This is a genomic window from Ruegeria sp. HKCCD8929 (genome assembly GCF_013031405.1).
Lineage (GTDB): Bacteria > Pseudomonadota > Alphaproteobacteria > Rhodobacterales > Rhodobacteraceae > Ruegeria.
Map to the genome: position 1 here is coordinate 1 of NZ_WPZY01000022.1, position 57,671 is coordinate 57,671.

45 protein-coding genes and 1 tRNA gene (1 of these 46 running past the window's edge) are annotated in these 57,671 nt (G+C 59.9%); 29 read left to right on the forward strand and 17 right to left on the reverse strand.

What is annotated here, in order from left to right:
* Positions 1 to 30: 30 nt before the first annotated feature.
* The gene (locus GOX53_RS22220) at positions 31 to 351 is read right to left on the reverse strand and encodes a hypothetical protein (RefSeq protein ID WP_171180293.1); all 321 of its coding nucleotides are present in this window, start codon (positions 349 to 351) and stop codon (positions 31 to 33) included.
* A gap of 367 nt (positions 352 to 718) precedes the next feature.
* Positions 719 to 1,162: a hypothetical protein gene (locus tag GOX53_RS22225; protein WP_217351881.1), complete on the reverse strand. Its 444-nt coding sequence runs from the start codon at positions 1,160 to 1,162 to the stop codon at positions 719 to 721.
* A 221-nt stretch (positions 1,163 to 1,383) separates the two neighbouring features.
* On the opposite strand from GOX53_RS22225, the gene GOX53_RS22230 reads away from it, so the two are divergent.
* The 4 genes from GOX53_RS22230 (at position 1,384) to GOX53_RS22245 (ending at position 6,627) form a co-directional block, all read left to right on the forward strand.
* Complete coding sequence (locus GOX53_RS22230) at positions 1,384 to 1,884, forward strand: RNA polymerase sigma factor (RefSeq protein WP_254446698.1); 501 nt, start codon at positions 1,384 to 1,386, stop codon at positions 1,882 to 1,884.
* Complete coding sequence (locus GOX53_RS22235; protein WP_171180297.1) at positions 1,881 to 2,654, forward strand: anti-sigma factor; 774 nt, start codon at positions 1,881 to 1,883, stop codon at positions 2,652 to 2,654. Before GOX53_RS22230 ends, GOX53_RS22235 begins: the two co-directional genes overlap by 4 nt.
* A gap of 259 nt (positions 2,655 to 2,913) precedes the next feature.
* On the forward strand, positions 2,914 to 5,148 hold the full coding sequence (locus GOX53_RS22240; protein WP_171180300.1) for a calcium-binding protein: 2,235 nt from the start codon (positions 2,914 to 2,916) through the stop codon (positions 5,146 to 5,148).
* 252 nt (positions 5,149 to 5,400) lie between these two features.
* Positions 5,401 to 6,627, forward strand: coding sequence for a serine hydrolase (locus GOX53_RS22245; RefSeq protein WP_171180302.1), 1,227 nt, complete (start codon positions 5,401 to 5,403; stop codon positions 6,625 to 6,627).
* 159 nt (positions 6,628 to 6,786) lie between these two features.
* Here the strand turns inward: GOX53_RS22245 and GOX53_RS22250 are convergent, their stop codons facing one another.
* Together GOX53_RS22250 and GOX53_RS22255 are read right to left on the reverse strand one after the other, a co-directional pair.
* Positions 6,787 to 7,332 carry a pyridoxamine 5'-phosphate oxidase family protein gene (locus GOX53_RS22250; protein WP_371810394.1) on the reverse strand — a complete coding sequence of 182 codons (546 nt, stop codon included), beginning with the start codon at positions 7,330 to 7,332 and terminating at the stop codon, positions 6,787 to 6,789.
* Between the two features lie 101 nt (positions 7,333 to 7,433).
* Complete coding sequence (locus GOX53_RS22255; protein ID WP_171180304.1) at positions 7,434 to 7,700, reverse strand: DUF1127 domain-containing protein; 267 nt, start codon at positions 7,698 to 7,700, stop codon at positions 7,434 to 7,436.
* Between the two features lie 104 nt (positions 7,701 to 7,804).
* On the opposite strand from GOX53_RS22255, the gene GOX53_RS22260 reads away from it, so the two are divergent.
* Positions 7,805 to 8,599: a helix-turn-helix domain-containing protein gene (locus GOX53_RS22260; RefSeq protein ID WP_217351882.1), complete on the forward strand. Its 795-nt coding sequence runs from the start codon at positions 7,805 to 7,807 to the stop codon at positions 8,597 to 8,599.
* A gap of 141 nt (positions 8,600 to 8,740) precedes the next feature.
* Here GOX53_RS22260 and GOX53_RS22265 read toward each other — a convergent pair whose 3' ends face one another.
* Positions 8,741 to 9,514, reverse strand: a complete 774-nt coding sequence (locus GOX53_RS22265) for a FadR/GntR family transcriptional regulator (RefSeq protein WP_171180306.1) — start codon at positions 9,512 to 9,514, stop codon at positions 8,741 to 8,743.
* Between the two features lie 332 nt (positions 9,515 to 9,846).
* On the opposite strand from GOX53_RS22265, the gene GOX53_RS22270 reads away from it, so the two are divergent.
* The 11 genes from GOX53_RS22270 to GOX53_RS22320 all read left to right on the forward strand — a co-directional run bounded on the left by GOX53_RS22270 (position 9,847) and on the right by GOX53_RS22320 (position 26,728).
* The gene (locus GOX53_RS22270; RefSeq protein ID WP_171180308.1) at positions 9,847 to 10,899 is read left to right on the forward strand and encodes a TRAP transporter substrate-binding protein; all 1,053 of its coding nucleotides are present in this window, start codon (positions 9,847 to 9,849) and stop codon (positions 10,897 to 10,899) included.
* 130 nt (positions 10,900 to 11,029) lie between these two features.
* Positions 11,030 to 13,096 (forward strand): TRAP transporter large permease subunit, encoded by a 2,067-nt coding sequence (locus tag GOX53_RS22275; protein WP_171180310.1) that lies wholly within the window; start codon positions 11,030 to 11,032, stop codon positions 13,094 to 13,096.
* Positions 13,097 to 13,109: 13 nt separating this feature from the next.
* Positions 13,110 to 14,792, forward strand: a complete 1,683-nt coding sequence (dld, locus tag GOX53_RS22280) for a D-lactate dehydrogenase (RefSeq protein ID WP_171180312.1) — start codon at positions 13,110 to 13,112, stop codon at positions 14,790 to 14,792.
* 249 nt (positions 14,793 to 15,041) lie between these two features.
* Positions 15,042 to 15,626 (forward strand): ANTAR domain-containing response regulator, encoded by a 585-nt coding sequence (locus GOX53_RS22285; protein ID WP_171180314.1) that lies wholly within the window; start codon positions 15,042 to 15,044, stop codon positions 15,624 to 15,626.
* Positions 15,623 to 16,792 carry an ABC transporter substrate-binding protein gene (locus tag GOX53_RS22290; protein ID WP_171180316.1) on the forward strand — a complete coding sequence of 390 codons (1,170 nt, stop codon included), beginning with the start codon at positions 15,623 to 15,625 and terminating at the stop codon, positions 16,790 to 16,792. The genes GOX53_RS22285 and GOX53_RS22290 overlap by 4 nt, the downstream gene beginning before the upstream one ends.
* 295 nt (positions 16,793 to 17,087) lie before the next feature.
* A complete protein-coding gene (locus GOX53_RS22295; protein ID WP_171180318.1) occupies positions 17,088 to 18,455 on the forward strand; it encodes a CmpA/NrtA family ABC transporter substrate-binding protein in 1,368 nt (455 codons plus the stop codon).
* A gap of 76 nt (positions 18,456 to 18,531) precedes the next feature.
* Positions 18,532 to 19,614 (forward strand): ABC transporter permease, encoded by a 1,083-nt coding sequence (locus GOX53_RS22300; protein ID WP_171180320.1) that lies wholly within the window; start codon positions 18,532 to 18,534, stop codon positions 19,612 to 19,614.
* Between the two features lie 5 nt (positions 19,615 to 19,619).
* Positions 19,620 to 21,299 (forward strand): ABC transporter ATP-binding protein, encoded by a 1,680-nt coding sequence (locus GOX53_RS22305; protein ID WP_171180323.1) that lies wholly within the window; start codon positions 19,620 to 19,622, stop codon positions 21,297 to 21,299.
* Positions 21,300 to 21,303: 4 nt separating this feature from the next.
* On the forward strand, positions 21,304 to 23,739 hold the full coding sequence (gene nirB / locus GOX53_RS22310) for a nitrite reductase large subunit NirB (RefSeq protein WP_171180325.1): 2,436 nt from the start codon (positions 21,304 to 21,306) through the stop codon (positions 23,737 to 23,739).
* Positions 23,736 to 24,068, forward strand: coding sequence for a nitrite reductase small subunit NirD (nirD, locus tag GOX53_RS22315; RefSeq protein WP_171180327.1), 333 nt, complete (start codon positions 23,736 to 23,738; stop codon positions 24,066 to 24,068). The genes nirB and nirD overlap by 4 nt, the downstream gene beginning before the upstream one ends.
* Positions 24,068 to 26,728, forward strand: coding sequence for a nitrate reductase (locus tag GOX53_RS22320; RefSeq protein WP_171180329.1), 2,661 nt, complete (start codon positions 24,068 to 24,070; stop codon positions 26,726 to 26,728). Before nirD ends, GOX53_RS22320 begins: the two co-directional genes overlap by 1 nt.
* 277 nt (positions 26,729 to 27,005) lie before the next feature.
* Here GOX53_RS22320 and GOX53_RS22325 read toward each other — a convergent pair whose 3' ends face one another.
* The 4 genes from GOX53_RS22325 to GOX53_RS22340 form a co-directional block, all read right to left on the reverse strand.
* Entirely contained in the window at positions 27,006 to 27,809 is an 804-nt protein-coding gene (locus GOX53_RS22325) for an ABC transporter permease (RefSeq protein WP_171180331.1), read from the reverse strand.
* On the reverse strand, positions 27,806 to 28,642 hold the full coding sequence (locus tag GOX53_RS22330) for an ABC transporter permease (RefSeq protein ID WP_171180333.1): 837 nt from the start codon (positions 28,640 to 28,642) through the stop codon (positions 27,806 to 27,808). Before GOX53_RS22330 ends, GOX53_RS22325 begins: the two co-directional genes overlap by 4 nt.
* A gap of 72 nt (positions 28,643 to 28,714) precedes the next feature.
* On the reverse strand, positions 28,715 to 29,857 hold the full coding sequence (locus tag GOX53_RS22335; protein ID WP_171180336.1) for an extracellular solute-binding protein: 1,143 nt from the start codon (positions 29,855 to 29,857) through the stop codon (positions 28,715 to 28,717).
* Positions 29,858 to 29,873: 16 nt separating this feature from the next.
* Positions 29,874 to 31,046 (reverse strand): ABC transporter ATP-binding protein, encoded by a 1,173-nt coding sequence (locus GOX53_RS22340; RefSeq protein ID WP_217351883.1) that lies wholly within the window; start codon positions 31,044 to 31,046, stop codon positions 29,874 to 29,876.
* Between the two features lie 131 nt (positions 31,047 to 31,177).
* On the opposite strand from GOX53_RS22340, the gene GOX53_RS22345 reads away from it, so the two are divergent.
* The 4 genes from GOX53_RS22345 (at position 31,178) to GOX53_RS22360 (ending at position 35,809) form a co-directional block, all read left to right on the forward strand.
* Positions 31,178 to 32,203 (forward strand): LacI family DNA-binding transcriptional regulator, encoded by a 1,026-nt coding sequence (locus GOX53_RS22345; RefSeq protein WP_171180338.1) that lies wholly within the window; start codon positions 31,178 to 31,180, stop codon positions 32,201 to 32,203.
* Between the two features lie 2 nt (positions 32,204 to 32,205).
* A complete protein-coding gene (locus GOX53_RS22350; RefSeq protein ID WP_171180339.1) occupies positions 32,206 to 32,754 on the forward strand; it encodes a 2'-5' RNA ligase family protein in 549 nt (182 codons plus the stop codon).
* 93 nt (positions 32,755 to 32,847) lie between these two features.
* Positions 32,848 to 35,190 carry a cache domain-containing protein gene (locus GOX53_RS22355; RefSeq protein WP_171180341.1) on the forward strand — a complete coding sequence of 781 codons (2,343 nt, stop codon included), beginning with the start codon at positions 32,848 to 32,850 and terminating at the stop codon, positions 35,188 to 35,190.
* A complete protein-coding gene (locus GOX53_RS22360; RefSeq protein WP_171180343.1) occupies positions 35,183 to 35,809 on the forward strand; it encodes a response regulator transcription factor in 627 nt (208 codons plus the stop codon). The genes GOX53_RS22355 and GOX53_RS22360 overlap by 8 nt, the downstream gene beginning before the upstream one ends.
* A 519-nt stretch (positions 35,810 to 36,328) precedes the next feature.
* Here GOX53_RS22360 and GOX53_RS22365 read toward each other — a convergent pair.
* Positions 36,329 to 36,613, reverse strand: coding sequence for a DUF4242 domain-containing protein (locus GOX53_RS22365; protein WP_171180344.1), 285 nt, complete (start codon positions 36,611 to 36,613; stop codon positions 36,329 to 36,331).
* 138 nt (positions 36,614 to 36,751) lie between these two features.
* On the opposite strand from GOX53_RS22365, the gene GOX53_RS22370 reads away from it, so the two are divergent.
* Positions 36,752 to 37,762: a LysR family transcriptional regulator gene (locus tag GOX53_RS22370; protein WP_171180346.1), complete on the forward strand. Its 1,011-nt coding sequence runs from the start codon at positions 36,752 to 36,754 to the stop codon at positions 37,760 to 37,762.
* Positions 37,763 to 37,899: 137 nt separating this feature from the next.
* Here GOX53_RS22370 and GOX53_RS22375 read toward each other — a convergent pair whose 3' ends face one another.
* The 3 genes from GOX53_RS22375 to GOX53_RS22385 all read right to left on the reverse strand — a co-directional run bounded on the left by GOX53_RS22375 (position 37,900) and on the right by GOX53_RS22385 (position 43,423).
* Entirely contained in the window at positions 37,900 to 41,298 is a 3,399-nt protein-coding gene (locus tag GOX53_RS22375; protein ID WP_171180348.1) for an ExeM/NucH family extracellular endonuclease, read from the reverse strand.
* A 413-nt stretch (positions 41,299 to 41,711) separates the two neighbouring features.
* A complete protein-coding gene (locus GOX53_RS22380; protein WP_171180350.1) occupies positions 41,712 to 42,689 on the reverse strand; it encodes a CoA ester lyase in 978 nt (325 codons plus the stop codon).
* Between the two features lie 122 nt (positions 42,690 to 42,811).
* Positions 42,812 to 43,423 carry a response regulator transcription factor gene (locus GOX53_RS22385; protein WP_171180352.1) on the reverse strand — a complete coding sequence of 204 codons (612 nt, stop codon included), beginning with the start codon at positions 43,421 to 43,423 and terminating at the stop codon, positions 42,812 to 42,814.
* Positions 43,424 to 43,669: 246 nt separating this feature from the next.
* On the opposite strand from GOX53_RS22385, the gene GOX53_RS22390 reads away from it, so the two are divergent.
* From GOX53_RS22390 to GOX53_RS22410, 5 genes are read left to right on the forward strand one after another with little or no spacing between them, the layout of a single operon-like run.
* Positions 43,670 to 44,914 (forward strand): aminotransferase class V-fold PLP-dependent enzyme, encoded by a 1,245-nt coding sequence (locus GOX53_RS22390; RefSeq protein ID WP_171180354.1) that lies wholly within the window; start codon positions 43,670 to 43,672, stop codon positions 44,912 to 44,914.
* Between the two features lie 9 nt (positions 44,915 to 44,923).
* Positions 44,924 to 46,123 (forward strand): malate--CoA ligase subunit beta, encoded by a 1,200-nt coding sequence (locus tag GOX53_RS22395; RefSeq protein WP_171180356.1) that lies wholly within the window; start codon positions 44,924 to 44,926, stop codon positions 46,121 to 46,123.
* The gene (sucD, locus tag GOX53_RS22400; protein WP_171180358.1) at positions 46,120 to 47,010 is read left to right on the forward strand and encodes a succinate--CoA ligase subunit alpha; all 891 of its coding nucleotides are present in this window, start codon (positions 46,120 to 46,122) and stop codon (positions 47,008 to 47,010) included. Before GOX53_RS22395 ends, sucD begins: the two co-directional genes overlap by 4 nt.
* A complete protein-coding gene (locus GOX53_RS22405; protein ID WP_171180379.1) occupies positions 47,010 to 47,981 on the forward strand; it encodes a D-glycerate dehydrogenase in 972 nt (323 codons plus the stop codon). Before sucD ends, GOX53_RS22405 begins: the two co-directional genes overlap by 1 nt.
* Entirely contained in the window at positions 47,981 to 50,620 is a 2,640-nt protein-coding gene (locus GOX53_RS22410) for a phosphoenolpyruvate carboxylase (RefSeq protein ID WP_171180360.1), read from the forward strand. Before GOX53_RS22405 ends, GOX53_RS22410 begins: the two co-directional genes overlap by 1 nt.
* 32 nt (positions 50,621 to 50,652) lie before the next feature.
* Here GOX53_RS22410 and GOX53_RS22415 read toward each other — a convergent pair whose 3' ends face one another.
* Complete coding sequence (locus GOX53_RS22415) at positions 50,653 to 51,741, reverse strand: hypothetical protein (protein ID WP_171180362.1); 1,089 nt, start codon at positions 51,739 to 51,741, stop codon at positions 50,653 to 50,655.
* Between the two features lie 123 nt (positions 51,742 to 51,864).
* Between GOX53_RS22415 and GOX53_RS22420 the strand changes: the two genes are divergently transcribed.
* The gene (locus GOX53_RS22420) at positions 51,865 to 52,911 is read left to right on the forward strand and encodes a tyrosine-type recombinase/integrase (protein ID WP_171180363.1); all 1,047 of its coding nucleotides are present in this window, start codon (positions 51,865 to 51,867) and stop codon (positions 52,909 to 52,911) included.
* Positions 52,912 to 52,974: 63 nt separating this feature from the next.
* Here GOX53_RS22420 and GOX53_RS22425 read toward each other — a convergent pair whose 3' ends face one another.
* Both GOX53_RS22425 and GOX53_RS22430 read right to left on the reverse strand, forming a co-directional pair.
* On the reverse strand, positions 52,975 to 54,042 hold the full coding sequence (locus tag GOX53_RS22425; RefSeq protein ID WP_171180365.1) for a ParB/RepB/Spo0J family partition protein: 1,068 nt from the start codon (positions 54,040 to 54,042) through the stop codon (positions 52,975 to 52,977).
* Positions 54,035 to 55,420 carry an AAA family ATPase gene (locus GOX53_RS22430; RefSeq protein WP_171180367.1) on the reverse strand — a complete coding sequence of 462 codons (1,386 nt, stop codon included), beginning with the start codon at positions 55,418 to 55,420 and terminating at the stop codon, positions 54,035 to 54,037. Before GOX53_RS22430 ends, GOX53_RS22425 begins: the two co-directional genes overlap by 8 nt.
* Positions 55,421 to 56,004: 584 nt before the next feature.
* Between GOX53_RS22430 and GOX53_RS22435 the strand changes: the two genes are divergently transcribed.
* Both GOX53_RS22435 and GOX53_RS22440 read left to right on the forward strand, forming a co-directional pair.
* Positions 56,005 to 57,267 carry a replication initiation protein gene (locus GOX53_RS22435; protein ID WP_171180369.1) on the forward strand — a complete coding sequence of 421 codons (1,263 nt, stop codon included), beginning with the start codon at positions 56,005 to 56,007 and terminating at the stop codon, positions 57,265 to 57,267.
* A 232-nt stretch (positions 57,268 to 57,499) separates the two neighbouring features.
* Positions 57,500 to 57,576 (forward strand) — tRNA-Met (locus GOX53_RS22440).
* Here GOX53_RS22440 and GOX53_RS30345 read toward each other — a convergent pair.
* Positions 57,533 to 57,671, reverse strand: partial view of a recombinase family protein gene (locus tag GOX53_RS30345; protein ID WP_371810396.1) — the 3' end only. The gene runs 1,571 nt beyond the window's last position; only the last 139 of its 1,710 coding nucleotides appear in the window; its start codon lies off the right edge, out of view — the gene reads right to left on this strand; its stop codon occupies positions 57,533 to 57,535. The genes GOX53_RS22440 and GOX53_RS30345 overlap by 44 nt on opposite strands.

Consider the following 57,671-nt stretch of genomic DNA (forward strand, 5'->3'; position numbering starts at 1 on the left):
GTCCGCCATCGCACTCGCAGCAACCGTCATCTACTGGTTATGAATCCTGACCCTAAATAGGATGGCGGTATAGGCGCGGTCCATCGTCTTGTGAACGTTTGACAGGTACGTCTTGTATTCTTTCTCGTTCAGGATCATCTGCCCTTTCGGGCCGTTCACGACATAAACCTTGGCCTTGGGATCAGGCACCCAAACCTCGGTTCCCTTTTTCAATGCAGATCCCTTCTTGAGCAGCGGCAGGACCTTTCGGTTCTGCGGGTGTTTCAGAACCGCATTGGGGTCTTTGATCTTGTACTGCTTGACGATGGATTGAAGCGTATCGCCCTGATTGGCTTTGTGTTTAATCCACATGGATAATCCTCGTTAATGCAAAGCTCAGCGGTCGAAACCCGCCAGATGTAAAGTGGATTGCTGGAATGATCTCGCGTGTATCGAAGCGCGTGATAGGCGCCTCTGAGACGAGCATGGATTTGCTTCCTGGAACGAATGGTCCTTGGGAGATGTTCAGCTAAAGAAAAACGGCGCGGCTACGGATTTCTCTGCAGCCGCGCGCCACTCGTTACGGTACAAAAAGGGTGGGCCAGCGCGGCGTCAGTAACCGTTGGACTCATAGGAACCGCCCGGCGCATCAGAGTATCCGCCACCATAGTCGCAGGCGCCGAGTGCCAGAACGCTGAGTAAAATTGCAAAAATCCGTGTCATGTTCAGTTCTCCTCATTCAGCCGCGTGCGGCGTCCCAGACGTTACCCACTCCATCGCCGGTCGCGTCACCTCGTGCGGAGTCACCCTGCCAGAAATAGAGCGGCCGGCCGTTCAGCGTCCATTGAAGGGTTCCGTCCCCGCGATTGATAACTCCCAGGGCACCACTGGGTTTCGCAGAGGCTGACGCCGTGAACGGCGGCCATGCCTTGGCGCAGTCGTTGTAGCAGTTCGATTTGTTCCTGGCGTCCCTGCGGAACGTATAAAGGGTCATTCCAGTCTTCGCAGACGCAAGAACCTTCCCGATATCAGAATTCACTGACACCAGCGTTTGGGTTGACGCGACGGTTCCGATAGCGGTGCAGATGGCAATTGCAACAATCAATGTACGGTTCATGGTTAAATCGTCCTTTTCAAAATGCGGGTCGAATTGCGGAGCTTGCGGCCCGTGCTGCTCAACCATTACGCCCCGGCCACCGTGCTTATTCCCGATCACAAAAAATTTTTGGAATTTTTTCGCTGGGCCAAGCGTATGCTCCTTGAACAAAGGCGAAGGAGTGCGTGATGCCTGTGGCGTCGACGTGCCAACTGAACAACCAAGCAAGTTGCATTCTGGCGCCCGGCGCTGCACTAAGGACGCAGACTGCTCGAATTCAATGCATGGATATTCGAGAGGACCGCGCCTTGTCCGACCTGAAGCGCGAACTGATCGTGCTCTTGCCACGACTGAGACGATTTGCACGATCGCTGACCCGTTCGGTGCCCGAAGCAGACGATCTGGTTCAGGAGGCGTGCTTGCGCGCCATCAGCCGCGCGGATCAATGGGACCCCGCCCAGCCCCTTGATCGCTGGATGTTCCGGGTCACCCGGAATCTCTGGATCAGCGAGATGCGCAAACGGACGGTGCGGCTGGGTCAGGGTCATGTGCCCGCTGACGAAACGCCGGAACTGGTCACGAATGAGACGGGAGAGGCGATTGTTGCGGCAACAGAGCTGCACCGCCACATCGATGCGTTGCCCGAGGAACTGTCCACCGTTCTTCTGACCGTTTCAGTGGAAGGGTACAGCTATGCAGAAGCGGCAGAGTTGCTGAGAATTCCAATCGGCACCGTCATGAGCCGGGTTCACAGGGCCAGGAAAACCCTGGCCAAACGGATGGCAGATTCCGCAGGAGCAAGCACGTGACCGGATATTCTGACAAACTCAGCGCGTTCCTGGATGGCGAACTGCCGGACGTTGAAATGCAGGTGATTGAGGGCGCTCTTGCCAAGGATCCTACGCTTCAGGCCGAACTCGAGGCGCTGATGGCGGCCGATGCGATGGCGAAGGAACAGTTCGCCGAGATACTGCACGAACCGGTCCCGCTTGAATTGGCCGCAGCCATTCAGAATGCGCCCACTGAAAGCCCGGCAAATACACCGCGGTCGCCATCGGGGTTCAAAATGCTCACTGCGGTGGCGGCAGTGATCGCCTTGGCGATAGGTGGCGCTGCCGGCTATTTCACCGGGCGTACACAAGGTCAGCAGGTGGCGTCGGCGCCCGGCTGGTTGACCGACATTGCCGATTATCACGGGGTCTACGCTGCCCAAAGTCGGCATCTGGTTGAGGTGCCTGCGAATGAGGCGGATCATATCCAGACTTGGCTCACAAAATCCGTGGGCGTTGACGTTCGCATTCCGGATCTCTCCGCAGAGGGGCTGACATTCCAAGGAGCGCGGTTGCTGGTGGCCGTGGGTAAGCCGGTTGCGCAGCTGATGTATACCGATGCTGACATGAGCGTTGTCGCCATTTGCCAGATACAGTCAGGTACGCCTCGCGACGGGTTCGAGAAGCTGACCATAAACGCATTCGACATGGTGACCTGGGGCTCCCAAAACTCCAACTTCGTTGTTGTCGGAGACGAAAACCGCGGCGATCTGGTTGAGATCGCTCAACTGGCTGCCTCTCAGACCTAGTCGAAGTCCGGAGCGGCCAGACCCGGATCTTCGGTGCGCCACATGCAAAAATTTTCCGAAACGAGAATAATCGACGAGGCACGGGCGTAGTCCCGTTCATGAGCGCCGCAGACTGCGGTTCAAAATTGCGCAGGCGTTCATGAGAAGAGGGGCGGCATCATGACCGGACCACTTTGTCCGTGCGGAGAAACGTTCGCGTGAACGCCTCGGCGCTGATTTCAGCGAAGCAATTTTTAGATGTTTGTAAGGAGTAAAGATCATGGCCTTTTTCAATTTCATTACTCGTATCGGCAATACATTCTTCGGCACCCGACGCGACGACATCATTGAAGGAAACAACGACGATAACAGGATTTTCGGGCTGCGTGGCGACGACCGGATCGATGGCGCGGGCGGCGATGACACGGTGTTCGGCGGGTTCGGCGATGACCGCGTCGAAGGCGGCAGTGGCGAAGACAGACTGTTCGGTGGCTTTGGCGATGACCTCGTGTTTGGCGGAGATGACGACGACAAGCTTTGGGGCGGCTTCGGCAATGACACCCTGATCGGTGACAAAGGCAGCGACAAGGTGTTCGGCGGGTTCGGTGACGATCTGATGATCTGGAACAATGGCGACGGATCGGACCTGATGGAAGGCGGCTTTGGCCAAGACACCGTTCAGGTCAATGGCGCAGTGGATGACGGCGACGACTTCCGCATTTCGGCCAATGGCCAGCGGGTCGAATTCGCCCGCGAAAACCTGATCCCGTTTCAGCTGGATATCGGGTCTGTCGAAACCCTCGACGTCAATGCTGGCGGCGGTGACGACGTGATCGATGCCACCGGGCTTGCCGCCGAACTCATCAAGCTCGACCTCGACGGTGGCGACGGCAACGATACGGTCATCGGTGGCAATGGCGAGGATCATCTGCGTGGCGGTGCCGGCAACGATGTTGTCGTCGGCGGCAAAGGCAACGACACGATGTTGGGCGAGGACGGCAACGACTTGCTGGTCTGGAACAATGGCGACGGGTCGGACCTGATGGAAGGCGGCGATGGCAACGACACGGTGCAGGTTAACGGCGCCGTCGATGACGGCGACGAATTCCGCATCTCGGCCAATGGCGACCGGGTGGCATTCGCCCGTGAAAACCTGATCCCATTCCAGCTCGACATCGGCACCACCGAAAACCTCGACATCAATGCAGGTGGCGGCGACGACGTGATCGATGCCACCGGGCTTGCGGCCGATCTGATCTCACTCGATCTCGACGGAGGCGACGGCAATGACGAGATCATCGGTGGCGACGGCGTCGACGTGCTGCGCGGCGGTGACGGCGACGACACAATAACCGGCGGCAAGGGCAACGACATCTTCTTGGGCGAAGATGGCGATGACCTGATGATCTGGAACAACGGCGACGGGTCCGACCTGATGGAAGGCGGCGCCGGCGAGGATACCGTGCAGGTCAATGGCTCCGATGACGACGGCGACCTGTTCGTGATCTCGCCAAATGGCGCCCGCGTCAGGTTCGAACGTGACAACCTGATCCAGTTCCAGCTCGACATCGGCACCACGGAAAATCTCGATGTCAACGGCGGGGGCGGCGATGACGTGATTGTGGCAAGCGAAGGGATTGCCGGGCTGATCAACCTTGATCTCGACGGCGGCGACGGCAACGACCTCGTGATCGGCGGCGACGGCGAGGACGTGGTATGCGGCGGCGCGGGCAATGACACGCTGATCGGCGGCAAGGGGAACGATGCGAAGTTCGGCGACGACGGCAACGACCTACTGATCTGGAACAACGGCGACGGCTCGGACCTGATGGAAGGCGGCGATGGCAACGACACGGTGCAGGTCAATGGCGCCAATGGCGACGGCGACAACTTCCGTATTACCGCCGATGGCGATCGCGTGGAATTTGCACGTGAAAACCTGATCCCGTTCCAGCTTGACATCGGAACGACGGAGAACCTCGATGTCAACGGCCAGGATGGTAATGATGTGATCGACGCCAGCGGGCTTGCCGCCGGTCTGATCAATCTCGATCTTGACGGCGGCGCGGGGAACGATTTGTTGCTCGGCGGCGATGGCGCAGACGTGCTGCGCGGTGGCGCGGACAACGACATCATGAATGGCGGCGCGGGGAACGATATCTTGCTGGGCGACGACGGCAACGACGCCATGTTCGGGGGCGCCGGAGACGACATCATGCTCGGCGGTGCCGGCGATGATGCTCTCAAAGGTGGTGAAGGTGACGACGTTCTGAATGGCGGCGCCGGTGCCGACACCTTCCTGTTCGCTCCGGGCGAAGGAACCGACACAATCGGTGATTTCGAGGACGGGATCGACCTGATCGGACTGGACGGCGGCTTGGCGTTTGCCGACCTGACAATCGCGGATGACGGCGGTGACACCGTGATCTCGATCACCGCCACCAACGAGGATCTGGTACGGCTCGAGAACGTTCAGGCCGCCGATATCGGCGTGGACGACTTCGTCATCGCCTGAGCATCATGACCAAAACGACCGGGCGAAGCGTCTGCGCTTCGCCCGTTTTTTGTGTCATCAAACCGCCCTCGATGGTGCAGTCCACTCCCCTTGTCGGTCCAAAAAGCACCGTCCACCGGCCCGACCAGATCTCTCGTATGCCCAGTTTAGCCACGGGTGCGGGCAATGCGCCCTAAACCATGGTTGTAGCCTTGATAGGCCGTCACCGTGACATCAGATTGGAGGAGACACCGACCCCACGTCGCCAGGCAGATGGAGGCACAGATCGCTAAGCGCCGAGTCTTTGCGTGGATTTCCGGCCTGCTTGCCATTCTGGCCAGCGCCACTGTTTATCTGTCCATGACCGGCGAGAGCGGCCTTGCACAACAGTCTTTGCCCACACGACCTCACGAAGTCACTCGACTGGATGCGAAAAGAGCCGAAGGTTTAGGCTGGCGATCAGATGGGCTGGACGCTGTGTTCGGTTTTGTCACCACGCTCAGTACCGACAGTTTTGTGATCGTGACAAATGGCGAGGTGGTTGGCGCGTACGGCGACCTCAGAAAGCAGTATTCGACCCACTCGATGCGCAAATCGTTCCTCAGCGCCCTCGTGGGCATGCATCTTGTCCCAGGTGCAGGACAGGTCAATCTGAATGCCACGCTGGAGGAGCTGGGCATCGATGATGCGCCGGAACCGCTTATTGCGAAACAAAAACAGGCAACGGTGCGCCACTTGCTCAAGAGCGTGTCCGGCATCAGTCATCCCACCGCAGCCTCTGGGTCGCTGCAGGACGACATCGACAGACGGCTGGGCAACCGGGAAAACGAGCCCGGTACCATCTGGGCATACAACAATTGGGACTACAATGCTTTGACGACAATCTTCGAAATGCGCACAGGTCTTGGGATCGCCGAGGCATTCCATCAGGGAATTGCTGTGCCGTCCGAGATGGAGGATTTCGACGTTAGGGATGTGTCCTATGTCGCCGACGCCAGCCTCTCTATGCACAAAGCCGCAGCGTTTCGCATGTCAGCCCGTGATCTTGTCAGGTTCGGTCAGATCTATCTCAACAACGGCCGGATCGGCGATCGGCAGATTGTACCGAGTGAGTGGATCAACCGCATTACAGAGGATTTTATCCAGACGGGTATGGATGGCCTGAGATGGGGGCACGGCTACCTCTGGTGGATACCAAGCCCTGACACCGGACTGCCGGAAGGCACGTTTTGGAGTTGGGGCCTTGGAAATCAGGCGCTTTTCGTTGTGCCCGAATGGAATACTCTGATCGTCCACCAGTCCGACACGACTGAATTTCTGAAGCGTTTCGTCCCGATGATCGAACAAGATGGCATGGAGGGGGAAGCCGCGGTCGAGCACCTCATTCTTTCTTGCCTTGAGCCCGACAATCGCGACAGCGCGTATTGCACCGAACATCGCTTCACCACACGGCGTGAGTTCGACAAGTTGAACTCCCTCATCGTCAAAGCTCGAAACTAACGCGCCACGTTTGCTGCTGAGAGGCTTCCGAGCCTCAGTGGCAATACCGGTAGCGCGGCACGAAACGGCCATTCCTAAGCAGGTTATGAACGACCGCATTGTTCTACGGTGCCGAAGTCAGGTGACCGCAATACCGGCACAATGGAAGCGATCCGCCGCCTACTGGTCTTCAAAAATGCCAGTGGGTTTACCGTCGATCGTCTCGACATTTTTGCGCTCCCAATAGTCTTTGACACCATCTGGCCCTAACCCGTCATAATAAGGTTCCAATTCCACCTCGCCTCGGGACTTCTTGAACTCCATGATGGGCACTCCTGAACCACATGACGTCTGAACCAGATCGATGGTCAGGTCGAACACCTGCCGGCTGCCACCCAGCTTGGGAAAGTCGGTGATCAAGGCCTCCCAGTCTGCGTCGCGCGGATGGTGAACCCGGGCTTGCCCGTAAACGCGCAAGATCAAAGGGTTCCCCTCGAAAGCGCAGAACATGAGTGTCATGCGACCTGTGGCCCGAACATGCGCCGCGGTCTCATTGCCGCTGCCAGACAGATTGAGCCAGAGGATCCGGTGGTCATCCTTGATCCTGAGTGTGTCCATTCCCTTCGGCGAGACATTCACACGGCCGTCTCGATCCGCCGTCGCAACAAAAAACAACGGTTGCGCTTCGATAAAGCGTCGAAACGTGCGATTGAGCTTCTTTCCCATTGCCATGTCAGTCGTCCTCTTGCGTTTTGCGGATGAATGATGCGGCAACCTAAGGTCCGGTAGGGAACCCGAAGTGGCCGCATACGTTCAAGCGGGTTTGATCACCAGTTGGCAGACCGCGACCGACGGATGTCAATCAGTTCCAGTGCACCGCCCGACGGCAACTGCATGCGGGTCGCGTCTGGGACGTCATGCTCGGTCAACCCGATATCACGAAGGTATCTGTCGGACAGTTTGCTCAGGCGTGCCTTGGCTTTCCGGCGCTCGATGACCTTTTGCGCTGCAATGTTGGCGGCATCGATCAGTTCGGCAATCACGGCGGCCACTGATTTGTGGCTCAGCGGGGCGGTATGAGAGGTATATGTCATTGGGTGTCTCCTCGAGTACATGTGCGTGTTTTTGATGCAACCAACGTCGCATGGCCTCGCGGATACCGGGCAGTGTAGAAAGTGAACCACCCCTGATACAGAAAGTGTACTGGCCGGAATTCAGGGATCAGGATTATACTCCAGCGTGCGGTCCACCGTTAACGCAGGAGGCCTGGATCATGACGACCAAACCCTATGGCCTGTATTGTCCCACGTCGAAAGCCTGTGAGATCCTTCTGCCGCGCTGGACGATCCAGATTCTGGGCGAGCTTTGGGGCGGTTCGACCCGGTTCAACGAAATCAAACGCGGACTGCCCGGGATTTCACCCACTTTGCTGACGAAGCGGCTCAAGGAAATGCAGGAGAACGGCCTGCTGGAGCGGGTGGAAGATCGGGCAACCGGGTCCATCGACTATATCAGAACGGACAAGGCTGCCGAGTTGGATGAAGTTCTGACCATTCTCGCCAAATGGGCACAACGCCACATCAAGGCGGAAATTGCACTCGAAGACCGGGATGCCGATTTGCTGATGTGGAACGTGCGGCGTCAGGTGGATGTTGATGAACTGCCGCCCAAACGCAACGTGATGCGTTTCAACTTCTCAGATGCGACGTCGCCAGCATCAACCTATTGGCTCATCACGAAACCCGGTGAAACGGTGGAACTATGCGCAAGCGATCCGGGCTTTGATATTGATCTTTACGTTGAAACGGAAGTCACCATCATGACCGGGTTTTATCTCGGCCGCAGGTCGTTTGAACGGGATCTCGAAGACGGGCGAATATTCATGAGTGGCGATCCGAGGCTCATCAAAAACTTTAGGCGATGGTTCAGGTTCAGCATGCATTCCCACGCGGATGACATTGCTCTGGTTGATGATCACGCAGGTCTGGGTTGATACCCGATACGGGATCACAATCGTCTTCTCTTCGCCGCTGTCGGCAACCAGACTGATCGTGGTCTGCGTGAAAACCGACACCGCGACGTGTCCAGCAAGGCTGTGCGGACGCGGGTCGGTTGGTGGCAGATCTGATTTAGCCTAAGCTGAAAACTGACGCCGTTTGGCGGCGCGGATTTCCCGCGCCTGTTGTTCCTGACCGGTGCGGAAGGACGTTTCAACAAAGTCCATGTGATGCCGCGCTGCGGCCTCGGCCCGGTCGGGATCGCCGTCCAGGATCGCCTGCGCAATGTCCTTGTGCTGCTGCAACAGTGCCTCGCCGGTGCCGTCCATCGTGCGCAGGAACCTGCGGTTATAGAACACCCCCTGGCGGGTCAGGTCATAGATCGACGCCATCATGTGGATCAGGGTCGTGTTCTGGCTGGCATCCACAACGGCTGCATGAAGACGAAAATCCGCCTCTTGGCTGGCGTCGATGTCATCCTCTTCCCACGCCTTCTGCATGTCCGCGATTGTCTCGGCAATGCGTTCCCTGTCGGATTGGGTCGCCCGTTGCGCGGCCAGCCGACTGGCAAAGGCCTCTTGCTCGCGCCGGTACTCAAGATAGTCGTAAAACGCGCCACCATGCCGGGAGTATAATGACAGCAGTGCTGGCGACATGGCGCGACCGGTCAGCGGCGCGATGAATGTCCCCTCGCCATGGCGCACGGATACAAGGCCGCGCTGTTCCAGCTTTTGAAGCGCCTCGCGCAGCTTGGGGCGGGATACCTCCATGGCCTCGGCAAGATCGCGTTCAGAGGGCAGTTTGCGGCCTTCCTTGAGGATGCCATCGACAATCATCGTCTCGATCTGATCGACCACGGCATCGGCGACTGATTCGTGGCCTACGGGATCAAAAGGGCTGTTGTTGCTCATGTTCGGAACCGCGCGATCCGGAAAACCGGAAGTTTCTAGTTGTTCTTAAAATTTACCACTGGTGGATCACATTGCAAGAGGAAATACCCAAAACTACGGATACATGAGACTTCATTATCCAACTGTAAATAAACAAAAAGCTGAAAACCCTCGTCCAGGATGACCAAATTTCGCGAAATACCGGCATCAATCATCTCTATGCTTGAGTGCGGCCAGTGGTAAATAAAATTATTGACGAGACGTAGAGGTAAACATAATTTACCATCCATGCCGCTCAAGCGGTGAGACCGGCAGCTGAAGCAAAGGCTGACCTGCACTTTGGAGGAGAAATTATGAAGACTACCCTGACCTCGCTCGCCGTTGCGGCCTCGCTGCTGGCTGCACCGGCAGTTCAGGCGGCAGACAAGATGCTGCTGAAGACGCCGATCGCGTTTTCGACCGCCCTGCCCGGCCTCGGCTCGCCGATCCCGCGGGTGGCCGAGCAGCTGGACCTGATGTCCGGCGGAACGCTGAAGATGAAGGTTTACGAGCCGGGCAAACTGGTTCCGCCGTTCGAAATCCTGGACGCCGTATCCTCGGGCAAGATCAACTCGGGCTACACCACCGCTGGCTACTGGGCCGGCAAGATCCCCGCCGCACCGCTGTTCTCGGCCGTGCCCTTCGGCCCCGAAGCAGGCGAATACATGGCGTGGCTCTATTACGGCAACGGCCTGAGCCTGTATCAGGAGATGTATGACCAGGCTGGGTTCAACGTCCACGTTATCCCCTGCGCCATCATCGCCCCCGAAACCTCGGGCTGGTTCGCGAGCGAAATCAACAACCCCGAAGACCTGAACGGCCTCAAGATGCGGTTCTTTGGCCTTGGCGGTGAAGTTATGCAGAAACTGGGCGTGGCCACCTCGCTGCTGCCAGGCGGTGAGATCTTCCCCGCGCTGGAAAAGGGCGCCATTGACGCGACCGAGTTCTCGATGCCTGCTATCGATGCACGTCTGGGCTTCCACAAGCTGGTCAAGTTCAACTACTTCCCCGGCTGGCACCAGCAGGCCACCGTGTTTGAGCTGATGGTCAATAAGGACGTCTGGAACGAAGCCAGCGATCAGCATAAGGCGATCATCGAAAATGCTTGCAAAGCGTCGATGGCCGACAGCTTTGCCGAAGGAGAAGCGATCCAGCACGCGGCCCTGATCGACAACGTTGAAAACAACGGCGTTCAGATCAAACAGTGGAATGACGAGATGCTGGCCACCTTCCGCGCAACCTGGGAAGAGGTCGCCGCCGAGCAGGCCGCCAATGACGAGTTCTTCAACAAGGTCCTGACGGATATGAACGAATTCCGCGAAGGCTATGCCGTGTGGAAGGAAAACGCGTTCCTCCCCCGCAAGTGATTTAACCACTTGCGTCCGATTGGGGGCGGTCTCGATCCGCCCCCAAAACATTCCCCTTCTGATTTTCGTCATTTTCTGAACTGACCGGGCGCATTCACGTCCCCAACGCCTAATTCTCGAGGAGGAGACCATGGCCGAGACACAGCGGACTAAAGACGACCCGATCGAAGTCTATGAAAGCATCCTTGAACATGGTGAACCCGACCGCCAGAAACTGGCTGTCGCCATCGACAACGGCGTCAAGGGTATCGGTCATGTAGTCATGTGGGCCAACCTGCTGTTGGTTGCGGCCATCGTTTCGCAGGTGGCGCTGCGCTACCTGCTGAATCAGAACTATCCCAAGCTCGATGAGATCCAGTGGCATTTCTACGGGCTGGTGACGATGGTCGGCATCTCTTACGCGCTGGTCACGGACAGCCATGTGCGGGTCGACCTGCTGCACATGCAACTCAGCCAGCGCGCCCGGCGGATTATCGAGGTCATCGGTATCTTCGCCCTGCTGGTGCCGTTCATCTATCTGATGGTCGATCAGGGATACGACTATTTCTATGAAAGCTCGCGTGTGAACGAGTCCTCCGACAGCCCTACGGGCCTGCCCGCGCGTTGGGCGTTGAAGGGCGTGATCCCGGCCAGCTTCATTCTGCTGGCTCTGGCGGCGACGGCGAGGTTGATCCACGACGTCCATGCCTTGTTCGCCAATCTGGAAGAAGAGCGTCAGGGCAAGGGCCTGCGCCTCATTTTCTGGGCCTTGCTGGGTTTCGCGGTGGTTGCTGTTGCGCTGACCTTCCTCGTCGAGACAACCGAGGAAAAGCTGGTCATCGCCATGTTCCTGACCTTCATCGCTCTCTTGTTCACCGGTTTCCCCGTGGCCTGGACGCTGGCCGGGGTCGGGGTGGCCTATTGCGGTCTCGCCTACCTGTTCGACAACGGCATGATGAACTGGACCGGGCTTGAGGAAACGCTGACCGGTCTGGACTATCTGACATTGGGCGCCGTGGTGAACCGCGTCTACGCCACCATGTCGAACGCGGTTCTTGTGGCGCTGCCGATGTTCATCTTCATGGGGCTGATGCTGGACGAATCTGGTGTGGCCGAGCGTCTCATGTCCTCGATGCAGCGCCTGTTCGGCACGGTGCGCGGCGGACTTGCCATCACCGTCACCATGATCGGCATCATCCTGGCCGCGTCGACCGGCATCATCGGTGCCTCGGTGGTGCTGCTGGGCGTGCTGTCGCTACCTTCGATGATGGAGCAGAAATACAACCCCTCGCTGGCCGCGGGCGTGGTGTCGGCCAGCGGAACACTGGGCATCCTGATCCCGCCTTCAATCATGCTGGTCATCATGGCCGACCAGATGGCGCTGTCCGTCGGTGACCTGTTCATGGCAGCAGTCTTTCCCGGTGTGATCATCGGGGCCCTGTACCTGACCTATATCTTCGTGATCGCGCTGATCAAACGCGATGTGGCCCCGGTGCCCGAGGGTGCCACCCGCCCCGACTGGGCCGCGGTCAAAGACGTGCTGATCGCCGTTCTGCCGACGCTGGGCCTGATCCTCGCTGTGCTGGGGTCGATCTTTGCGGGGCTGACCACACCAACCGAAGCCTCAGGCGTGGGCGCATTGGGCGCGACGCTGCTGGCGCTCGGCTACCGCAAGCTGACGCTGGCCAAGCTGGTGAACGTGCTCAAGTCGACCTTCAACACCACCGCCTACATCTTTGCGATCTTTCTGGGCGCGACAGTGTTCTCGTATGTGCTGCGGGAACTGGGCGGCGACGCGCTGATCGAAGAGATGATCCAGGGTACCGGCCTTGGTCCGAACGGCACCGTGTTCATGATCCTGTTCATCGTGTTCCTGCTGGGCTTCGTTCTGGACTGGATCGAGATCACACTGATCGTGCTGCCCCTGATGCGCCCCATCGTGAACGGGCTTGGCCTGGATATCGATGGGTTCGGTGTCATCGACGAACCGGCGCTGGTGTGGTTCGTGATCCTTGTGGCGGTGACGCTGCAGACCTCGTTCCTGACACCACCGGTTGGTTTCGCGCTGTTCTACCTCAAAGGCGTCTGTCCGCCCGAGATCAAGCTGACCGACATTTACAAGGGAATCATCCCCTTCGTGATCCTGCAGCTGACCGGCCTGTTCTTCGTCTTCCTGTGGCCGCAGCTGGCAACATGGTTGCCCTCGGTCGCATATTAGGGAGGATTCCGGGATGACCGATGCCGAGCTGATCAAGCGCTTTCAGGCCATTTGCGGGCGGCGGCACGTGCTGACCGGCGCCCGCCGCACCCGCCGCTTTCGCCGGGGCTTTCGGTCGGGCGAGGGTGAGGCGCTGGCCGTGGTGCAGCCCGCCACATTGCTGGAACAGTGGAAGGTGCTCGAGGCCTGCGTCGCCGCCGACAAGATCGTCATCATGCAGGCGGCCAATACCGGCCTGACCGAAGGCTCTACACCCAAGGGGGTCTATGACCGCGACGTGGTGCTGATCAACACCCGCCGCATGGACCAGCTGCAGCTTATCAACGAGGGCAAACAGGTCATCAGCTTTCCCGGCTCGACCCTGTTTGCGCTGGAAAAGCTGCTGGACCCCATCGGCAGGCAGCCCCATTCAGTGATCGGATCGTCCTGCATCGGGGCCTCGGTCATCGGTGGCGTGTGCAACAACTCGGGCGGCTCGCTGGTCGAGCGCGGCCCGTCCTATACCGAACTCTCGCTTCATGCCCGCATCACGCAGGATGGTGCGCTGGAACTGGTCAACCATCTGGGAATCCGTCTGGGGGCCAAGCCCGAAGAAATCCTGACCCGCCTGCAACAGGGCGATTTCCGGCCCGAAGATATCGAGACCGACAACCGCAAGGCCTCGGATACCGATTATGCCCGCCGCGTGCGCAATGTGGATGCGGACACGCCGGCCCGCTTCAACGCGGACAAATCGCGGCTCTATGAGGCATCGGGTTGTGCCGGCAAGCTCGCGGTCTTTGCCGTGCGTCTGGACACCTATCCCAAAAACGAAAGCGAGCGCACCTTCTATGTCGGTGCGCAGGACACCGTCGCCCTGACCGCTTTGCGCCGCCGTATCCTGTCGGAATTTCGGACCCTGCCGGTCAGCGCCGAGTACATGCATGAAGAGGTCTTCGACATCTCCGACCGCTACGGCAAGGACACAATTGTGATGATCGACAAACTGGGCACCGACCGGTTGCCCACGTTTTTCGCCCTCAAGGGCGCGGTGGATGCCCGGCTTGAGGGCGTGCCGGGTCTTGCGAACTTCACCGACCGGTTCATGCAATTCGCCATGCGGTTCTGGCCTGACGTTCTGCCCCGCCGGATGCGGGCCTTCCGCGACCAGTTCCCACACCACCTGATCCTGAAAATGCGCGACGGCGGGATCGACGAAGCCCGCGTCCTGCTGTCCGACATGACCGCGGGTGACCAGTTGGATTTCTTCGAATGCGACCCGCGCGAGGCCAAGATCGCCGGGCTGCACAGATTTGCGGCCGCAGGTGCAGCCGTTCGCTACATGAAAGTCCACGCGCATGAGGTGGAAGACATCATCGCGCTCGACATTGCACTACGCCGCAACGACACGGACTGGTTCGAGAATCTGCCCGCAGAGATATCGGGCCAACTGGTCAGCAGGCTCTACTATGGCCACTTCATGTGCCATGTGCTTCATCAGGACTACATCGTGAAAAAGGGTTCCAACCCCAAGGCGCTCAAGGCCGCAATGCTGAAAATCCTGGACCACCGCGGCGCCGAATACCCGGCAGAGCACAACGTCGGCCATCTGTACCCGGCCAAACCCGACCTAGCCGCATTCTACAAGGCCGTGGACCCTACAAACAGCATGAACCCAGGGCTTGGTATGATGTCGCGTAACAAGAACTATACGTGACCCACAAAGCCGGTTAATTGGCGTAATGTGACTGCGACAAGCACTGTTTCTGCTATCAACAGTGCCTTGTCATCTGGTCGACAACCCACTCACCGGTCCAATCGCTGAAACTCGTCTGCATCGCATTCTGCGTTGTTTTTCAGCAGATCCAAACATTCTGCTGACAGGTTGGGCGCGACGCGTATGTTTTCGTCATTGCTGGAGTGGATGGCATTGTCACCGCCATAGCAATTGCCCAGCCCAAGGGGCATGAACCGCAATTTGACAGTCGTAGTTGTTGAACAAAACCGGGATCGTGCTGTCGCGATTGTCGATGCGCTAAATGAGTCAGAGAACGTCGATGTGTATGTGATCGGCAACGCCTCGGGGCTCGCACGTAAGATTGCCATGCACAGCCCCGATATTGTGCTGATCGATATCGATAATCCGTCGCGCGACATGCTTGAAGAGCTGACAATTGCGTCTGGCCCAATGGAGCGTCCAGTGGCAATGTTCGTGTCCGGCGCTGCAGGGGGGCTTGCCAAAGCCGCCGTTGAGGCCGGAGTGTCCGCATATGTTGTCGACGGCCTGCAAGCCGAGAGGATCAAGCCGGTCATAGATACCGCGATTGCCAGGTTTCAGGTCCTGCGCCAGATGAGGACCGAACTTGCCGAGACCCGCCGCGCATTGGAAGAGCGCAAGGTGATTGATCGGGCAAAGGGTCTTCTGATGAAGGCCAAAGGCATTCAAGAAGACGAAGCTTACGCTCTGCTGCGCAAGACCGCAATGAACCAGAACCGCCGCGTTGCCGATGTGGCTGAGGCGCTGGTGACGGCATCCGGGCTGCTGTCATGAGAACGGTCTCTCTTCCCGTCGCATACATGCCGCTGGTCGACGCGGCCCCTTTGATCGTTGCGCGCGAGATGGGATTTGATCATGCCGAAGGTGTGTCGCTGGATCTGCGCCCGGCGCCGTCCTGGTCGTCACTGCGGGACATGTTTACCTTTGGGCATGTCGATGCCGCGCATCTGTTATCCCCGATCCCGGTTGCGACCAGATTGGGTCTGGGCGGCATCGCAACCCCTCTGTCGGCCGTTTCGGTGCTGTCGCTGAATGGCAACGTCATCGGAGTTGGGCGCGGGCTGGAAAAGCTGCTTCGCGCGCAGGGATACCCGTTTGATTTTCGTGACGCGACAGCCGCTGGAGCAGCACTCGCTCGGGTCGCAGATGGCCCGCTGGTCTTTGGTGTGCCGTTTCCGTTTTCAATGCATGTCGAGCTTCTGCGGTATTGGGTGGAAGGAACTGAATTGGCATCGAAGCAGGTTGAGATTCGAACAGTTCCGCCGCCGTTGATGGCCCGGGCTCTTGCGGCGGGCGAGATTGACGCTTTTTGTGTTGGAGAGCCTTGGGGATCTGTTTCGGTCGATGAACAGGCCGGTGCGTTGCTGCTGCCCGGGCGCGCGATATGGTCCTGTGCCCCCGAAAAGGTGCTGGCAGTCAGGTCGGAATGGGCTGATACCGAGCCGCATCTGCTGGGCAGCCTCATGCGCGCCGTTTGGCGGGCAGGTCGGTGGCTGTCGAGCACGGGGAGCAAGACAACCGCCGCCGAAATGCTGGCGCGCAAATCCTATCTGAACGTATCCCCGGAACTGATTGACCGCGCGTTGTCGGGCACATTTGCGATCTCCTCCCGGGGTGAGCAGCGTAGTGTTGACCGATTTGTTGAATTCCATGAGGGCGCGGCCACATTCCCCTGGCGCAGTCAGGCAAAGTGGATTGCGCGCCGCCTGGCGGAAAGAAATGGCCTGGACGCCGTGGATGCCGAGCGTCGGGCCGCGGGGGTTTTCCGCAGCGACCTGTACCGGCGTGAGCTGCAAGGCGCAGGGGCGGAATTGCCAGGCGCTTCGGCAAAGCTGGAAGGCGCGAATCCTCACGCGGACGCTGTTGCATCGGCCCAAGGCGGCCTGATCCTGCCGCCAAACATGTTTTTTGACCGTCGAATTTTTGAGCCATCTGAATAGCTTTGCACATTCTTTTTGCACTGCAGCGTAAAAGAATGCTGCATCGCAGAAAAAATCGGCTGCCAAGATCTGTTTCGGGGTGACGGAACACTTCGTTGATGGCTTAATCCAACCATCGGCAGGCAACGACGCCCACCGAAGGAATTCGCCCAACGCAATGGGCAACAATCAAGAGCAAAGCCGCTCGACCAACCGCCTTGTCCTCCCGGCGGTTCGTGTCGGCGGCTTTTTTGTTTGCCCAGGCCGCATCTGGGCTGTCACCCGTCCCTCATGGGCCGGACCGAAAGGGACCGAGATGAAAAGACTTCTTCTGAGCCTTGCAGCAACCACCGCGCTCGCCTCACCCGCAATGGCCGAAATGCTAGAGCTGGAAAAAGACGAGTTGACCTTCGGCTTCATCAAACTGACCGACATGGCACCGCTGGCCGTCGCCTATGAGCAGGGGTACTTTCTGGACGAAGGTCTCTTTGTCACGCTTGAGGCGCAGGCCAACTGGAAGGTCTTGCTGGATGGTGTGATCGACGGGCAGCTGGACGGAGCGCATATGCTGGCAGGTCAGCCGCTTGCCGCGACCATTGGGTACGGGACCGAGGCACATATCGTCACACCGTTTTCGATGGACCTGAACGGCAACGGTATCACAGTGTCCAACGAAATCTGGGAAGAGATGAAACCGAACATCCCGGTGATGGAGGATGGCCGCCCGCAGCATCCGATCAGCGCTGAGGCTCTGGCCCCGGTGGTTGACAAGTACAAATCCGAAGGCAAGCCCTTCAACATGGGCATGGTCTTCCCGGTTTCCACCCATAATTACGAACTGCGCTATTGGCTGGCCGCGGGTGGTCTGCATCCGGGGTTCTACAGCCCCGACAACGTGACGGGCCAGATCGGCGCGGATGTGTTTCTGTCGGTGACCCCACCGCCGCAGATGCCCGCCACTTTGGAGGCCGATACGATCTATGGCTACTGCGTGGGTGAGCCGTGGAACCAGCAGGCGGTGTTCAAGGGTATCGGCGTTCCGGTGATCACCGACTATGAGCTGTGGAAAAACAACCCCGAAAAGGTCTTTGGCATCACTGCAGAATTTGCCGAGGAATATCCGAACACCACTCTGGCCGTAACCAAGGCGCTGATCCGCGCGGCGATGTGGCTGGATGAGAACGACAACGCCAATCGTCCCGAGGCGGTCGAGATCCTCAGCCGCCCAGAATATGTGGGCGCGGATTACGACGTCATTGCCAACTCAATGACCGGCACCTTTGAATACGAGAAGGGCGACAAGCGCGAAGTCCCGGATTTCAACGTGTTCTTTCGCTACAACGCGACCTATCCGTTCTACTCGGACGCTGTCTGGTACCTGACCCAGATGCGCCGCTGGGGCCAGATCGCGGAAGCCAAGCCTGACAGCTGGTATGATGAGGTGGCCAAGTCGGTCTACAAGCCCGAGATCTATCTGGACGCCGCACGCATGCTGGTCGATGAAGGTCTGGCGGATGAGGCTGACTTCCCCTGGGACAGCGACGGCTACAAGGCCCCGACCCAGCCCGAGGACATCATTGACGGCATCGCCTATGACGGCAGCACCCCCAACGCCTATCTCGAAAGCCTGTCCATAGGTTTGAAGGGCGATCAGAAAATCGTCGGTTCGGACGTACAAGGCTAACCCCCCTCGCAATGCCGCGCCCGGCCATCGCCGGGCGTGCGCCCCAAAGTGCCCCGCCGGCGCAAGGACACATCAGATGACAACGGTCGATCCCGATTTCAACGCAGACGCCGCCCGAGAGCAGCGTCGCGCCCGCCTTTTCACCCGCATCAACGCCGCCGACAAATGGTTTCAGGTTCTGGGCCTCAGCTGGGTCACGCCTGTTCTGAAGGCCGCCGCCGGTGAAAACCCGCGCGCCCAGGTGACCGAAATCTGGCGTCTGCTGGGTGTGCCTCTTCTATCGATCTGTGCGTTCTTGCTGTTCTGGGCAACACTGGCGCCCAAGGTGCAAACCTCGCTTGGTGCAGTGCCCGGACCCGCTCAGGTCTGGGAAGAAATGGTCAGTCTGAACGCGGATGCGCAGGCTAAGGCCGCCAAACGTGCCAAGTTCGAGGCAATGGTCGCACAGCGCAACCAGAAGTTCATCAACGCAGGCCAGCCCGAAAAGGTGAAAGACGTCGCCTTTACCGGCGCACCTTCTTATTATCAGCAAATCTGGACCTCGATCAAAACCGTCTTTTTTGGATTTCTGATCGCAACGGTTGTTGCCGTACCGCTAGGAATTGCAGCGGGTCTGTCACCGACTGCAAATGCTGCGTTGAACCCACTGATCCAGATCTTCAAACCGGTCTCACCGCTAGCGTGGCTGCCGATCGTCACCATGATCGTCTCGGCGGTCTACGTCACCAATGACGGATGGTTTGCCAAGTCCTTCCTAATCTCGGCCATCACGGTGACACTGTGTTCGCTGTGGCCGACACTGATCAACACCGCTCTGGGTGTGGCGTCAATCGACAAAGATCTGGTCAACGTGTCCAAGGTATTGAAAATGAACACCTATACCAAGATCACCAAGCTGGTGATGCCCTCGGCCCTGCCTCTGATCTTCACTGGTTTACGCTTGTCACTGGGTGTTGGCTGGATGGTCCTGATCGCTGCAGAAATGTTGGCGCAGAATCCTGGTCTGGGCAAATTCGTCTGGGATGAGTTCCAGAACGGTTCGTCCAGCTCTCTGGCCAAGATCATGGTTGCAGTCTTCACCATCGGCATCATCGGCTTCCTGCTGGACCGAGTAATGTACGCGCTGCAATCCCTCTTCACCTTCACGAACAACCGGTAAGCGCGATGAGCATACTGAGCTTCAAAAATGCCTCAAAATCCTTTGGCGAGGGCACCACCCGCACGGATGTGCTGAAAGGCATCGATCTGGACGTGCAGGAGGGTGAGTTTCTGGTGATCCTCGGCTTTTCGGGCACCGGCAAAACCACCCTGATCAACCTGATGGCAGGGTTGGATACTCCGACCAGCGGGGAGGTCACGTTCAAAGGTGCCCCGATCAAAGGGCCGGGGCCGGAACGTGCGGTGATCTTCCAGAACTACTCGCTAATGCCGTGGCTGACGGTCAGCGGCAATGTGGGTCTGGCGGTTGATACAGTCTTCCCCGGCCTCAGCAAGGCCGAGAAGGCCGAAAAGGTCGCGCACTACGTCAAGATGGTGGGCCTCAGCCACGCCGCAACACGCCGCCCGGCGGAACTGTCCGGCGGCATGCGCCAGAGGGTCAACGTCGCGCGCGCCCTGTCGATGAACCCTGAGGTCTTGTTGCTGGATGAGCCTTTGTCGGCGCTCGACGCACTGACCCGCGCCAATCTGGCTGATGAGATCGAACATATCTGGGAAGCCGACAAGAAGACCTGCGTGCTGATCACAAACGATGTGGATGAAGCGATCATTTTGGCTGACCGCATCATCGCCCTGAATCCAGATGGCACATTAGGACAAGAGTTCCGTGTCTCAATCCCGCGTCCACGCGACCGGGGCGCGATGAACAATGATGAAACTTTCAAACGCCTGCGCGCAGACATCACCAAGTATCTGATGGATGTAGGGATCGAAGCCAAGGTCGAAGGCTCGCGCCTGTTGCCCGATGTTACTCCGATCCACGGTGTGCCAACAGCCGTCGCGGATGCGCAGAAGGGGATGATCGAGAACCGCTTCCTCGATTTCTCGCAATTGCACAAGGTCTACCCGACGCCCAAAGGCCCGCTGACCGTGGTCGAGGATTTCGATCTGAAGATCGACAAGGGTGAATTCATCTCGCTGATCGGTCACTCGGGCTGTGGCAAATCCACGGTTCTAACCATGGCGGCGGGGCTGAATGAGATCTCGAAAGGCGCGATCAAACTGGATGGCCGCCATGTCGAAGGGGCCGATCCCGAGCGTGCCGTGGTGTTCCAGTCGCCCAACCTGTTCCCTTGGCTCAGTGCCAAAGAGAACGTCGCCATCGGCGTCGATAAGGTCTATCCCAAGGCCAACATCGCCGAGCGGCAGGATGTCGTTGAATACTATCTGGAACGCGTTGGTCTGGCCGATGCCATGGACAAATCCGCCTCGGACCTGTCGAACGGCATGAAACAGCGCGTCGGCATCGCGCGCGCCTTTGCTTTGTCCCCCAAACTGTTGCTGCTCGATGAGCCCTTCGGGATGCTCGACAGCCTTACGCGCTGGGAATTGCAGGAAGTGCTGATGGAGGTCTGGTCCCGCACTAAGGTCACCGCGATCTGCGTGACCCATGATGTGGACGAGGCGATCCTGCTGGCCGACCGCGTGGTGATGATGACCAACGGCCCGCAGGCGACCATCGGCAAGATCACCAAGGTCGACCTGCCACGCCCACGGACTCGCAAGGCACTGTTGGAGCACCCGGATTATTACGCCTACCGGCAGGAAGTCCTCGATTTCCTCGAAGAATACGAACACGGCGCCAAGCCAAAAACACCCGCCCCCAAGGCGATTGCAGCGGAGTGAAACCATGAAGCAAAGACTTGTTGTCATAGGCGCAGGCATGGCCTCGGGCCGGGTGCTGGAACACCTGACCGACACCGCGCCCGACGCGTTCGACATCACCCTGTTCAACGCCGAGCCACGCGGGAACTACAACCGCATCATGCTCAGCCCGGTACTGTCGGGTGAGAAGACGTATGAAGAGATCGTCACTCATGATGAGAATTGGTATGCCGAACGGGGCATAACTTGCCGCTTTGGCGAGCATGTGGTGAATATCGACCCAGAGATGAAGGTAGTCGAGGGCGAGAAGGGGCACGTCCCCTATGACAAGCTGGTGATCGCAACCGGTTCCGCCCCTTTCATCATTCCAGTTCCCGGCAAAGACCTGCAGGGTGTGATCACTTATCGGGATATGGACGACACCAACGCGATGATTGACGCGGCTGATGAAGGCGGCAATGCGGTCGTGATCGGCGGCGGTTTGTTGGGTTTGGAGGCGGCAGCCGGACTGACCGAACGCGGCATGAATGTAACCGTGGTGCACCTGATGGGGCACTTGATGGAAAGGCAGTTGGACGAGGCCGCTGGGTATTTGCTGCGCAAAGATCTAGAAAAGCGCGGGATCACCGTTCTGACACAGGCGTCGACCAAAGCGATTCTCGGCGAGGACCTGGCCGAGGCCGTTCTTCTGGAAAGCGGCGACGTATTGCCCTCCGATCTGGTGGTGATGGCAGTTGGCATCCGGCCCGAAACGCGCCTGGCAACCGATGCCGGGCTGGATGTGGCACGCGGCATCGAGGTGAACGCGCAGTTGCAATCCTCGGACCCGGACATCTACGCGGTTGGCGAGTGTGTCGAGTTCGACGGGCATCTCTTCGGCCTTGTTGCACCGCTTTATGATCAGGCGAAGGTTCTGGCCCAAAGCCTGTTGGGAGAAGCGGACGCCTTTGTTGTCAGAGAATTGGCGACCAAGCTGAAAGTCACCGGTTGCGATCTGTTCAGCGCTGGCGATTTTGCCGATGGCCCGGGCCGCGAGGACATTGTCTTCCGCGACCCCTCGCGCGGAGTCTACAAACGGCTTGTGATTGAGGAGGACCGTCTGGTTGGCGCTGTCATGTATGGCGACACCGCCGACGGCAACTGGTTCTTCGGCCTGATCAAGGACGGCACCAGCATCGAAGAGATGCGAGAAACGCTGATCTTCGGACCCGCCTATCAGGGGGGCGACATCGCGGACCCTCTCTCAGCCGTTGCAGCATTGCCGCCTGAGGCGGAGATTTGCGGCTGCAACGGCGTATGCAAAGGTGACATTGTCGAGGCGATCAACGCAGGCGCCAATGATCTGGGCACGGTGCGTGCAAGCACCAAAGCCAGCGCGTCCTGCGGGACGTGCACGGGGCTGGTCGAACAGGTGTTGCAGGTCACTCTGGGCGATGAGTTCCAAATGCCAACGGCGCAACCGATCTGTGGATGCACCGACCTGACCCACGAAGACGTGAGGCGTCTGATCAAGGGGCAGGAACTGAAAAGTCAGGTCGCGGTCTGGCAGGAGTTGGGTTGGACAACGCCCAACGGCTGCCATGTCTGCCGCCCGGCGATCAATTATTACCTGCTGGCGGATTGGCCGCTGGATTATCAGGACGACCCGCAAAGCCGCTTCGTCAATGAACGCAAACACGCCAACATCCAAAAGGACGGCACGTTCAGCGTCGTGCCGCGCATGTGGGGCGGGATCACCAACCCTGCCGAATTGCGCGCCATTGCCGACGCGGCGGACAAATACAATGTGCCAACCGTTAAGGTGACAGGTGGCCAGCGCATCGACCTTCTGGGGGTAAAGGGTGAAGATTTGCCCGCGATCTGGTCAGACCTGAACGAGGCCGGCCTGGTCTCCGGCCATGCCTACTCGAAGGGTCTGCGCACCGTGAAAACCTGCGTCGGCACCGATCACTGCCGGTTTGGGACACAGGACAGCACCGGCCTCGGTATCAAGCTAGAGAAAATCCTGTGGGGCTCCTGGACTCCGCACAAACTGAAACTGGCTGTGTCGGGCTGCCCGCGCAACTGCGCCGAGGCGACCTGCAAGGATATCGGCGTGGTTTGCGTCGACAGCGGCTATCAGATCAGCATCGGCGGTGCCGCCGGTATGGACGTGAAAGAGACCGAACTGCTGTGTCAGGTGCCCACCGAGGATGAAGCCATCGAGGTCGTGATGGCGGTCACGCAAGCGTATCGCGAAGGCGGCAAGTATCTGGACCGGCTTTATAAATGGCTGGGCAAGGTCGGCATGGACTGGGTGAAAGCTCAGGTCGTCGATGATCTTGAAAACCGCGCCGCCCTGGTCGCCCGGTTCGAGTTGTCGCAAAGCATCTACCGCAAGGACCCCTGGGCCGAACACGTCAAAGAAAAAGCGCAGACCTACGCGCCGATTGCAGATTTTACCTTGGAGGCCGCGGAATGAGTTGGATCGACATCGGACATATCGACGAAGTGCCTCTGCGCGGGGCGCGGCTGGTGAAAACGCATATCGGCTGCATCGCCGTCTTTCGCACCGCCGAGACCGAAGTGTATGCGGCGACCAATAGCTGCCCTCACAAAGGCGGCCCCCTGTCCGAAGGCATCGTCCATGGCCAGTCGGTAACCTGCCCGCTGCACAACTGGGTTTTCGACTTGAACACAGGCGAGGCACAAGGCGCTGACAATGGCCGGATCACCACCTACCCCGTTCGCCTCGAAGACGGGCGCATCCTGCTGGACGACAGTGCGGTTGCCCGGCGGAGTGCAGCCTGATGGACGGCACCGGCCTGCCCGAGGTCCGCTCGACCTGCGCCTATTGCGGCGTCGGCTGCGGGGTCCTGCTGCGCCCGGACGGGGTTGGAGGGCTGGCGGTGCGGGGTGACCCGGACCACCCGGCCAACTACGGGCGTTTGTGCTCCAAAGGTATGGCCTTGGGCGAAACAGTGGGCCTGGAGCATCGCTTGCTGACCCCGCGCGTATTAGGCCAGGACTCAAACTGGGACGATGCGTTGCAGCTGGTGGCCGATCGGTTTTCGGACGCGATTGCCAAGCACGGCCCTGACAGCGTGGCATTCTACGTCTCGGGCCAGTTGCTGACCGAGGATTACTACGTCGCCAACAAGCTGATGAAGGGATTCATAGGATCCGCGAATATCGACACCAACTCTCGGCTGTGCATGGCCTCGACGGTGGCGGGACACAAACGAGCGTTTGGAACCGATACAGTGCCAGGCACCTATGAGGATCTGGATCAGGCGGATCTTGTTGTTTTGGTCGGATCGAATTTGGCTTGGTGCCATCCGGTCCTCTATCAGCGCGTATTGGCGGCGCGACAATCCCGAGGAACCAGGATTGTGGTGATCGATCCGCGTCGCACCGCTAGCTGTGATCAGGCGGACCTCCATCTGGCCTTGAAGCCGGGAAGCGATGTCGCCCTCTTCAACCAGTTAATGACCAGAATTCACGAGGGCGGGCATGTCTCGCCGGAATTTCTGGCCCGGACCGTCGGAGTCCAGGATGCGCTCGCCGCGGCTCAGCAAGATAGTACAGCGGTCACGAGCCTGGCCGCCGACGAGATCGAAGCGTTCTGCGATCTTTGGATCAAGACCGACCGAGTGGTCACGATCTTCAGTCAGGGTGTGAACCAATCCTCCAGCGGGACGGATAAGGTCAATGCAATCCTCAATTGCCATCTGGCAACCGGCCGGATCGGCCGCGAGGGGACGGGGCCGTTTTCTGTGACAGGTCAACCCAACGCGATGGGCGGCCGTGAAGTGGGTGGGTTGGCCAATATGCTGGCCTGCCATCTGGACATCGGAAACGCAGATCATCGCGATGCCGTGCGGCAGTTCTGGAAAGCACCGGCGATGGCTGAGCGCCCCGGACTTAAGGCCGTCGATCTGTTCCGCGCGGTGGACAACGGACAGATCAAAGCTCTGTGGATCATTCACACCAACCCGGCGGTCACCATGCCCAATGCCAACAAGGTTGCAAAAGCCATCGCAGCATGCCCGTTCACGGTCGTCAGCGACCTTACCGAGAAAACAGATACAGCGCGTTTGGCGGATGTTCTACTACCCGCTGCTGGATGGGCAGAAAAAAGCGGCACTGTCACGAATTCCGACCGCACCATCAGCCGGCAGCGTGCGGTCTTACCTCCGCCGGGACAAGCGCGGCCCGATTGGGACATTCTGGCTGAGGTGGGAAGACGTATGGGGTGGACCTCAGCTTTTGACTACCAGTCTCCTGCCGAGATCTTTCGTGAATTTGCAGCACTTTCGTCGGTTGCGAGCAGGTTCGAAAAGGACTTCGATATTTCCGGGTTGGCGGACATTAGCGATGCCAACTACGCGGAATTGGAGCCCGTAAAGTGGCCGGTTCGCAAACACCGCAGCGGCGGGAGGTTTTTCAGCGACGGGCGTTTCTTCCATCCTGACGGCAAAGCGCGGTTTGTGCCGGTACGTCACAGGCCACCTGTGACAAAGACCGATCCGAAGTATCCCTTTTGCCTGAACACCGGTCGCATCCGGGATCAATGGCACACGATGACCCGCAGTGGATTGTCGCCCCGCCTGTCGGCACACCTTGCCGAACCATTTTTGGACATTCACCCCGAAGATGCCGAACGCCTTGGCCTGTCCCCAGCGGACCTTGTCGAGGTGGAAAGCTCGGTAGGTCGCTCGATATTTCGGGCGCGCATGACGGATACCGTAACACCGGGTCAGGTCTTTGCGCCGATTCACTGGACCGGAGAGACGGCACCGTCGGCACGCGTTGATGTGCTGGTTCCCAGCGTGACCGACCCAGTTTCCGGGCAGCCGGAAAGTAAGGCCGTCGCGGTTTCCGTCCGCCGCATGAAAGCCGCCTGGTACGGTTTTGCCATTTCAACCGCACCGATATCGCCGCCTGTAGAATACGTGGCAACGGCCAGAACTCAGAAGGGATATCGAACGGAACTGGCCGGATACACTCCCGTTAAGGACTGGGAGGAAACGGCACGCGGCTGGTTTGGGTTGCCGGACGCCGCGGTCATCGCAACAGCCGATCCGGCACGGGGGGCCTATCGCCTTGCCTTGGTAAAAGGGGACCGGCTGAAAGCGGCACTGTTCATAGCGCCGAAACCGATAGCGTTGATGCGTGACTACGTTTCGACTCGGCTCGAGACTGCACCTGAACAGGTTTTGACGGGTCGCGCCCCTCCGACGTTGGAAGATCCCGGGCCGGTAATTTGCTCGTGTTTTGGGGTTGGGCTGAACACGATCGTTCGCGCGATCGAAACGAAACGGGCGGTCAGCGTGGAGGAGATTGGGGCGGTGCTTCAGGCCGGATCAAACTGCGGCTCCTGCCGTCCCGAAATCGCCGAACTGCTCACGGATCACTCTGCCTACGGGAGTCGTACATCACAGCGTGAGTTACAATGCGACACCATGTAGAGTGCTCAAAATACATGTTCGCAAAAGTATACCCTATCGCGTAGTTCTCCCCTGATCGCCCAGTTGTCCAACCACCAAAACTAGGTGTCTGAAATTGCAATGAGCGTCAGGAACATCCCGCGTCTCGATTGTGGAAACCCGAGGCGAAGAATTGTCGGTTAGGATCGACCCCGATCTGAACAGCTTTGGCCGATCCCTCCGGGAAAATCTCCGCTTAGCCGAATTTTGCCGCCGCCTCTGCAAATTGAAAACTCTGCTGGGTGCGTCGTCTACGGGCTCAACTCCCCACCTTGGCCAGAACGTCAGATTTCAGGAACCGTTCGATGAACAACATAAACCCGACCGAGGGCACCAGCAGGATCAGTGCGGTGATCGACGCGATCTGGTAGTTGCCCTCCATCGACGCTGTGAACAGCAACAGGGGCATCGTCGTCACATCCGGCACGCCGACAAAGAAGGTGCCGGTGAACTCATCCAGCGAGATCAGGAAGACGAAGATGGCGCTGGCCATCAGCCCGGGCAAAGCCAGCGGCAGGGTCACGGTGCGGAAGACGGTAAAGGGCGAGGCACCGATATTGGCGGCGGCCTCTTCCAACTCGCGGTCCACGGCGGCAAAGGCGGCGGTGGCGATCCAGACGCTGAACACCAACCCCTGAATCGTATGCACCAGCACCACGCCGGTATAGGTGCCGTTCAGCCCCAGCCCGTAGAAGATGCGCGCGATGTTCATGTGCACGGCGATGGACGGAAACGCCTGCGGCAGCAGGAACAGCAGCAGGAACAGCGCCCGCCACGGCAATCTGCCGCGCCCCAGCGCAAGGCCTGCGGGAATGGCGACGGCCAGAGAGGCCAGCACCGTGAACAGCGCGATCAGGACCGAGTTCCAGAGCGACTCCATGGCGTTGCCCTGCGGGCGGAACACCCGTTCCCAGAAGGAAAAGCCGTAGCTTTGCGGCAGTTTTGCGGGGAAATACCAGGTTTCGGCCACCGACCAGATCAGCATGTTGGTGATCGGGCCAAAGATGGCGAAGGCCAATAGGGCCAATAGTACGGCAGTGAGGGTGGAGCGCAGGATGTTCATGTCGGGCTGCCTCCTTCCCGCACACCCTGCCTCAGATAGACCCAGGCGATTACGGCCGTCATAGCATAGGAGATAAAGCCGAGCGCGTTGGCGACGCCGTAATCGGAATAGGCATTGATGCGCCAGGCCATGTCGACAGTGATCATGGTCGGCGTCTGGGCGTTGATCATCATCGGCACAGACAGCACCGACATCATCACGACGTAAGAGAGGATTAGCCCCACCATCAGAGTGGTCGCCACCTGCGGCACCACGATCTGGAACAGGATACGAGTGCGCCCAGCGCCTAAGTTGCGCGCCGCCTCGATGGTGGACCGGTCCAGCGCCGCCATGGCACCCGCCACCAGCAGCGCCACGAACGGCGTCTGTTTCCAGACGAAGGTGATGACGATGCCGCGCCAGTCGAGAAAGCTCGCGGCCTGCAAGGACTCCATCAGCCCGGCCTGGACGATGATGTTGTTCATCATGCCGTTCTTGGCCAGAAAGGTCCGCATCAGCTGTGCGGCGACCACGAAGGGAATGAAGAGCGGCCAGCGGTAGAGCCAGCGCAGGATGGTCAGCGCCACCCTGTTCTCACCCAGGGTCAGATAGCCGCCGATGGCGACCGAAAGCGCGCCGATGATAGCGGTCGAGAGCGTGACGATGATCAGGGTGAACAGAATGTCCGAGGAATAGAGCCCCCAGGACTTAATGAAATTCTGTAGGCCCCAGCCGCCCAATTCCTCATCCCGGAACGCCCAGATCAGGGAATAACCCAGCGGGTAGAGGAACAGCAGCCCCAGAAGGGCCAGCGCCGGGGCGATCAGGATCAGGGATGTCTTGCGGTTGATCATGCGGTCAGGCCTGGGAACTTGGGGCGCGGGCCGCATGAGCAGCCCGCGCAAGGCTTCCGTGGGAGGTTCGGGTCAGTTGGAAACCTTCAGCTCATAGGCCTCGCGGATGTCGTCAAAGAACGGACCCAGCGGGAAAGACTTACCCTTGGCGGCCAGATCCTCCGGGGTCACGTCGGTAAACAGCTTGTCCCAGACCGCCTTGTCCAGCGCGCCCTCGACATGCTGGGCGTCGATGCCCGGATACCAGTTGAAGCGTTTGACGATGCCCTCGGCCTGCACTTCGGGGCTGGTGGCAAGCTCAATGAACTTGCGCGCGGCGTCGGCATTCTCGGCCTTCGCGGGGATCGCGTAGTAGTACGGCTGGCCGGGCATCCCCGGTTCCGGCAACAGCAGCTTGAGGCCCGGGTTCAGGCGGCCATCGGCCTGCCAGGTGTAGAACATATCGACCCAGACCGGGCCCATCACGATCTCACCCCGGTTCATCATATCCAGCGTACCCGCGTTCCCGGGGGTAAAGGTAACGTTCTCATTGAACGCCTTTAGATCCGCCAGCGCTGCATCCCAGCCGTTTTTCAGTTCAGGGTCGTAGGGGCCGTTCATCAGCTGGTCGGTATTGCCCGCATAGGCGTACATCCACGCGGCGGTAAAGGCGACGCCGGACATGCCGTTCTTGATGCCGTTATAACCGAACGCGCCCTTGTTTTCGGCGGTCCAGGTCTTGAGTTCATCAAAGCTGGCGGGCGGGTTCGAGACCAGATCGGGATTGTAGGCAATCGCGGTCTGGCTGTGGAACATCGGCATCACATAGCCCTCGACATCGGTACCCAGAGCCACCTTGGCCGTATCGCGGGTGGCAAGCGAGCCGGTGCCGATATCCCCCACATATTGCTGTAGCAGCCCCTCGGTCACCATCTCGCCGGTCTTGAGCTGGGTCATGACCACCACATCGGTATCCCAGGCGTCGTTCCCGGCCTGCGCCTTGATCTTTTCAAGGATGGCCTGACTGCCCGCGTTGCCGGGTCCGGTGCCCACGACATTCACTGTCCAGCCCGGGTTTTGTTCTTCGAACAGCGGGCCCAGATAGTCGGTCACGTAGTCGACCATGTTCTGGCTGCCGCCCGAGGCCACGTTCAGAACGCCCTCGGCCTGCGCTGCGCCAGCGGTGGCCAATGCGATGGCCGCCGAGGCGAAAACGTTTGCAATCTTGGGTCTCATGGTGTTTCTCCAAGGATCAGAGGTGTTGTGCGGCCTGCGTCGCCGCCTCTTTTCCGGTCACGGCTGCCTGGGACTTTGCAGGAAACAGACGTAGCGCCGTGGCCGGTACGCTTACATCGACAGGGCTGCCGATGGGCATCTTTGCGGGGTCGTCCGCCGTGATGCGGGTGTGGCCCACCTGCACCTCGTGGCGATAGACCGACCCCAGATAGGAATGTTGCACGATCGTACCGGGCAGGATGAGGCCGCCGTCCCGTGCATCGCTCAGGCTGGCCGCGCCACTGTGAAACAGGATCTCGACCACTCCATCGGTGGGCTGCGGGAAATGAACTCCGCTTTGTGAGCCGCCCGCAAGCGGCAGGTGGTGGGACTGGCCGTCAACCTCAAGCTGCACCGCACTGCCGTCAATCCGGGCACTGCCCGACAGCGCGTTGCCTGCACCCATGAACCTCGCCACGTAAGGGTTGGCGGGGGTGTGAAAGACCTCTTCCGGTGTGCCGACCTGCGCGATGCGGCCTTGATTCAGGATCACCACCCGGTCGGCCATCGACATCGCCTCTTCCCGGTCATGGGTGACCAGCACGGTCGTCAAGCCCAGCCGCTGCTGCAAACTGCGGATCTCGTGGCGCATGTTGGCGCGGATGCCGGCATCGAGGTTGGAGAGCGGCTCGTCCAGCAGCAGCACCGGCGGGTCGATGGCCAGCGCGCGAGCCAGCGCAACCCTCTGCCGCTGGCCGCCCGAAAGCGCTGCGATTTTGCGGTGAACCAGATCACCCAGCCCCACCAGGTCGGCCATCTCGGCCACCCGCGCATCGATCTCGGCACGGGATTTGCGCCGCAGCCGCAGCCCATAGCCGATATTCTGCGCCACATTCATATGCGGCCACAGCGCATAGGACTGGAACATCATCGCCATGCCGCGCGCTTCGGGTTTGGTTCGGCTCATGTCCCGGCCATCGACGCTGATGGTGCCGCCGCGCACCGGCACGAACCCGGCAAGCGCCCTGAGCAGCGTGGTCTTGCCACAGCCCGAGGCACCCAGCAGCGCGATGAACTCTCCGGCGTGCACATCCAGATTGATGCCCGACAGCACGTCCTGCTCGGCATAGCCCACCCGCAGATCCCTCAGCGCGATCTCGGCCCCCAACGTGCCAGAGGCAGTTTCGATATCGGCCGGAGCAAGCATCATTTTGCGTCTTTCATAATTCTGCTACACAGATTGTGCACACGTGTTCATATAACGGTAGGGAATGACAGGTTTATGACGCAAGCCTGAATTTCGTAGATTGCAAAAAAGACTGGCCCAAGGTGGGTGACAAGGTGAGACAACAGACGGATCGAGGCAAAGACAGTAAGCCCCGCCGCATAACCGCCGAGCAGGTGGCCAAGGCGGCCGGCGTGTCACGGTCGGCCGTGTCCCGTGCCTTTACTCCGGGCGCCTATGTGGACAAGGCCAAGCGCGAGCGAATTCTGTTTGTAGCACAAGAGCTTGGCTATCGCCCGAACGCGCTAGCAGCGGGGTTGCAAAGCAATGGCAGATCCAACCTCGTGGCCATCGTGACGGGCGATCTGGTGAACCATTTCGACAGCGAGATTCTGGCCAGATTGATGCAAGGTTTGAACGCCATGGGCAAGTGGCCGGTGGTGCTGGGCGGGTCGGATGACATTTCCGAGGCCGACGTGTTGGGCGTGCTCGGATACCCGCTGGATGCACTGATCCTGCGCGGCGGCAGCGTCGGCGAATCAGTGGCAACCCACTGCGCCAAGCTGAACATCCCCGTGATCGTGTCGGGCCGGAACATGCAGACCGAAGGCGTGGACAGCGTCTGCTGCGACAATGAACGCGGCGCCGAAATCGCGGTTCAACAGCTTCTGGGGCGCGGTTGTCGGCAGCTCGGATATATCGGTGGTTTGACCTATCTCTCGTCAGATCAGGAGCGCCGCGCCGGATTCGAGGCGGCGATGGCAACCGCGGGAATGGCGCCCGTCGCAATGCTGCAATCGGATTACAGTTTCGAAGGTGGCTATGCGGCGGTGAAAAACCTGCTGAGCCAGACCACCGAGATCGACGGCCTGTTCTGCGCCAACGACGCAATGGCCCTGGGTGCTATGTCGGCGGCACAGAAGGAGTTTGGGCTGAAGGTTCCGAATGACCTCGCGATTATCGGATTCGATGACATCGCCATGGCCGCCTGGCCCAGCTTCAACCTGTCCACCATCCGCAACGATATGGATCGGACCGTCTCACACATCCTGCGCTTGCTGGGCGAACGGCTCGACGCGCCGGACAAGGCCAGCGAAACCATCAGGATCGAACCCCAATTCATCGCCCGAGGAACCCACTGAGAATGACCGACGACACCGCACTCTATTCGGTGTGGCTCGCCCCGGACGAGCCCGTTTTGTCCGAGTTGCAGGTACTTGTGCAGGAGTTCGCGCGGGTCCGCTCGGCACCTTCCTTTCTTCCACACTTGACCCTGCTGGGCGATCTGCCAGACAGTCAGGCGAGACTGGCACAAATCTTGTCTCAACACGCCCCCCGCATCCCAGCGCAGGAGTTGACGGTCACTGGGGTGACTGTCGGTGATAGTTTCTTTAAATCTCTCTACCTGCAACTCTCCTGCCCGCCGCAGTTGTCCGCCGTCCAATCGGTACTGGCTCGGGCGTTGCCCGCCACCGCAAACCCAGGCCGGTTCGATCCCCATGTCAGCATGATTTACGGGGCAGTGGGCGCCAGTACACAACAAGAAATCCACGTTACATTACAGCGCTTTATCGGCAGCACCCTTCGTTTCGAACGCATGCAGCTTGTCCGCTCCAGCCAGAATACACCGGTGATCGATTGGCAAGTCCTCAAGGAGTTTGCTCTGCCCGACAGATCTGAATCCGCTTACTGAGTTTGTTGATGCACTAGCTTCGGAAAACGAGAAGTTTGCGATAGAGGCTCGGAACCTTAACATTTGCAAAAAATTGATAGATTGTGCTGAGTGATGAAGCTTTCACTTGGAATGATCCTGGCGCTTTGCCTGGCCGGATTGCAGTTTCTTGCAATCACAGTCGTGGTTTTCTCGTCCTTTCTGACCTCCGAAAGGGCTCTGCTGAAACACGCCCACGAATTGCTGAGCGATGTCGGGACCAACACGATCGAGCATTCGAGGGGCTTCCTCAGACCCGCGAAAGGTGCGGTTGAACTGGCCACCCGACTGGCGGAAAACCGGGTCGTCGCCAGCGAGGATTTCAACCAGCTTGAAAAGCTGCTGTTCCAGCAATTGCAAATCGCGCCGCAATTTGCGGGTATCTTTTACGGCGATGAGGCGGGGAATTTCGTCTACGTCATGCGCAGTGGCGGCCCAGGCCCGTTCCGGACCAAGTTCGTGAGGTGGGACGGCGGCGCACGTACGACCGACCTGATCTGGCGCGACAACGAGTACCGGATTGTCGAAGAAACGCCAGAGCCCGTGGACACCTACGACCCCAGAAAACGACCCTGGTACAAAGCTGCGAAATCGGAACTGACCAGCATCTGGACCGATCCTTACATCTTTTTTACCTCACAGACGCCGGGCATTACCGCTGCCACACCGGTATTTGGTGACGACAATGTGCTGCGCGGCGTTGTGGGTGTCGATATCGGCATCGAAGCGATCTCGGAGTTTCTGTCGCGGCTGAACATAGGCGAGAGCGGGCACGCCCTGATCCTGAACCGCAACGGTGACGTGATCGCCCATCCGGACCAGGATCTGATCCGGAAGGAAAACGCCGATGGCTCGTTCAGCTTTGTCAATATCAGCGAGATCGACGATCCGGTCGCAAAAGCCGCTTTCGGCAATCTGGGTTTGGGCGCCGATATATCGATCGACCACGAGGTCATATCGAGATTTCTGTACGACGGGGCCAGCTATGTCTCGATCGTCATGCCCATGATCAGCGAGGAACTGCCCTGGACCATCGCCGTTTACGCGCCCGAGGCGGATTTTACTGGCGAAATCAGGAACAACCGGGCGACGAATATCTGGATCGCGGCGGCGGTGGCCCTGATCACCGGGGGCGTCGGCCTGTTGCTGGCGAATTACATCCATAAGCCGGTGCGCGCCTTCGCGGTCCGCGCCGCGCTGGTCTCGCAAGGCGAGGTATCAGAGTCAGAGCCGCTGCCCAAAACCTATGAGGAGTTGGAACGCGCCAACGAAACGCTGGTGCAGGCGATCGCCGAACGAAGGAAATCCGAGGCCGAGTACGGGCGCACCTTCGATCTGGCCTCGCGCGGGATGGCACAGATTCAGGCCCGAACCGGCAGGTTTATCCGCGTCAACACCAAGCTGGCGGATATGTTGGGTTATGGCGAGGACGAAATCCTGAACCTAAGCGTGCACGATATCTCGCACCCGGACGATCCGGTGGCGGCGGTGTTTTTCGAGGACTGTACAGGCGGATCGGAATACGTGCACGAGAAGCGGTATCGGCGCAAGGACGGCAGCGTCATCTGGGTCAGCGAGAATGTGATCGTTATTCGCGACGACGCCAGAAACCCGCTTCATGCGGTTGTCACCGTCGACGACATCACCGAACGCAAGGCCGCGGATCAGAAAATTCGGCAGTTGAGTCAGGATCTGAACCATTCGGCGCGTGTGAATGTCATGGGCCAGATGGCGACCAGTCTGGCGCATGAGCTGAATCAGCCTTTGCTGGCGATCTCGCAGAACATGGACACGGCGCTTTACCTGCTGGATGACAACGCCGGTACGGAGGGCGAATTCAAAGAGATTCTGCAGGAGACAGACCGCCATGCCCACCGGGCCGGTGATATCATCAAGGCACTGCGCGGCTTCGTGAAAAAAGAAGGGGTGGAGAAGGCCGAGTTTGATTTCGCTGAGCTTATGGAGCAGACGCTGCATCTGCTGCGACCCGATGCCAAGGAAAACGGCATCGCCATTCAGACGGTCACCGATGATCTCGAGCCGGTCTACGGCTCGCGGGTGCAGATCGCGCAGGTTTTGGTGAACCTTTTGCGCAATGCCATCGAGGCGATTGCCACTGGCGATGGGAACGGGGGCTTGATCACGGTGCGCGCCCGCAACACCGAGACGGGCATTGAGATATCCGTGACCGACAGTGGGCTTGGGATTGCTGACGGCGCCGACCCGTTCGAACAGTTCCACACGACAAAAAAGGAAGGCATGGGACTGGGCCTTTCAATTTGTCGCACTATCGTTGAAGCCCATCTTGGAAAAATATGGTATCAGCGAGACGAAAGAGGACACTCACAGTTTTGTTTCACACTGCCTGCGCTCAGCCCAAAGACCGCCACCTGTCCGCCGGATGACCTTAATGCCTGATCCCGTCGTGTTTATCGTGGATGACGACGATGACATCCGCATTTCGCTGTCTCGGGCGCTGCGTACACGCGGCTACAGCACCGAGGCGTTCGCATCCGCGCAGGACTTTCTTGAAGGCTATGACAACGAGCTGCCGGGCTGCCTCATCCTGGATTACGGCCTGCCGGGCATGTCGGGGCTTGAACTACAGCAGGTTCTGGTGAAACGCGGCCGTGCCCTGCCGATCATTTTCATCACCGGCCATGGCGGCGTGCCCGAAGCTGTAGAGGCGATGAAATACGGGGCGGTCGACTTTCTGGAAAAGCCCTTTCGCCAGGATGTTCTGATCGAGAGGATCGAAAAAGCGCTGCAACTCGATGCGCGTGCACGGTGTTACGAGGGCAAGTCACGGGACGTACGAGCGCGGTTCGAAAGGCTGACCGAGCGGGAACGGGAAATTGCCGAGCTGCTTGTTTCGAGCCCGTCGAACAGTTCCAGCAAGGATGTCGGGCGTCACCTGGGTATCAGCCCGCGCACGGTCGATCATCATCGGGCGCGCATCCTTGAGAAGATGCGGATTCACTCCGTTGCTGAACTGGTCGACCTTGCTTTAAGCGCAAATCTCTTTTCGAAGTCTTAAGCGCAGCTATAGGCAAATCTACCTAGGCAACTACACGAATTTACGTTTGCCACGATATCAACGAAACTACAGGAACACTGTGAGTGGTGGATCTGTACGCACATTAGGTGCCGGTTGTAATGAGTGACGAGCGCGGGAATTACCCCGCCTCAAATGTGAAGAGTGCATACCAGTATTTGAGTCCCGGCCGCGTTGCCGGGACGACTGGAATAGCGTTGTAGCCTGTTGAGTACTGACAGGCTGCAACGCTTTCACGTGCTTGTTGCAAAAAAAGCACTAAAGGCTTGTTTGGCATCCACAGGGTCGCACCTTGAGGGTGCGGTGGTATGCGCATTTTCGGCACTGACCGGAGAAGTAGCGAACAGTTCCGGATCAGATCAGAACTCAAACCCGTGCAGTATCAGCAGTTGCGGCAATAGTCGCGCTGGTTATCTCTCAGCCGCACCAAGAAGCACCTGTTCATGACTTGGATGGCCCTGATCAACCCGCCGGTCAGGGCACCCAAGAGCCGTACCCGGCTCAGTTGTTGGCGGTGAGCGGATCAATGATCTGCGGAACTTCCGTGATCGCACCAACAGGAATACCTGAGAGTTCGGAATGCTTGCGAATGGCATCCTCACTGTCGGCCAGGTAGACGCAGAACGTCTTGTTGTCTGCGACATAGCTGTGCTGCCACTGGATGTTGGTTCCGATGTCATCCAGTGCCTGGTTGGATGCCCGCGCAGCGCCGCAAAGCTCGGTCACCGACATCTGGCCGATCCCGGGAATGTCGCGTTCGATAATGAAGCGTTTCATCTGTGCCATTGGATCCTCCTTGAACTTCGATAAGCCAAGTGTGCACCCGCACCCCGTGATCGCCAAACTAAGATATTCTTAGCGAGCGATAGGTTTTCATCGCAATTTGCGATAGTCTTCTTTGCCGAGAAAGGAAATCTTTAGCAAATGGCGCGCACCACGCACCTGAACGCCCTTCAAGCGCTGGAAATGGCGATCCGCGAAGGCTCGCTTAGGGGTGCTGCCGAGAAGCTGGGCATCACACCTGCAGCGGTAGGACAACGGATCAGGGCGCTTGAAAAATTCCTCGACACGGACCTGATCCTGCGCGGGCGATCCGGGTTGCGCCCGACGCCGGCTCTCGAGGGTGCGCTCGACGATCTGCACGCCGCGTTTTCGGCGTTGGACCGCGTCGCGGCCAGTCTCGATTTCCAGCGCACGACCGAGATCCACATCATCGCTGATCCCGACTGGTCCGATCTATGGCTGCTGCCACGGCTCGGGCGGTTCCGGACCGAGCATCCCAACATCCTTTTCAACATCAACGGTGAGGGCGACGTGCCGATGCGCCTCGGAGCGGCCGATCTCTTCATCGACCGCGACCCACAAGGGCGCGCCGCTTCGGGAGATGAGCTTTATACCGAGGTGTTTCTGCCGATCGGATCACCGGAAAACGCCGCCCGGGTCGCCGATCCGTTTGCAACCAAGGCCGCCGACACCGCACCGCAATATCTGCCGGTCGGAACGATCGGGAACAAGGATCGCGTGTGGCGCCACTCTCAGCAGGACAGTATCGAGGGGTTTCCGCTGCTGCATCTTCAGGATCGTCCCACCATTCCCGAAACGCCGGGCTGGGCGGACTGGCTTGCCGTTTATCCCCATGATCGGACCTCGCCCGAACGCGGGGTGCAATATGCGCATGTTCGTAACGCGATCGATGGGGTGAAATCCGACGCCGGCCTGCTTGTCTGCGGTCTTTCCCTGGTTCTCGATGACATCGAGGCGGGGCTCGTGAGCTTGCCGTTTCCTTCCGATGAGTGCCTTGCAGCCAAACATCCCTACTGCGTCAAAACCCGCACCGAAGCGACGGTTCGCCCGCAAGTAACGCGCCTGATTGCCTGGCTCAAGGCCGAGGCGGCAATCACCAGGGTCAGGATGGAGGCGCTCACTACCGCCTAATGCCAGCGTCTCACGCTGGTGTGCCAGTTTTGAATTCAGTCCGCCGAAACTTTCGCCCAGCGGCCATCCACCGACATCCCTCCCCTTGCGGTGCCCTCGAAACGGGTTCGAGAGCACCTCTTAAGTTTGTTACCCGATCACGCGACGGAAAACTCGTCGACAAAGACGATATCGTCGAAATCGGACACCCCGAGCAGGTCGATCTTGTCGCGCCCGCCTTCGAGTGTGATCCGAACCGATCCAAGGAACTCACGTACATCCGCGATTTCCGCGCCGCCCAGATCGATCACATCCTCCGAGACGTCAAAGTCCAGAATGACCGACTTGTCCCGGCTTCCGTCCTCGGCAAGTGCGGCAGAGAACACAAATGTGTCGGCGCCGTCACCGCCCCAGTAAAGGTCATGTCGGCCATCGCCTGCCCGAATGATGTCATCGCCGTCGCCGGCATAGACCAGGTCGCTTCCGCGCCCAGCATCGATGTCATCGTTTCCGTCGCCGCCCAGAATCTTGTCCTTGCCGCGCCCGCCAAAGATCAGATCATCGCCGTCGCCGGCAAACACGAAGTCATTGCCGTTCTTGGCGTCGATCTGATCGCGGCCATCCGTGCCAAACAGGAAATCGCGACGGTTGGTGCCCGCGATCACGTTGTAGACCGGCTCGAAATCGAAACTGACGATAACCGGGTCATGGTCGGAATTACGCGTGGCGCTGTCGCCGTCGTAAAGCGTCGGATCGCGGCCGAAATCGAGATTGTAGTCCAGCGCGTCGGCCTCATCCGAGTTGATATGCCATTCGGTCACCCCGGCCACACTCGCGGCAAGCGCATCGTTGGCGAGAACGTAATCCAGCGTGCCGATCTGACCGTCGAAGACAAAGGAATAAGCATCGTCGCCCAGTTCGGCCGCCGCAAGATCGGTATAACCCGCATCGGAAAGCACGGTCAGCGGATCTTCCTTGGCGTAGGAGTTCAGGTCACCAAGGATCAGCACATTCTCGGACCCCTGCCCGGTCGGATCGCTGGCCAGCCAGTCGGCCAGAATATCCGCCGCCTCGGCGCGGGTGGCGTTGTTGTTGCCCTGACCGTCGCCCTGATCCTCATCCGCCGCGATGCCGGACAGTGACCCCTTGGATTTCAGGTGGTTGACGGAAACCGTGATGGTCTGGCCGGTGTCCAGATCCTCGAATGTCTGCGCAATGGCGGGCCGGTTCAACCCACGCCCAGCGCCAAGCGGGTCGATGAAATCCCGCCCCTCGAAGGTTTCCAGAATGGCCATGTCACCGCTCAGACCAACCTCGTCGATCTTGTAGATCAGACCGTTCGCGATGGCATCGCCGCCAACGAATTCCTGCCCGGGATCGACAAAACCATAAACCTCAGAGCCAAGTTCCGCATTCACCCGATCAACGATGTCCTTGATCGCGAAGTTCGTACCCGCGAAGTCGTTCTCAAGCTCGACCAGACCCAGCACATCGGCGTCGATCTGGACGATGGCATTGACCAGCTTGTCTGCCTGCCGCTCGAACTCCTCAACCGTGTCGGCGCCGCGCGGGTCCGAGCCATTGTCGGTGGTCGCACCCGGCAGGTCGATCGTGGTGAAATAGTTGAGCACGTTCAGGCTGGCGACCTTGAAGTTGCCACCGATATCCTCGGGCGCATCGGGACGCGGGTTGGTTTGCTGGTAGTCCCCCTGGGCGGCATTGATGCGAAACTCGTCGAAGGAATAGCCCACCACACCGGTGATCGAGGAAATGGTGTCTCCCATACGGAAACTGTCATCGGCGGTCAGCACACCGTCATTACCGTCGATGATCTGCAACTGATCCGGGTTCTGAACAGTCGAGCCGTCATCCAGCACCAGCGTGCGTGCAGCAACATCCTGCAGGTGCTGATCAAAGCCCGCCGCATCGGGATCGTTGGTTTGCGTGAACTGAACCGGCCTACCGTCTGCGGTGACATTGTATTGGCCGAAGCGGTCCAGATTGAACAGCTCGGACACGGTCATGTCCTGCCCGACGGTCACCAGCATGCCTTCGTAGGCTTCCAGATTGGCGACATAGTTGCCGTCATCGTCCAGCATGACATTGGCGGTCGGGAACGTGACCTCGACAGCATCCGGCACCAGCTGATCGGTTTCCAGAACCGCAACCGCAGTCGCGGTGATCTGAGTCTGGCCGAAATTCTCGCCTACGACACCCGTGATCTCGACCAGATCGCCGACATTCACGTCAACCAGCGGGGCCGCACCGTCAAAGATGAAGATCCCCTCGGAGGTCAGGTCGTTGAAATCATAGTCGATCTCTTCTTCCTGAATGTAGAACCCGTTCAGATCGCCTTGACTGCCCAGCAGCCCGTCCTGAAAATCAGCGGTCACGATGGCGCGGACCGTCACGGTCTGCCCTTCCAGCACGCTGCGGTCATCAACCCCGATCTGCGCCATGTTGCCGGTGCCGCCGCTGCCCTGAATCTCGCTGATCAGGGTGATATCGGCGGGGGGCTGAATGACGTTGCTTTCCCCCGGGGTTGGCGCCTGCGCCGTGAAATCGCCAGTCTGGTCCGGCTGGCGCGCCAGCGCATCGCCGGTCGAGTTGCCATTTGCGCTTTCGTCTGCCTGAACGGTCTGCCCGAGCGCCGTCAACAGCCCGGTATCATCCGGGTCAGACGTCCCGTAGACCACCGCATCTAGCAGATTGTCGGTGGTCGGCCCGGCGGGCGCAGGCCCATCGTAAAGCGCGACCGCATCGGCCCCGTTCTGCAACCCGTTGGTAGTAAATTCCACCAGATCGACATTGGGGACATTGGCAGAGCCGATGACAAAATACCCGTCGGCATTGGTCGTGAACCCGTCCAGAGAGATGGTGTCATAGGCCGTATCGCCATTGCCGTTATAGAGAACCACGGTCAGCCCATCCAGCGAGGCATTGCCCACCCCGCCATCATAGATTTCGATGAACTCGGCACTGTCGGTCCCGTCCTGATCGGCGTCGATCTCGTTGATCACGAAAGTCGGCGTTGGCGCCACATCATCAAAGGACGCGGTGGGGAACGGAACGGTTGCGGTCGCATTCGTGGCCTGTCCATCCAAGGCGTTGGGGCCCGAAAAACTCCACTGAGAGATGTCAAAGACCGGGTTGGCCGTTGCCCCCGGATTGCGCGCGGCCCATCCGTCCAGATACTCCCAAGGCTGCCCGGTTCCGTCCACATTCGGGTCCCCGAACAGGTCAATGACGGACCCATTCTGGAACAGCTCGATTGCGTCGTCGCCATTCACGGACAGGGCCCCAGACGTGTAATCGGGGCCGAACCCCATAAACTCGGTAAAGCCGGGGATTTCGCTGGACACGTAGATAAAGGTGCCAGCGGTCACCGCCACTGGCGGAAAGGTGAACTCCTCGCCGTCCGATCCCCCGCCATTATTCGCTGACCCGATGCCGAACGCCGACAGGTCCGCGATATCGGCAGTCACAAATAGCTCAACCGCCTTCGGCAAACCGCCCGTCAACGGACCGTCCAATACACCTGTGATAATCAGTGACATATCATTCTCCCAATAATGAAGGCCGCGCAAAGGCGGCAGACGACGAGACCCAACAAGGCCACGTGAGGTGAGGAGCGTAACAAGTGGATGATCGAAAACCGGTCGACCTAAACCAATATCCCGCGCAAACCGACCAGGTCGCGGCGGGTGACAAACAGGCCGACTGTAAACAAGGCTCCGTAGCGCCTAACAGACAATCTCACGTTGCGATGAAAAACAATAACTAAGGATAGTTTACGTTTGGGAAACCGGCGGAATTGGGCATTTGGGCGAAAAGGTTTATAGAATTCAAATATATAGAACATTGCAGGTCATGAGTGAGTGGAGCTAATGCATGAGGCCGTTCTGCTCGCTGAAGCGTCTGTTGCCGAGGGCCCGGCAACAGACTTTTTTCACTCCGTTGAGCGGCGAGTTTACATCCCGCTGATCTGTCTGGCCTTCTCCACCAAGACCTCCGCCTGTCGGATCGAGGCATAGTCGATCAGCCGGCCATCCAGAGAAACCGCACCTTTCCCGGCAGCTTCGGCCTCAGCCATTGCGGCCAGAATGCGTTGCGCCTTGGTGACTTCCGCATCAGACGGGCTCATGACCTCATTCGCCAATACGACCTGGCTCGGGTGGATCGCCCACTTGCCCTCGCACCCCAGAACCGCGGCCCGCTTGGCCGCCGCGCGGTACCCGTCGGCGTCCTGAAAATCGCCAAACGGACCGTCGATGGGGCGCAGGCCGTTTGCACGCGCCGCCACCACCATGCGAGCCAGCGCATAGTGCCACATGTCGCCCCAATGCACCCCGCGCGACCCATCTTCTTCGGGGTCGGTCAGAACCGAATAATCGGGGTTCACGCCACCGATGATCGTGGTCCGGGCACGGGTCGATGCGGCATAATCCGCAACCCCGAAATGAAGGCTTTCATTCCGGCGCGAGGCACCGGCGATTTCGGTCACATTCTGCATGCCCAATGCGGTCTCGATAATGTGCTCGAAACCGATGCGTTTTTTCAGGCCCTTGGCGTCCTCGATCTGGGTCACCATCATGTCCACCGCATAGACATCAGCGGCCGTACCGACCTTGGGAATCATGATCAGATCCAGCCGCTCTCCGGCCTGTTCCACGACATCGACCACATCGCGATACATGTAGTGCGTGTCCAGGCCGTTGATTCTGACCGACATGGTTTTCGTGTTCCAGTCGATCTCATTCAGCGCCTTGATGATGTTCTTCCGGGCCTGTTCTTTCTCGTCCGGCGCAACCGCATCCTCAAGGTCGAGGAAGATAACATCGACGTCGGATTGTGCCGCTTTTTCAAACATTTGCGGCTGCGAACCGGGAACTGCCAGTTCGCTTCGATTCAGCCGCGCGGGCGCTTGTTCAATGGGGTGAAAACTCATGTCCAGCCGTTCCTTTGTGGTCAGTCCAATTGGCGTGACGACGAAAAAAGGAGCGGGAATCGGTCCGTGTCAAGAAATTTTATTGCGTACAGTCGCATGCAGAAGAAAGATGATTGCCGCCCTCAGTCACGGTCTCCGAGGCCCCGGGATTCACGCGCCGCGTAGTAGAACGCGATGGCTTGTGCGCGGTTTCTGACACCCAGTTTTTCGTAGAGGTTCGAGAGGTGGAATTTGACCGTGTTGGTCGAGATTCCCAACTCTTTCGACAGCTCGCGATTCGTGCGCCCTTTCGACAGCGCTTCCAGCAGCATGCGCTCGCGCCGCGACAGGCTGTGGATCGGGTCTTTTTGTAGCTCGCGAATGTCGATGAACGGGAACACCATCTTGCCCGCGGCGACATCGGCGCAGGTGGCAAGCAGCGCCTCGGTGTCTCCGGACCGATCGGCAAAGCCGGCGGCCCCCGCCGTCATCGCCAGCCTGGGCAAATCGCCCGATCCGTCGCCGTAAACCACCAGCTTGGGCGCGGCATCTTGTTCGCGCAGCACCTCGATCAGCTTCGCCGCGCCCAGAACCGGCAGATCCCAGTCGACGACCCCCACCTGCACCGGCACCCGCATCACCGTACCCAGAAACCCCTCGGCCGTCGAAGACGTGGCGATCAGCGAGAATCGCGGATCGCGGTCGAAAATCTCGGACATCGCCGAAAGGATCAGCGCGTTGGAATTCGCAAGCATGATGTCAATCGGCTTTGCACGCGCAGCAAGTTGTTGCAATTTCAGCCCTTTCCGGAAAAACCCACCCATTCAGGTAGGGCAAAAAACGGTATACAGCGGCATTCTTACACCTTTGGGTAGGTTCTTCCCCACCCAAAAGGCTTTCCAAAAGCAGGAGTAACGAATGTTGTGATTCCGCTCAAGGCCCGCTTTCCTCGACGGCAACCGGGGATTTCCCCGACACCGTAGCACGAGAGGACGTCCAGGATGAGCCAGACGATTTTCCCAAAGCTGACCATTCCGGAAACGCTGGCCGCAGGCCCCGGCCCCGGAAACACCGATGCCCGCGTGCTTCAGGCCTTTGCCGCAGCGGGTGTGGCCGATCACATGCAGGGCGACGTTCTGCGCGGGATGATCGAATGCAAACACATGCTGCGCCAGATCTGGGGCACCCGGAACGTGCACACCTTCGCCGTTGCCGGCACCGGCTGGAGCGCGCTGGACACGATGTTCTCGGCCGTCATGCCCGGCGACCGGGTCGTGGCGTTTTCGAACGGCACCTTTTCCGGCATCGACGCGCTGACCCTGCGGATCAAGGCCGCGACCCCGGCCGAGCACGCTGCAGACAGCCTGAACCCTCAGGCCGCCAGCGTCACCGTCATCGAGGTGCCGCACGGCCAGTCGGTCACCGGCGATGTAATCGAGGCCGCATTGGCCGAACACGAACCCAAATGGGCCTTCATGGCGCATTGGGAAACGGGCTCGGGGCGGATCAACGATCTGCGTGGTTTCTCGGATGCCTGCGCCCGTCACGGTGTCATGGGACTGATCGACGCCGTGTCGTCGCTCGGGGTCGAGGATTTCTCGATCGACGACTACCCCGGTGTCGCCGGTTGGGCCTCGTGCCCGCAAAAGGGCCTCTGCTGCCTGCCGCTGACCTATGCGCCCGTCAGCTTTACCGACGCATACATCGCCTCGCTGAAAGCCACCGGAGCCTACTCTTACGTCCATAACCCGATCTTCGAAGCGCGCCATTGGGGCATCGTCGACGGCCAGGACGTGGACAAGGGCACCTACCATCGCACGCACTCGGGCTATGCGGTTGCGGCCTTTCATGAATCGCTGCGCCTGACCTTGCAGGAGACGCTCGCCAAACGCGCCGGCGCCTATCGCACGCATGAGGCGGCTCTGCGCGACGCGGTCACCGCCATGGGCTGCGAAGTGACGTCGAACATGACCAGCCTTGTCGTGCTCAACCTGCCCGGCGATCTGGCCGGGCGCGAGATGGAGCTGGTGCAGAACTGCCGGGCCGAAGGGTTCGGTATCTGGCCGACCCTGTCCGCCCCGGTCCAGGTCCGCATCGGCATCCTGAACCAGCTTCAGCCCGGCGCCATCCGCGAGATCGTCCGCCGCTTTGCCGACGCCATGCGCGCCATGGGGGCCGATGTCGATCACGCCGCCGTCGAGGCCGTTCTCGACAAACACTACATCCAGACAATTGCCGCTCAGTAGGAGGGTCGCATGGATATCCACGAATATCAGGCCAAGGAAATTCTCTCGAATTTCGGTGTTGCCGTGCCATCGGGCGCGCTGGCCTACAGCCCTGAACAGGCGGCCTATCGCGCGCGGGAACTGGGTGGCGAGAAATGGATCGTCAAGGCCCAGGTCCATGCCGGCGGCCGCGGCAAGGCGGGCGGCGTCAAGCTGTGCGGCACCGAGGGCGAAATCTATGAGGCCTGCGACGGCATGTTCGGGCGCAAACTGGTCACCCATCAGACCGGGCCCGAGGGCAAAGGCATCTACCGTGTGTATGTCGAATCCGCCGTTGCCATCGACCGCGAGATTTATCTCGGGCTGGTACTGGATCGCTCCAGTCAGCGGGTGATGATCGTCGCCTCGTCCGAAGGCGGCATGGAGATCGAGGATATCTCGGCCGAGCGGCCCGAGAGCATCGTGCGCTCGACCGTTGAACCGGCCGTTGGCTTGCAGGAATTTCAGGCGCGTGAGATCGCGTTTGCCCTCGGTCTGGACCCCGCGCTGACCCAGCAGATGGTGCGCACGCTTCAGGGCTGCTACCGCGCCTTCCGCGAATGCGACGCGACCATGGTCGAGATCAACCCGCTGGTCGTCACCGGCGACAACCGGGTGCTGGCGCTGGATGCCAAGATGAGCTTTGACGACAACGCCCTGTTCCGGCACCCGCAGATCAGCGAGCTGCGCGACAAGTCACAAGAGGACCCGCGCGAGAGCCGCGCCGCCGATCGCGGGCTGTCCTATGTCGGGCTCGAAGGCAGTATCGGCTGCATCGTGAACGGCGCCGGTCTGGCCATGGCAACGATGGACACGATCAAACTGGCCGGGGGAGAGCCGGCAAACTTCCTCGACATCGGCGGCGGCGCCTCGCCCGAACGTGTGGCCAAGGCGTTCCGGCTGGTGCTGTCGGATACGAATGTGCAGGCGGTTCTGGTCAACATCTTCGCAGGTATCAATCGCTGCGACTGGGTCGCCGAAGGTGTGGTTCAGGCCCTGAAAGAGTTGCAGATCGACATGCCCGTCGTCGTGCGCCTTGCGGGCACGAATGTGGAGGAAGGTCAAAAGATCCTCGCCCAGTCCGGCCTGCCGATCATCCGGGCCACAACGCTTATCGAAGCCGCCGAACGCGCCGTCGGCGCGTGGCGCAACGACCTGTCCCAGAACACCAAAGTGAGAGCTGTGAAATGAGCATCCTTCTCGACCGCGACACCCGCGTCATCGTTCAGGGCATCACCGGACGCATGGCCCGTTTCCACACCAAGGACATGCTGGCCTATGGTACCAATGTCGTCGGCGGCGTGGTTCCGGGCAAAGGCGGCGAGACCGTCGAGGGTTTGCCGGTGTTCGATACCGTCAAGCAGGCGGTCGCGGCCACCGGTGCGGACGCGAGCTTGGTCTTCGTGCCGCCGCCCTTTGCGGCGGATTCGATCATGGAAGCCGCCGACAGCGGCATCCGCTACTGCGTCTGCATCACCGACGGCATTCCCGCGCAGGACATGATCCGCGTCAAGCGCTACATGTACCGCTATCCCCGGGACAAACGGATGGTGCTGACCGGACCGAACTGTGCCGGAACCATCAGTCCAGGCAAGGCGCTGCTGGGCATCATGCCGGGGCATATCTACCTGCCCGGAAATGTCGGTATTATCGGGCGGTCCGGCACGCTCGGCTATGAGGCCGCTGCGCAGTTGAAAGAGCTGGGGCTGGGCGTCTCGACCTCTGTGGGGATCGGTGGTGATCCGATCAACGGGTCCTCGTTCAGGGACATCCTCGAACAATTCGAACAGGACGATGAAACCCACATCATCGCCATGATCGGCGAGATCGGCGGCCCGCAAGAGGCGGAAGCCGCGGACTATATCCGCGATCATGTCTCGAAACCCGTCGTCGCCTATGTCGCGGGTCTGACGGCACCCAAGGGCCGCACTATGGGCCACGCAGGCGCCATCATCTCGGCCTTTGGCGAAAGCGCCTCGGAAAAGGTCGAGATCCTGTCGGCCGCCGGGGTGACCGTGGCCGAGAACCCAGCCGTTATCGGCGAAACGATCGCCGGTGTCATGAAGAGGGCCGCATGATGGTTAAACCGTCGGTTCTAGTCACCCGCCGCTGGCCTGCAGCCGTCGAGGCACGGCTGGCCGAAAACTACAACACCGTGCTCAACCGGGGGGACAAACCTATGTCCCCCGCCGAGATCCGTGACGCGTTGCGGTCGTATGATGCGGTCCTGCCCACCGTGACCGACACCCTCAATTCCGAGGCGCTAGATGTGCCTGCGGCAAAAACGAAAATTCTGGCCAATTACGGGGTCGGCTACAGCCATATCTGTGAATCCGCCGCGCGGAACCTCGGGATGACCGTCACCAATACGCCGGATGTCCTGTCCGAATGCACCGCCGATCTGGCGATGACCCTGCTGCTGATGGTGGCCCGCCGCACAGGCGAAGGCGAGCGCGAGTTGCGCGCGGGTGGGTGGACCGGCTGGCGGCCTACTCATCTGATCGGCACCAAGGTCAGCGGCAAGACGCTCGGGATCGTCGGCTTTGGCCGGATCGGTCAGGAGATGGCGCGCCGGGCCCATCATGGGTTCGGCATGAAAATCATCGTGCAAAACCGCAGCCGTGTTGTCCCCGAGGTTCTGGCAAAGTGTAACGCCATTCAGGTCGACAGCATCGAAGAGCTGTTGCCGCAATGCGATTTCGTTTCGCTTCACTGCCCGGGCGGTGCCGCGAACCGGCATCTGATCAATGCACTCCGTCTGGACCTGATGAAACCGGACGCGTTCCTGATCAACACCGCGCGCGGCGAGGTCATCGACGAGTTTGCCCTGACCCAGGCCCTGATGTTCGACATCATCGGCGGGGCGGCGCTCGATGTGTTTGATGGTGAGCCACGCATCAGTCAGACCCTGATGCAATGCGACAACCTGGTTATGCTGCCGCATCTGGGAAGCGCGACACGTGAAGCCCGCGAAGCGATGGGCTTCCGCGTGCTGGAAAACCTCGACGATTTCTTTGACGGAAAACCCCCAAGAGACAAGGTGATCTGATGCTACCGGCGGACAGTGCCACTCTGCATTCCGAGGACCTGCAAAGCGACGGATATGCCGACGACCTCCGCCTCGACCTGCACTGTCTGTGGCTGACCATTCTCGATAAACGCGCACCCCATGTCGCCGAATGGGTGCGTGACGGTAAATCGTCTCCGGTCCCGCAAAATCAGGAGGCTGTCCCCTATCTTCAGGCGCTGACGATCTGGTTTCAGCTGTGCCGCATCATCGACGAGAACGATGCCATTCGCACCCGTCGCCAGCAGGAATCCAACGACGGCCCGGACGCGGTACCGGGCAGCTTTGCGCAGGTGATCAGAGAGGCGGACCTGGACAAGACCGAGTTTCAGGACCGCGCCTCGAAGCTCTCGGTCGGGCCAACCCTGACGGCGCATCCGACCGAAGCCAAGCGCGTGACGGTTCTGGAGATTCACCGGCGCATTTACCGGCACCTCGTCGCGTTGGAGAACCAGCGCTGGACGCCGTTTGAGCGAAGCCAGATCCTCGACGACATATCCTGCGAGATCGATCTATTGTGGCTGACCGGAGAGCTACGTATCGAGCGCCCCGGTGTTGCCGCCGAAATCGAGTGGGGCCTGCAATTCTTCAGAACCAGCCTGTTCGATGCCATCCCGCAGGTCTGCAAAAGCTATGAGCGCGCCCTGTCGCAGGCCTTTGACACGGATGAGACCGCGACGCCGTGCCTGAAGTTTCACAGCTGGATCGGCGGCGACCGGGACGGCAATCCGAATGTGACCGCCGATGTCACCGAGTTGGCCCTGCGGCGCGGGCGCGAGGTCTGCACAGCCTACTACATCGCCCGCCTGGAACGCGCGGCCTCAAAGCTCAGCGTCAGCGAGCTGATCCAGCCCATCTCACCGGTGCATGCCGAACGGCTGGACAGGATCATCGGTCAAGCGGGGCAAAACGCACGCAACCGGAATGAACCCTTCCGGCAGGCGATCAACGCCATCATCGATGCACTGACCCAAGGAACCTACGCCCACATCAAACAGTTCCTTTCGGATCTTCAGACCCTTGACGACGCCCTCTGCGCAATTGGCGCACGGGCACTGACCGAAAGGACCATTCGCCCGGTTCTTCAAACCGCGCAGGTCTGCGGGTTCCGGACCGTGACACTGGACGTCCGCCAAAACAGCTCGGTCACCACCCGCGCGCTGGCCGATATCTGGCGCACAACCAGCAAGTCCTCCCCTGCCCCCGACAGCAGCGCCTGGTCGGCCAGAGTGCGATCCGAGCTGTCGTCGAGCGGCCTCCCGGCGGTCGATCCCGCCAAATGCACCCCGGAAACCGCCGAGGTTCTGAACGTGCTGCGCCTGATGCACAAGGCGCTCAACGGCCCGGACCCACACGCGGTTGGCCCTTTCATCCTGTCCATGACCCGATCCGCGGACGATGTTCTGGGCGTCTACCTTCTGGCCCGCTATGCGGGTTTCGGGGCCGAGACGCTGGACCTGCGCGTGGTGCCCCTGTTCGAAACCATCGAAGACCTGCGCAATGCGCCGAAAATTCTGAACCACGTCCTGAACATCTCACTCGCCCGCCGGTCCATGGCATCCCGCACGCGCGTGGTCGAGATCATGCTGGGCTATTCCGACAGCAACAAGGACGGCGGCTTTGTCTGTTCGTCATGGGAGCTTGATCAGGCCCAACGGCGCATCCAGCGGATTCTGGCAAAACGCGACCTGACGCCCGCGTTCTTTCACGGGCGCGGCGGTTCCGTCAGCCGTGGCGGCGCACCGACCGAACGCGCAATCGCGGCGCAACCGGATGGCACGGTGTCCGGGCAGATGCGGGTCACCGAACAGGGCGAAGTGGTGTCCGCCCGCTATGCCAACCGGGGAACTGCCGCCGCGCGGCTCGAGCTGCTGGCCAGCAGCACCCTCAAGCACATGACAAACGACAGGACGGAACCGGTGCAGCCCAGCGAATTCCTGGAGGCGCTGGACGCCATCGCGGGCATTTCCTTTACGGTGTACCGCAACCTGCTCGAAACCGACGGGTTCGTTGACTACTTTCAGCTCTCCAGCCCGGTCGAGGAACTGGCGCAACTGAAAATGGGCTCGCGCCCGACCCGACGTTTCGGAGCCTCCACGCTGGACGACCTGAGGGCCATCCCGTGGGTCTTTGCGTGGTCGCAGAACCGGCACCAGATCACCGGCTGGTTCGCGTTCGGATCCGCCATCCAAAGCTACCGGCGCGTGCTTGGCACCCGCGACAAGATCCTGCGCAACATGTTTGAGAGATCGGCCCTGTTCCGGCTGATCGTCGACGAGGTCGAAAAGTCGCTGTTCCAGGTCGACATGGACCTCGCCGCCCACTACGCGGCCCTGGTTGAGCCCGCAGAAACCAGGGACCGCATATTCGGAACAATCCAGGCCGAGTATGAACGAAGCTGCGACGCCATCCGCTTTCTGACCGGCGACACAATGATCGCGAAGCGCTTTCCGAAGTTCCGGAAACGGTTCGAGCGCACGCGCGCAGACCTGCACCTCATCAACCAGTTTCAGGTCGGGATGCTGAAAAAGGCTCGATCCGGCCGCTCAGAGGACAAGCATTTTGTGCCTTTGCTGCTTTCGATGAACTCTATTTCGGCAGGTCTGGGCTGGACCGGTTGAAGGAGCCAGGCGGCGCTTAGAGTATCACCCGGTCAGGCCGTCGCACTCCAGAACCTGTATCTGTCCTGCCCCGTCAATTCGTTCACAAGGCCGCGCTCGACAAAGAGGTTGAGATTGCGCCGCGCAGCAGCGACCGAGCATCCGGTCTCGGATGTCACCAGTTCGGCGGACAGGATCGGATAGCGCAAGAGCGCCCCGATCAGCGCCGGCGGCGTGCGGCCCGAAAGATCCCTGACCGCTTCCTGTGCCCGGTCCTGCCAGGTCGCCAGCCGGTCAAGCTCCATCAGCGCCCGCTGTGCCCCAGCCTCGACCGTGGAATAGAAGTTGCGCAACCGCGTCCCTGCGCCCCCTGCCCCGGCCTCAACCGCATGACGGTCCAGCCGCCCCTCCCCCATCGGCAGGAAGCCACAGCCTGAACCGCCACCCAAAAGCATCGCCGCCACCGTGGGCTCCAGCAGTTCGTCCCACGGGGTGAGCGCCCGAGTACGCCACGCGGCAAAGCCATAGGCCGCGCGGGTCAGAACGTGACAATTGGTCAACCCCTGCACCACATGCGCCCACTCGTCGCTCAGCGCGTCCAGTTCCGGACCGACCGGACGTTCGTCGCCAGGGATATCATGGGGGTCCGTCACCGACGTGCGCCCAAGAAAGGCGCGCAACCCCTCCAGCGGCCCGCCACCGGGAGTGCACAGCCGTCGCACCGCCCATGCTGCCCGGGCAAGATCGCGCGCCCGATCGTCAGTGAGAATCCGCAGCGCCCGATAGAGCGCGATCTGTTCGGCGCCCAGCCAGACCCCCTCCCCCCGCAGAATCGCCGCCACCGATGTGAGGGCCAGACGTTCCGTGACGGCCGCAGGAAAGGATTGCACGCGCGCACCGAGCCGGGCCACAGCTTCGGCAGCGGGGAGCAGCGCCTGGTACTCTTCCGCCTCTGCCGCTTGCCAGATTTCGGGATTCAGGCTATCCTCACGCGCAGCCGTAGGCCACGGCATCGCCGAAACAGACTCCTCCTCGTCACGCGGTGCCAGAAACCACAAATCCTCCTCAGGGGTGGGATTTGGGTCATAGAGCGAAGATAGACCGAGGCTATTTTCGTCTTCTTTTTCCGGAGTGTTCGCCATCTTACGCGCAGAATAAGGCTTTTTTGCGCGCCACTAAAGGGTTTTGATTTTCAGCAATTGTACATGATAAATTTTTTATCATGTTTATTGTGAACACTAGCTCAAGTCGTCATGTCTGATGGAATGAAAATCTCGTCTGAACCTCAAATTGCGTTTTCTCGCCTGTCTGCCGAAGGCCTGCGTGCGATCAACAAACTGCTTGCGGGTGTCTCATCTGACCACACCCGGCGCGCCTATACCCGGGACCTGATGTATCTCACAGCCTGGAAGCGTCTCAGGTTTGACGCCGATCTTGCCTGGCCGGAATCCCAAGACGTGGTTCTTGCCTTCGTGCAGGACCATACCATCGATTTGGTTGGCCGACCGAAAACCGACCGTGCGGTGGCGACTGCCACCACCTTGATCGAACACGGCCTGCGCCGCAGCCTCGCCCGCCCGGCGCCAACAACGTTGAACCGGTGTCTGGCTGCATGGCGGACGTTTCACCGCCTGCGCAATCTCGAAGATCCGTTCGGCACACCCTCGGTTCGGCAGGCCCGAGCCGAGGCGCGGCGCCTGGTCACCCGTCATGCGAACTCGAAATCAGCACACCCGATTACTCGCGATGTGCTTGAGATACTCCTGTCCACCTGCACCGATTCACGCCGTGGCTCCCGTGATCGGGCAATCCTGATGCTGGGCTGGGCCTCGGGCGGCCGCCGCCGGTCCGAGATCGTGAGCCTGAGACGCGAGGATGTGGACCTGAAGGATTTTGAGCAAAACGACCTGATCTGGCTTTCTCCTCCAGACACACGAATTGGGGACGCCTCACCGCAGCTAGTTCTGAAAGGGCGCGCAGCCCGCGCGCTGGTTCAATGGATCGAGATCGGAGAAATTGAAGATGGCCCTCTCTTCCGTCCCATCTCCAAGGCAGACCGTGTTTTGCCGCGTCAACTCAGCCCGGATGCGATCTATCAAATCGTGAAACGCCGGCTGAAACTGGCAGGGCTGCCCGGGGATTATGCGACGCCGCACGGGCTGCGTTCCGGCTTTCTGACCCAGGCCGCGCTGGACGGCACCCCTATTCAGGCCGCCATACAACTGTCCCGGCATCAAACGCTGGCCCAAGCGCAACGCTACTACGCCGATGTGGAGATGGCCGACAACCCGGCGACCGACCTGTTGGAATGAGAAAGCCCCCGGGGATTTCTCCCCAAGGGCATTCCATGCGCTCCACGCGACCCGAAAGGTGGATTACCCAATCTGACCAGCCAGATGCTCCATCAGTCGCTCAACGGTTTCGACTTCCAGTTGGCGCCCTTCCAGATGCAGGCGCACGCCATCAGGACTCACCTCCGCCCGCAACTGCCCGCCGTTTGGCAGAGTTCTCGGTGGAATGCGAGTGACCTGCTGCGGTCTGCCGCCACGGCTTGCCTCCTTGGGTTTCGCGGCGAAACCCTGCAAGGCCTGCTCCAGCAACAGCCATTCCGATTTGGCGTCCGCGACGTCCGCCCCATCCAGCGCCTCACGCAGACGGGCTTGCGCCCCATCCCGCACAGCCGCTGCCAAACGCAGCCCGGCTTTCTCGGTCAGCGCCACCGGGAAGTTCAGCAGGTCCCCTAGCGCCTCGTGCACAGCGGCAAAGCTGCGCACCTTGGAACGTTTGGCCTTGGAGGCCGCAGCGAACAGCCCGTCAACAGCCGCTTCGACCGATGGGAAAACCCCCTGCCCGGCGGCCAGAACCGCGATCCGTCCACGCTCGTAATGGCTGAGATTGGACCGCAGCTCATTCTCCTCCACCATCGAGACGTAAGCGCCCTGCCCTTCGCTCGCGTCCCGGACAAAGGCCGGGATACTGGCAAAGCGCGCATCGGTCTCAGCCAGGGTCCGAAAGGCCTGCAACCGCCGGAAGCCCGATATCAGGCCATAGCCGTCTACGGTTTGCGCCACCTCGATCGGGCTGCGCAGGCCGTTTGCGCGGAGCGACTCGAGCAACTCCTCCATCGCCTCCTGATCCTCGACCATCCGGTCACGGCGGATGTAATCGGCATCAATCTCATCCAGCGGGATTTCCTGGACCACCAGCCCGGCTTCGCTGGCCTCGCGCCAGCGCTCGGCGTCGCCCTGATCCTGCGCCAGGGCAACGCGATCCGTGACCGCGGCCATGCCCGAAAGCTGCGCCGCCTCGCCCGCGACCTGCGCAATGGGCGGCACCAGCGGGTTGGTGTCGAAGGGATTGTTGTTGGGTTTCGCGGCGAAACCTGCCTCCAGCTCTTCCAGTTCTGCCGCATCCGGGGCGGCCAGTCTTCTGCGTTTAGCCATTCTGCTCTCCTCCCAATTGGGCATCGCGCCACCAGCTTCCGATCAAAAGCTGTTTGAATTCGGCGTAGGTCCGGTCGAATGTCTCGCGCCCGCGCACGTATGTGTCGCGGTTGAACTCGCGGTAATCGGCCTCGTAGATGCCGTTGACCTGTTCGCCAGCCTGCCCGACCAAGGCCGTGTAGTCCTGACGATAGGCATTCATGAAATCTCCGAAATAGGCCTGGATCACGTTGGCCATGTCGGTTTGCTGGGACGCATCGAAGCGGGTGACGATGGCCCGTACTACATCCCATTCGAACTTAATTTCCGGCAAACCCGCCGCCCGTTGCGCCGCGTTCTCGCCATCCTCGATCGATGCGAAGGTGGTGTAGAGCATGTCGAAGAACCGGCCCGTCGAGTCGAATTCCAGAAACGACGCGCCCAGAGGCACCAGCAGGATATCCGCCGCCGCCAGCGCATTGATGGTCAGGTAACCGAGGGCAGGGGGAGTATCGAGGAAGACCACGTCATACTCGTCCAGAACCCCCTCATCGTGAAGGAAGTTTGTCAGACCGTCCCACAGGGGCCAGCTGCGCAGCCCCATGCGCCAGACCGGGATCTGGAACTCGGCCCAATAGAGGTTCAGCTGCGCGCCGATCAGGTCGATATTGGGCCAATGGGTTTTCTGGATCACGTCCCGCGACGAAACCTTCAGCGATTCCTGTAGCGTTTCGTCCAGCGCGATCTCGGCCTGTCCGCTCGCGGCCCGCACCTGGTTTTCCGCCTGCACCGCCTTGGCGTAATCCTTGGCGATCAGGGGGAACACGGTCTGCCATTCATCCGCCACCTGACCGCCGAGGATCGAGGTCATCGAGCCCTGGCTGTCGAGGTCGATCACCAGCACCTTGTAGCCATCGAGCGCCGCCGACATCGCCAGATGCGCCGCGGTCGAGGTCTTACCCACGCCGCCCTTGAAATTGGCCACCGAGACGACCTTGGCCGGCAGCCCCTTGGGACGGTAAGGTAGGTATTCTTTGGTGCTGACCCCCTCGCTGGCAAAATGCTGGCGCAGGGCAAGCACCTCTTCCAGCGTGAACCATTTCGACCCGCCTTCACCCTCGCCCTGCGGAAGGTCCGGATTGGCCTTCAGCACCCGGCGCAGATGCGCGGGGGCCACCGGGATCAGATATTTGGTGATCTCCCAAATCGAGAATTTCCGCAGCCGCTTTGCGCCGTCCGGCGCGTATCCCCGGCGGGCCAAATCCTCGCGCCCTTTGGCGCAGAAAGCTGCCGCTTTGGCGAATCGGGTTGTGCCGATAGGATCAGGTAACTTCGCCGCCGAAGCCTCGGGATCGAGATTCAGATACGGGGGTAGGGGAGGGGGGGGAGTTTTGTTCACTGTCGATGCCTCAGAGTATGTTCGCCTTTCTGGCGTATATTGCCGAGATTAGCGAACATTCTAAGACGAGGCTAGCATCACCTGCCGATTTTTCCACGATGAAGGATACAGAGCCCGGGTTTCGCGGCGAAACTACTCTAAAATCAAGAAAAGCACCCCAACAAAGGGTTTGGATTCTTTAGAGTATTTAGAATCTTTGGGGGTAGTATTTCTTTTATAAACAATGGTATACGGGCAGTTCGGCACCTGAATGCGGGATCAAAGGGACCCGGATTCGGGATTAAAGGTACCCGATTCCGGGATCGTTGGAACCCGTTCTCAGGAACAAGGGGCCCGATTCGCAGGATGGTCAAAAGCTGTTTGATTAGGCTCTAAAACGACCGATTTCTCGCTGCAATCCGCCGTCCGAGACTCCGTTCCAGCGCCGAAATCCGGGCGATGACGCCCTTCGGGTACCGTTTCGCAAGTTTAGGTACCTGTCTACGGGATCGCTCTCGTCCCGTATATGGGTACCCAAAAGTATTTGCCCTTGAGGTACCTTATATGGCAAAAATACCTGCAAAACGAGCAGGCAAAAAAACAACATGCCGGATTCGCAGATCGATATGGACCAACTGACCGGCGCGCTGCGGCGCGAGACGGTCAAAAAGAATGTGGCCGCGATCCATATCAGCGGAAAGCTGACCCTGCTGCAGCGCAAATTGTCGAATGTGCTGCTGCTCAATGCCTATGACGCGCTGACCTCGGCCCCGACGCACACGATCGACGCCCGCACGCTGGCGATGATGGTGGGCTACAACTCGAACGACTTCGACACCTTGCGCGCCAGCCTGCGGGCTCTGGCCGAAACAGTGGCCGAGTGGGACATGCTGGACGAGGAGGGCCGGCAGGAATGGGGCGTGTCCTCGCTGCTGAGTTTCGCAAAGCTCAAAAACGGGGTCTGCGAATATGCCTATTCCCCGGCGCTGGCGCAGAAACTGCACGATCCCAAGATCTATGCGCTGATCAACGTCCACATTCAGCGCAATTTCAGTTCCGGCCACGGTCTGGCGCTATACGAGAACTGCTACCGCTTCGTGCGCACCGGCTCGACCGGCTGGTGGGCCATCGATGTGTTCCGCAAGCTGATGGGCGTGGACGGGTCGAGCTATTACGAGAGCTTCAAGCATCTCAACGCCAAGATCATCAAGACGGCGGTCACCGAGGTGAACAAGAGCTCGGATATCGTGATCGAGCCCGAGTTCCGCAAAAAGGGCAGGGCGGTCACGGATATCCGGTTCCTGATCCGCGAAAACCCACAGATGGCGATGTTTCAGATCGACGACAGCGACGGCATCCGCAACCTGTCAGTTTACAAGGCGTTGCGAGGCCAGGGGGTCTCGGACCGGCTGGCGCGGCAGTGGATCGCCGAGCATGGCGAGGACTACGTGCAGGAAAAGCTGGACTACGTAAAAGGGCAGGGGGATGTGAAGTCCACCGTGGGGTATCTGTCGGCGGCCCTGCGCGATGACTACCAGCCACAGGAAAAACCCGCCCCGGTCGAACCGGCTCCGGAAAAGGTCGCAGCCGCCCGAGCCCGGGTGGAAGAGAAGGCGCGAGAGGATCAGGCCTTTGAGGCGCGCGCCGCCGAGCACGCCGAGCGTGCGCGCAAATTCGCAGTCGTCGACGAGTTGGTTTCGGCGCGAAACCCAACACAGCGGGACGCGGACAAGCGGCTGTTCATGGCGTCTTTGGAGGATGAGTTGGAGCGTGAAAACTTCCGCGCACACGGCTGGCGATCCGGCCTGAACGCCGCTGCCATCTTCGCGTTCTGGGAAGAGCTGGCGCCGGAGGCGTTCGAGGCATAGACCGGGCATCCATGGTCGGCCACGAGCGCCGTGTTGTGGTGGCGTCCTTTCATCTCGTTACCAGCGGATGTCCCGGACGATGATGGCAATTCCTAACGCTTTTCATAGGTGAAGCGGCAGTTCGGTTTAGGAGTAAAGCGGTCGGTCAGCCTGGTCCAAGGATACATTCCCGGTCACGACCATTTTCCTCTTGACCCTCCTCACTGCCTCCCTTACATCGCCCCTCACCCATGGCGGAGTAGCTCAGTTGGTTAGAGCAGCGGAATCATAATCCGCGTGTCGGGGGTTCAAGTCCCTCCTCCGCTACCATCAAAACCCGACACTTCGGGTTTTCTCCCAGCAGTGCAGCCAGAAACCCTTCGACGACGACATCGAGGCCGTCCGGTTTGGGTGTGACAGTGACG

Coding starts and splice junctions, on each gene's coding strand:
- GOX53_RS22340 (WP_217351883.1), bottom strand. CDS start 31,046: ATGATGCTTGCTCCGGCCGATATCGAAACTGCCTCTGGCACGTTGGGG.
- GOX53_RS22370 (WP_171180346.1), top strand. CDS start 36,752: ATGGCGCGCACCACGCACCTGAACGCCCTTCAAGCGCTGGAAATGGCG.
- sucD (WP_171180358.1), top strand. CDS start 46,120: ATGAGCATCCTTCTCGACCGCGACACCCGCGTCATCGTTCAGGGCATC.
- GOX53_RS22270 (WP_171180308.1), top strand. CDS start 9,847: ATGAAGACTACCCTGACCTCGCTCGCCGTTGCGGCCTCGCTGCTGGCT.
- GOX53_RS22355 (WP_171180341.1), top strand. CDS start 32,848: ATGAAGCTTTCACTTGGAATGATCCTGGCGCTTTGCCTGGCCGGATTG.
- GOX53_RS22435 (WP_171180369.1), top strand. CDS start 56,005: ATGCCGGATTCGCAGATCGATATGGACCAACTGACCGGCGCGCTGCGG.
- GOX53_RS22290 (WP_171180316.1), top strand. CDS start 15,623: ATGAGAACGGTCTCTCTTCCCGTCGCATACATGCCGCTGGTCGACGCG.
- GOX53_RS22275 (WP_171180310.1), top strand. CDS start 11,030: ATGGCCGAGACACAGCGGACTAAAGACGACCCGATCGAAGTCTATGAA.
- GOX53_RS22425 (WP_171180365.1), bottom strand. CDS start 54,042: ATGGCTAAACGCAGAAGACTGGCCGCCCCGGATGCGGCAGAACTGGAA.
- GOX53_RS22380 (WP_171180350.1), bottom strand. CDS start 42,689: ATGAGTTTTCACCCCATTGAACAAGCGCCCGCGCGGCTGAATCGAAGC.
- GOX53_RS22405 (WP_171180379.1), top strand. CDS start 47,010: ATGGTTAAACCGTCGGTTCTAGTCACCCGCCGCTGGCCTGCAGCCGTC.
- GOX53_RS22225 (WP_217351881.1), bottom strand. CDS start 1,162: ATGGTTGAGCAGCACGGGCCGCAAGCTCCGCAATTCGACCCGCATTTT.
- GOX53_RS22395 (WP_171180356.1), top strand. CDS start 44,924: ATGGATATCCACGAATATCAGGCCAAGGAAATTCTCTCGAATTTCGGT.
- GOX53_RS22305 (WP_171180323.1), top strand. CDS start 19,620: ATGAGCATACTGAGCTTCAAAAATGCCTCAAAATCCTTTGGCGAGGGC.
- dld (WP_171180312.1), top strand. CDS start 13,110: ATGACCGATGCCGAGCTGATCAAGCGCTTTCAGGCCATTTGCGGGCGG.
- GOX53_RS22220 (WP_171180293.1), bottom strand. CDS start 351: ATGTGGATTAAACACAAAGCCAATCAGGGCGATACGCTTCAATCCATC.
- GOX53_RS22375 (WP_171180348.1), bottom strand. CDS start 41,298: ATGTCACTGATTATCACAGGTGTATTGGACGGTCCGTTGACGGGCGGT.
- GOX53_RS22255 (WP_171180304.1), bottom strand. CDS start 7,700: ATGACATATACCTCTCATACCGCCCCGCTGAGCCACAAATCAGTGGCC.
- GOX53_RS22245 (WP_171180302.1), top strand. CDS start 5,401: ATGGAGGCACAGATCGCTAAGCGCCGAGTCTTTGCGTGGATTTCCGGC.
- GOX53_RS22295 (WP_171180318.1), top strand. CDS start 17,088: ATGAAAAGACTTCTTCTGAGCCTTGCAGCAACCACCGCGCTCGCCTCA.
- GOX53_RS22330 (WP_171180333.1), bottom strand. CDS start 28,642: ATGATCAACCGCAAGACATCCCTGATCCTGATCGCCCCGGCGCTGGCC.
- nirB (WP_171180325.1), top strand. CDS start 21,304: ATGAAGCAAAGACTTGTTGTCATAGGCGCAGGCATGGCCTCGGGCCGG.
- GOX53_RS22285 (WP_171180314.1), top strand. CDS start 15,042: ATGAACCGCAATTTGACAGTCGTAGTTGTTGAACAAAACCGGGATCGT.
- GOX53_RS22350 (WP_171180339.1), top strand. CDS start 32,206: ATGACCGACGACACCGCACTCTATTCGGTGTGGCTCGCCCCGGACGAG.
- GOX53_RS22360 (WP_171180343.1), top strand. CDS start 35,183: ATGCCTGATCCCGTCGTGTTTATCGTGGATGACGACGATGACATCCGC.
- GOX53_RS22325 (WP_171180331.1), bottom strand. CDS start 27,809: ATGAACATCCTGCGCTCCACCCTCACTGCCGTACTATTGGCCCTATTG.
- GOX53_RS22240 (WP_171180300.1), top strand. CDS start 2,914: ATGGCCTTTTTCAATTTCATTACTCGTATCGGCAATACATTCTTCGGC.
- GOX53_RS22300 (WP_171180320.1), top strand. CDS start 18,532: ATGACAACGGTCGATCCCGATTTCAACGCAGACGCCGCCCGAGAGCAG.
- GOX53_RS22410 (WP_171180360.1), top strand. CDS start 47,981: ATGCTACCGGCGGACAGTGCCACTCTGCATTCCGAGGACCTGCAAAGC.
- GOX53_RS22265 (WP_171180306.1), bottom strand. CDS start 9,514: ATGAGCAACAACAGCCCTTTTGATCCCGTAGGCCACGAATCAGTCGCC.
- nirD (WP_171180327.1), top strand. CDS start 23,736: ATGAGTTGGATCGACATCGGACATATCGACGAAGTGCCTCTGCGCGGG.
- GOX53_RS22415 (WP_171180362.1), bottom strand. CDS start 51,741: ATGGCGAACACTCCGGAAAAAGAAGACGAAAATAGCCTCGGTCTATCT.
- GOX53_RS22335 (WP_171180336.1), bottom strand. CDS start 29,857: ATGAGACCCAAGATTGCAAACGTTTTCGCCTCGGCGGCCATCGCATTG.
- GOX53_RS22320 (WP_171180329.1), top strand. CDS start 24,068: ATGGACGGCACCGGCCTGCCCGAGGTCCGCTCGACCTGCGCCTATTGC.
- GOX53_RS22420 (WP_171180363.1), top strand. CDS start 51,865: ATGAAAATCTCGTCTGAACCTCAAATTGCGTTTTCTCGCCTGTCTGCC.
- GOX53_RS22390 (WP_171180354.1), top strand. CDS start 43,670: ATGAGCCAGACGATTTTCCCAAAGCTGACCATTCCGGAAACGCTGGCC.
- GOX53_RS22385 (WP_171180352.1), bottom strand. CDS start 43,423: ATGCTTGCGAATTCCAACGCGCTGATCCTTTCGGCGATGTCCGAGATT.
- GOX53_RS22250 (WP_371810394.1), bottom strand. CDS start 7,332: ATGGGAAAGAAGCTCAATCGCACGTTTCGACGCTTTATCGAAGCGCAA.
- GOX53_RS22365 (WP_171180344.1), bottom strand. CDS start 36,613: ATGGCACAGATGAAACGCTTCATTATCGAACGCGACATTCCCGGGATC.